This window comes from Pikeienuella sp., from assembly GCF_046290545.1.
Taxonomy (GTDB): Bacteria; Pseudomonadota; Alphaproteobacteria; order Rhodobacterales; family Rhodobacteraceae; genus Pikeienuella.
In genome coordinates, this window is record NZ_JBKAGV010000005.1 from 55,216 (window position 1) to 110,848 (window position 55,633).

Consider the following 55,633-nt stretch of genomic DNA (forward strand, 5'->3'; position numbering starts at 1 on the left):
CTCTATCGCACGCCTGTCGCGCTCCTCACCCTCACCGCGGTCATGTGGGCGATGAACGCCATCATCGGCCAGCTCGCGCGGGGGGAGATCACGCCCTATGCGCTCGTCCTCGGTCGCTGGGCGATGGTCGCCGTCGTGATGTGGGCGCTTTTCGGGCATGAGGTGCGCGCCGCCTGGCCGGCGCTCCGGGCGCGGTTCGGCTGGCTTGTCCTCGCCGCCATATGCGGTTTCACGGGGTTCAACACGCTTTTCTATATCGCCTCGACGCAGACGACGGGGATCAACATCGGCATCATCCAGGGTTCGATGCCCGTTTTCGTGCTCATCGGCGCCTTCGTCGCGTTCGGGGACAGGGTGGGGCGCGGGCAGCTCCTTGGAGTCGCGGTCACGCTCGTCGGCGTCGTGCTCGTCGCCGCGGGCGGGAGCCTGGAGCGGCTCCTTGCGCTCGCCTTCAACCGCGGCGACATCATCATGCTCGGCGCCTGCCTTCTCTATGCGGGCTACGCCGTCGCGCTCCGCAACCGGCCGAATGCGCCGGGGCGCGCGCTCTTCACCTTCTTCGCCGTCGTCTCCGCCATCTCCGCGATCCCCCTCGCGGCCTGGGAGGCGGCGCAGCCGGGCTATCCCTGGCCGACGGCGAAGGGATGGGCGCTGACGGCCATCGTCGCCATCTTCCCCTCCTGTCTCGCGCAGCTCTTCTTCCTGCGGGGGGTGGACCTGATCGGGCCCGGGCGCGCCGGGGTCTACATCAACCTCGTCCCGGTCTTCGCCGCGATCCTCGCGATCCTGATCCTCGGGGAGCGGTTCTACGCCTATCACGCGGCGGCGCTCGTCCTCGTCATCGGCGGCATCTGGCTGGCGCAGCGTCAGCGCGGCTGACGGACCCGCCGGGTTTCCCGGTGGAAGGTGTAGACGCCGGAAAGGACGATGAGCGCCGCGCCCGCCAGCGTCACTGGCCCCGGCCGGTCCCCGAAGACGAAGACGCCGATGAGCAGCGCCCAGATCAGGATCGTATAGCGGAACGGGGAGACAAAGCCGATATCCCCCACACGCATCGTCATCACGCTGAACAGATAGCCGACGAAGACGAAGACTGCGGCGGCCCCGAGCCGCAGCGTCTCCGAACCCGATAGCGGCTCCCACCCCTCCCAGAACGTGACGACTGCGCCCGTGACCGTGATCGCCGATGCGGTCATCAGCGTGATGAGCATCGAGGGCGTCTCGGGCGAGAGCCGGCGCGTGATCAAGTCCCTGAGGCAGACGAAGAACATGGACGCGACTGCCCAGAGAAGCGCCGGCTGGAAGCCGTCCGCGCCCGGCTTCACGATCAGGAGGACGCCAACGAAGCCTACGATGACGGCGGACCATCGGCGCCAGCCGACCGGCTCGCCGAGGAACGTCGCGCCGACGAGCGTGATGACCAGCGGCGAAGCGAGGAGAATCGCCGTCACTGTGGCGATGGGCGCTGCGAAGAGCGCGGTCAGGAAGCAGACCGTCGCCCCGATCTCCGCCGCGGCCCTGAGCGCGGCGAGCTTCCGGTCCCGCACGGGCAGGGCGGAGAGCCGCGCCTCCCCGCGCGCAAGGGCGAAAGCGCCGATCAGCAGCGTCGCGAAGAGCCCGCGCACGAGCACCGCCTGAAACACCGGAACCTCGCCGGAGAGCGACTTCATCAGCGCGTCGTTGACGACGAAGGTCGCCATCGCGACCACCATGAAGGCGGCGCCCCGGGCGTTCTCTGCGCTGGTGGCGGGTAGGGCGGGCATCGCGCGAGCTATGCGGAAAGGCGCCGCCGCTTCAAGCGGATTCCCCCTCGCCATCGGCCCGGCGCTCGGCCATCATCGGGCCATGAACCCGCCCGACCTCGCCCGCATGAGCGCGGACCTCGCCGCGCTCGTCGCCATCCCCTCCGTCAATCCCTATGACACGCCGCCCGGGCCGGGGGAGGGGGAAGGCGAGGTCGCCGCCTTTGTCCTCGGCGCCATGGCCGAAATCGGGCTGGAGACAGGGCGGAGCGAGGCGGCGCCCGGCCGCCCGAATGTCTGGGGCCGCCTGAAGGGAACGGGCGGCGGCCCGGCGCTCATGCTCGCCGGCCATATGGACACGGTCGGCGTCGAGGGCTGTAAAGCGCCCTTCGCCGCGGAAATACGCGCCGGGCGCCTCCACGGCCGCGGCGCGGTGGACATGAAGGGCGCCCTCGCCGCGATGCTGGAGACGGCGCGGCTCCTGAAGGCCGAGCCCGTCGCCGGCGACCTCCTCCTCATGTTCGTGGCGGACGAGGAGCATCTGATGATCGGCTCCGCCCATGCCGGCCGCGCCGGGCCGCACGCCGATTTCGTCGTCGTAGGGGAGCCGACCGGCCTTGCCGTCGCCACCGCGCACAAGGGCCAGTCCGTCTTCCCCTTCGAGGTGCGCGGGGTCTCCGCCCATTCCTCGCGCGCCGAACTGGGGGAGAACGCGATCCTCGCCGCCGCGCGGCTGGCGCTGGCCGTGGAGGCGCATGACGCCGCCCTCCGCGCCCGCCCGCCTCATCCGCTGCTTGGCCATGCGCGGGCGACGCCGGTTCTGGTGGCGGGCGGGGAGAGCCATTCGGCCGTCCCCGCCCATGTTCGCCTGCAGGTGGACCGGCGGACCCTGCCGGGCGAGGCGCCGGAGGCGCTTCGCGCCGAGATGGCGGCGCTCGCCGAGACCGCCGGCGTGAGGGCGGATGTCGGCGAGCCCTCGCCCGTCTCCGCCGCGCTTGAGCTTTCGCCCGGCCACCCGCTCGCCCGCGCCGCGCTGGCGGCGGCGGCGGAGATCGGCGCGCCCGCCGCGCCGGTCGCGTTTCCGGGCGGGACGGACGCGCCCAACTTTCTCCGCCCTGCGCTTGTCTGCGGGCCGGGTAACCTCTCGGAGGCGCATGCCGCCGACGAGTGGATCGAACTTGAACAACTGACCGGAGCGGCCCGCCTCTGGCGCGGGATCGCACGGCGCCTTTCGGGAGAAACGACATGACGGACAGGGCGAGCGCCATCGCGGCGGAGATCAAGCGGAGCCATGATGCGGGGGAGCGCTATCGCAACCTCGAAGGGGCGCTGGAGCCCGCGAGCCTCGAAGAGGCCTATGCGGCGCAATTCCGCCTGCATGAACTTCACGCGCATAACGGGCGCGGCCCGCTCGGCGGCCGGAAGATCGCCCTCGCCTCGAAGGTCCTGCAGGAGCTTTGCGGCGTGAACGCGCCCATCGCGGGCGGAATCTTCGCGCAAGAGATCTGGCCGAGCGGCGCGGAGATCAGGGTGGCGGATTTCAACGGCCCCGGCCTCGAATTCGAACTCGCCGCGAAGCTCGCGGCGGACATCACGCCCGGCGAGGGCCCGTTCGACCGGCAGAGCATCCGCGCGAAGGTCGAGAGCGTGCATCCCGCCTTCGAGATCATCATCGACCGGGGGGCGGACTATTCGAACCTCAGGGCGCTCACCATGGCGGCGGACAACGCCTGGTGCGGCGGCGTCGTCCTCGGCCCCTCCATCCCCGGCTGGCGCGACATGGACATCGACGCGCTGCCCGCCGTGATGCATTGGAACGATGAGCCGCCCGTAGAGGCCAAGGCCGGGGACTCGGATCCGTTCGGCTCCCTCGCCTGGGTCGCCAATGTCCTCACCGGGGCGGGCCAGTCCCTGAAGGCCGGGGAGATCGTCATCACCGGCTCCGTCATCAAGACACGCGCGCCGAAGCCGGGGGACCATGTGCGCCACCGGATCGGCGAGTGGGAGGTGGACCTGCGGGCGATCTGAGGGGCGGCGGCCAGAGCGTGATCCGAAGGGGTCGGCGGAGAAGGGCGCCCGCGCCGACCCCCCAACGCAACTCGGATCACAGCACGCAACAGGTCACACGACCATTAACGCGCGGCGCGACGGCTTATTCCGCCTCAGGGCCGGATCGTCCCGTCTCCCTCCACGAGATACTTGAAGCTCGTCAACTCGGCCGCGCCCACGGGCCCTCGGGCGTGCATCTTGCCCGTCGCAATCCCGATTTCGGCTCCCATGCCGAACTCGCCTCCATCGGCGAACTGGGTCGAGGCGTTGCGGATCAGGATCGCGCTGTCGAGCCGCTGGAAGAACCGCGCCGCCGCGTCGTCGTCCTCCGTCAGGATGCAGTCGGTATGCTGCGAGCCGTAGCGGCGGATATGCGCGATGGCGCCGTCCACCCCGTCCACGACCTCGGCGGCGATGATGCAGTCGAGAAACTCGCGCCCGAAATCCTCGGGCGCCGCCGGCTTCACGCCCTGCAGATGGGCCAGCGCCGCGCCGGCGCGCACCTCCACCCCGGCTTCGACGAGGGCTGCGACGGCGCGGGCGCCAAGGTTCATCGCCGCGCGGTCGATCAGCAGGCATTCGGCGGCGCCGCAGATGCCCGTCCGCCGCGTCTTGGCGTTGAGGATCACCTTCAGCGCCTTCTCCGGGTCCGCCGCCTTGTCGAGATAGACATGGCAGATCCCCTCGAGATGGGCGAAGACCGGCACCCGCGCCTCGCTCTGGACGAGGCCGACGAGGCCCTTGCCGCCCCGCGGCACGATCACGTCGATCCATTCCGACGCCGCCAGCATGGCGGAAACGAAGGCCCGGTCCCGCGTCGGGGCGATCTGAACGGCGTCCTCCGGCAGCCCCGCCGCCCGCAGCCCTTCGACGAGGCAGGCGTGAATCGCCGCCGTCGAATGGAAGCTCTCCGAGCCGCCGCGGAGGATCGCCGCATTGCCCGACTTGAGGCAGAGCCCGCCGGCGTCCGCCGTCACGTTCGGGCGGCTTTCGTAGATCACGCCGACGACGCCGAGCGGCGTCCGCACCCGGCGGATTCGAAGCCCGTTCGGGCGCGTCCAGTCCGCGATGACCTCGCCCACCGGGTCTGCCTGCGCGGCGACGGCGCGGAGCCCCTCCGCCATTGCGGCGATGCGGGGCGGGGTGAGCTCCAGCCGGTCCAGCATCGCGGGCGAGAGGCCCTTCTCCCGACCGAACGCCATGTCCTTCGCGTTCGCCGCCGCGATCTCCCCGGCCTGGGCCTCGATGGCTGCGGCGGCGGCTTCGAGCGCGGCGCGCTTTGCATCCGGCGCGGCGAAGGCGAGGTCGGCGGCGGCGGCCTTCGCCCGCGCGCCGATTTCCGCCATCAGGGCCGAGGCCTCACCCGCATGTCCGTCCATCGCCGCCTCCCTCAGTCCCAGAGCACCATGTCGTCCCGATGCGCCATGGCGGCGCGGCCCGGATGGCCGAGCGCGGCCTCGATCCGGTCCGACCTCAGCCCGGCGATGAGCCGCGCCTCCTGCGCTCCGTATCCCGCGAGCGCGACGCCGAGCGCCGCGCCGCCCTCCGCCGCGATCAGCACCGGGTCGCCCCGCCCGAAATCGCCCTCCACGCCCCGAACCCCTGCGGGGAGGAGCGAGGAGCCGCGGCGGAGCGCCGCCGCCGCGCCCGCATCGACGATCAGCCTGCCCTCGGGCGGCATCGCCGCGATCCACTGCTTGCGCGCCGCTTGCGGGCTCGCCGCCGGGGCGAACCAGGTGGCCCGCGCGCCCTCCATCAGTGCAGAGAGCGGGCGCGGCCGGTCCCCCAGCGCGATGGCCATGCCGCAGCCGGATTTCATCGCTGTCTTGGCGGCGAGGAGCTTCGTCTTCATCCCCCCCTTCGCGCCCGCCGTCCCGGCCCCGCCGCCTTTCGCCTCGATCTCCGGCGTCAGTTCGGTCACAAGCGGGATATGCGGCGCGGAGGGGTCGCTGCGCGGATCGGCCTGATAGAGCCCGTCCACGTCGGAAAGCAGCACCAGCGCGTCCGCCCCGGTCATGGAGGCGATCTGCGCGGCGAGGCGGTCATTGTCCCCGAACCGGATCTCGTCCGTCGCCACCGTGTCGTTCTCGTTCACGATGGGGACGACGCCAAGGTCGAGCAGCATCCGCAAGGTCGCGCGGCCGTTGAGATAGCGCCGCCGGTCCCGGCTGTCGTCCAGCGTCAGGAGCACCTGACCCGCCTTCAGCCCGTGCGGCTCCAGCGCCGCCTCATAGGCGCGGGCGAGGCGGATCTGTCCCACTGCCGCGGCGGCCTGGCTCTGCTCAAGCGCCAGCGGCCCCGGCGCGAGGCCGAGCGCGCGGCGCCCGAGCGCGATGGAGCCCGAGGAGACGAGCACAACCTCCGCGCCCCGGTCCCGGAGGAGCGCGACATCCGCCGCGAGCCCGGCGAGCCAGTCCGTTCGCAGCGCGCCCGTCGCCGCGTCCACGAGGAGCGCGGAGCCGATCTTCACGACGACGCGCCGCGCCGCCGCGAGCCGCTCGCCCGCCGCTGGCCGCGCCTCTGTCAGGGCCGCCACGCGCCGCCCTCCTCCTCTTCCGCCTCCGCCTTCTTCTCGGCGCCGCGGGCCTTCTCGATCTCAGTCCGAAGCGCGCGGAGCGCGCCGGGCACGCCCTCGCCGCTCGCGCCGGAAAGGAGCCGCACGTTTCTCGCCCCGGCCTCCTCCAGCGCCGTGCGGGCGGCGGCGACCATCTCCTCGTCCAGCGCGTCTATCTTGTTCAGCGCGGTGATCCGCGGCTTCTCCGCAAGCCCGGCGCCATAGGCTTCGAGCTCGTCGAGGATGGTGAGGTAATCGCCCGCGACATCCTCCGAGGTTCCGTCGATCAGGTGCAGCAGCACCGCGCAGCGCTCGACATGGCCGAGGAACTGGTCCCCGAGCCCGCGCCCCTCATGCGCGCCCTCGATCAGGCCCGGAATATCCGCCAGCACGAATTCCCGCCCGTCCACGCCGACGACGCCGAGCTGCGGCGCGAGCGTGGTGAACGGGTAATCCGCGATCTTCGGCTTGGCGTTGGTCGTGGCGGCGAGGAAGGTGGACTTGCCGGCGTTCGGCAGGCCGACGAGCCCGGCGTCGGCGATCAGCTTGAGCCGGAGCCAGACCGTCCGCTCTACCGCCTCCTGGCCCGGATTGGCGTTGCGCGGCGCCTGGTTCGTCGCCGTCTTGAAGCGGAGATTGCCCCAGCCGCCATTGCCGCCGCGGGCGAGGACGACGCGCTGGCCCGGCTCGGTGAGGTCGGCGATCAGCGTCTCGCCGTCCTCCTCCAGAATTTCGGTGCCGACCGGCGCCTTCAGGATCACGTCCGCGCCGTTCGCGCCGGTCTTCTGCCGACCGGCGCCGGCGCGGCCGTTCCCGGCCTTGAAATGCTGCTGGTAGCGGAAGTCGATCAGCGTGTTGAGCCCGTCCGTCGCCACGACGACGACATCGCCCCCGTCGCCGCCGTCGCCGCCGTCGGGCCCGCCATATTCGACGAACTTCTCCCGCCGGAAGCTCACTGCGCCGTTTCCCCCGGCGCCGGAGCGGACATAGACCTTCGCAAGGTCGAGGAACTTCATTGCTCGAGCTCCAGCCTGAAGAGCCGGTGCGGCGTCATCGCACCACGCCCGACGGAAAAGAAATCCCCCCGCCCGGACTCCGCGAAACCCGCATGGAGGAGCACATGCGCCGAAGCCTCGTTCTCCGCCACGACGCGCGCGTCGAGCCGGACGAGGCCGGCGGCGCGCGCCGCCGCGACGACGCCGAGCGCCGCCTCCGTCGCATAGCCCGTGTTCCAGAACGGCGGGCCAACCCAGTAACCGAGACGCGCGGCCTCGTCCTGCCGCTTCAGGCTGATGACGCCGATGAACTCGGGCCCGTCGATCTTCTCCGCGTCCATGACCCAGACGCGCTCGGTCACGAGATCGGCCAGAACCCGCTCGATGAACGCCTCCGCCGCCCCGGGCGGATAGGGATGGGGCACGTGCTCCAGCATTTCGGCCACCCGCCGGTCCCCGGCATAGAGCGACATCGGCCCGGCGTCGGAGGCGCGCGGGCTTCGAAGCGTCAGGCGCTCCGTCTCGATCCGGTCGGGCAGGCGGCTGGGCATGGCGCGCATCCGAAAACGAAAAAGGGGCCGGTCAGGCGCCGGCCCCTTCGGGAAGTCCGCTCTCGCGGCCGGCGTTACTCGGCGGCCTCGGCCGGCGGAACGATGGAGACGAAGGTCCGGCCCTTCATACCCTTGTGGAACTTCACCGCGCCCTCGCTGGTCGCGAAGATCGTATGGTCCTTGCCCATGCCGACATTCGCGCCCGGCCACCACTGGGTGCCGCGCTGGCGGATGATGATGTTGCCGGGGATCACGGCCTCGCCGCCGAACTTCTTCACGCCGAGCCGCCGGCCCGCGCTGTCGCGGCCGTTGCGGGAGGAGCCGCCTGCCTTCTTGTGCGCCATGTCTCTCTCTCCTTACGCGCCGGGGTGGATCGCGACGATCTTCACCAGCGTCAGATCCTGCCTGTGGCCGCGACGCCGCTTCGAGCTGTGCTTCCGCCGCCGCTTCTTGAAGCTGATCGTCTTCGGCCCGCGGGTCTGCTCGACGACCGTCGCCTCGACGGCGGCGCCGGCGACCCGCGGGGCGCCGACGGTCACGCCGTCCTCGCCGCCGAGCATCAGCACCTCCTCGAAGCGGATCGTCTCGCCGGCCTCGGCCGCGAGCTTCTCCACCGTGAACACGTCGTCGGCGGCGACCTTGTATTGCTTGCCGCCCGTCTTGATGACCGCGAACATCTCGCGCATTCCTTCTCTCTCATCGCGCCCTGCGGCGGCGGTCTCCCGCGCTTTCGGGCCGTTCGGGCCCGCCTCGGGCGGCGCGCCCCTTCGCGGGGGCGTCATCACCGTTTCCCCCGGCGGCGCGTCGCGCCCCGGAAGAGCGCGCCTTATCCATGATCGGGCATCGCGCGTCAAGCGCGCGCCGCCTTGCTTTCCGCCCCGATCGGAGTCATTAACCCGCGCCTCGGGCGCATCCGCGCCGCGATCATCGGAGACGGCATGGCCAAGGAAGAAACCCTCGAATTCCCCGGCGTCGTGACCGAGCTTCTGCCCAACGCGACATTCCGGGTGGAACTCGAGAACGGCCATGAAATCATCGCCCACACCGCCGGCAAGATGCGCAAGAACCGCATCCGCGTCCTCGCCGGTGACAAGGTCCAGGTCGAGATGACGCCCTACGACCTTACCAAGGGCCGCATCACCTACCGCTTCAAGTAAGGCGCGATGCGCCTTGTCCTCGGCTCCTCCAGCCCGCGGCGGCGGGAGCTTCTGGCGCAGATCGGCGTGACGCCGGACAGAGTCGCCGCGCCCGAGATCGACGAGACGCCCCGGAAGGGGGAGGCGCCGCGCCCCTATTGCCTGCGCATGGCGCGGGAGAAGGCTGCGGCGATCGCCATCGCGCCGGGCGAGATCGTCCTTTCAGCCGACACTACGGTCGCCGCCGGAAGGCGCATCCTCGGCAAGCCCGCGGACGAGACGGAGGCGGAAGGCTTCCTGCGCCTCCTCTCTGGCCGCCGCCACCGTGTCGTCACCGCCGTCGCGCTCCGCCGCGAAGACCGCGCCTGGGCGCGGGATGTCGTCACCGCCGTGCGCTTCAAGCGCCTGTCGGACGAGGAGATCGCGGCCTATCTCCGCTCCGGCGAATGGCGCGGCAAGGCGGGGGGCTACGCCATCCACGGCCTCGCCGGGCCCCTCATCCCCTGGATTTCAGGCTCCTTCACCGGCGTCGTCGGCCTGCCGCTGGCGGAGACGGCGAATCTCCTCCGCGCGGCGGGCTATCCCGTCGCGCTCGACGGGCCCGCGAAATGAGGGGCGGGCGGATCATCGCCGTCGAGGGCGGAATCGCCGCGCTTGTCTCCGAAGGGCGGCTCGACGATCTCCTGATCGATGGGCCGGAAGGGGAGGGGCCGCGCGCGGAGGAGATCCACCGCGTCCGCATCCGCCGCGCGCTGCCGCGGCAGGGCGGCGCCGTGGCGAAGATGGCGGGCGGCGCCGAGGGCTTCCTCCGCGAGGCGCCGGAGGCGGAGGAGGGCGCGCTCGTCCTCGCCGAGGTCACGGGCTGGGCCGAGCCGGGCAAGGCCGTCCCCCTCTCCGGCCGGCGGCTCCATCGCGGGCGGCTCGCCATCCTCACGCCGCTCGCGCAGGGCGTGAACGTCGCCCGCGGGCTGAAGAACCGGGAGGAGCGTGCGCGGCTCGAGGAGGCGGGGCGCGCCGCACTCGCCGATGCGCCCTATGGCCTCATCCTCCGCACCGCCGCGGAAGGCGCGGGCGAGGCGGAGATCGCTGAGGAGGTCGCCCGCCTCCTCGCGCGGGAGGCGGAGGCGAGCGCCGGCGGCCCGCCCGGCCTCGCCGCCGCCGCCCCCTCCGCCGCCGAGCGCGCGAAGCGGGACTGGGCGGCGGACGAGGTCGACGACGGGCCCGGCGTCTTTGACCGGCTCGGGATCTGGGAGGCGCTCGCCGCGCTCCGCCGCCCCCGCGCCGATCTCGGCCGCGGCGCGTGGATGGCTGTGGAGCCGACGGCGGCCTTCGTCGCGGTGGACGTGAACACCGGCGCGGACGTGAGCGCGGACGCGGCCGCCCGCGCGAATCTCGCCGCCGCCGCGGACCTTCCGCGCCAGCTCCGGCTCCGCGGGCTCGGCGGCGTCATCATCGTCGATTTCGCGCCGATGCGGAAGGCGGACCGGAAGGCGGTCGAATCCGCGCTCTCCCGCGCCCTCGCGGCCGACCCGGTGCAGACCGTCCTCGCCGGCTGGACCCCGCTCGGCCATCTCGAACTCCAGCGCAAGCGGGAGCGGCGGCCGACCGCGCCGCTCATCCCCGATGTCTGAGACGCCCCCGAACCGCTCCCGCTGCCCGATCTGCGGCCAGCCGACGGAGCCGCGCTGGCGCCCTTTCTGCTCGAAGCGCTGCGCCGATGTCGATCTCGGCCGGTGGATGACGGGCGCCTACGCCGTCCCCGTCGAAGAGGACAAGGAGGAGGAATAGGGCCCGCGCCTGCCTTCCGGGCCTACGCCACGGGTCGGCGGATTCGACCGATAACCATGGTTATCGGCCTCGGGGATTTGATTTATAATGATTTTTTCCGTGATCGATTGTTTCAGGCGCGAAAACGGGCCTGTTTTCGCGCGCCCCGGCCTGAACGGCGCGCAGCGGAAAGCGCGCTCCGATGCGGCAGGGAGCCAGCCGCCCGACCGAACCGGCTCAGAGCGGCTCGTGCGCGATCTCCACGGAGATCACCGCCGGGTCCGGCGCGTCCTCCATCAGCGCGCCGAACGCCGTCTCCGCGTCCACGCCCTCCGGCGCTGAGAGCCGGAGGCGGAGCCGCCCCGGCCTGTCGAGCCCGGTCAGCCGCTCGGTCAGCGCCGCGAGCAGCATCCCGCGCGGGCTCCCCGGCGAGAAGGGCCCCATCGCGCCGAGCGCGCCTTCGAGCTCCGCCAGCGTCTCGGCGACCATCTCGCCCGGGTCCCGCCCCATCTCCGCCGCAGCCCGCGCCAGCGAGGCGCCGATGAAGCCCATGTCGTCGATCCGGAGCTCCACCGCCTCGCCCTGCGCCAGCTCCGCGAGCGTCTCCGGGTCCATCGCACCTGCCCCCTCGGGCCAGAGCAGCCGCGCCGAGAGGCCGAGGCCGAACTGCCCCTCGAAAACGAGCCCGAGGCTGAAGTCGCGCCGCGTCTCGTCCCCGCCCGGCGGCAGCAGGCTCACGGAGACGGAGAGCGGCGGCGGCGTCTCGAAAAGCGGCAGCGACGGCCCGCCCCCCTCCGCCGCGGCGGCGAGCGCGGCGTAGTCGATCCCCTCGACAGTCAGCGCGAACCGCTCCGGCCCCCCGCCCGCGGAAAGCCCCGCAAGGTCGAGATCGGAAACCGCGATGCGGGCGATGGAGACCGGCGCGTCCACGCCGGTCGGATCCGACAGCGTGACGCCGTGGAGGATGAAACCCTCCGGCCCCGTCTCCTCCATCCGCTCATAGGTCAGGAATGTCGAGAAATCCGGCGATTCCTCCAGGATTGCGAGCGCCGCCGCCGCGCTCGGCACGTCGCGTCCCGCGAACGGGTTCGGCTCCGGCGCGCCCGTTCCGTCCATTGCCCCGTCGATCGGCGCCGGCGTGACGGTCAGCACGGCCTCCGCCCCCTCGCCGCCGCCGAACGCGCCGACCCACACGAAATAGTCCCCCGTCTCCGCTATCTCCAATCCGACAGCCGGGTTCGTCCCGTCGTGATCGTCGTTGCAGAGGAGCACGCCGGAGGGCGTAATGACGAGCAGGGTCGCATCCGCCCCGTCCGAGCGCGCCGCGAGCGTCATCGGCCCCGGTTCCCAGACGCTCACGACGAGGTCCGGCCGGGAGGGTTCGATCGCGCCGCTGCACTCGGGGTCAAAGTCGCTGGCGAAGACGCGCGCGGCGATCGTGAGCGCCACCTCGGTCGGCGCGGCGGGATCGCGCCCGACATAACCCCAGGCCGGCGCCGCATCCGTCGCCAGCGACTCCGCGGGGAGCGGAATCGCGGCGCCCTCGGGGATCGTCTCGCCGAAGACGAGCCGCGCCGGCTGTCCCTCGCCGCCCGGATAGACCCCGGCCCAGACGGCGTAGGCCCCGGCCTCCGCCGGCTCGATCACGACAAAAGGGTTGTAGCCGACCTGATCGTCCCCGCAATGCAGCGCGCCGTCCGGCCCGATGATCATCAGCGTCGAATCCGCCATGTCCGATTCCGCGCCGAGGACGAGGCGGGGCAGGGGCTCCGACAGCGTCAGCCGCGCATCGGGCCGCGTCTGGTCGATCAGCCCCGCGCAGCCCGGCCCCGCCTCCTCCGCCGGCACGAGCCCGCGAAGCGCGACCGCCATGGTGATCTCCCCGCCCGGCGCCAGCGTCGCCTCGCCCGAAACAGGCGGCGCGAACGGGTCCGGCGGCAGGTCGGAAAGGAGCGGCGGCAGCAGCGCCGGGTCCACCGCCACGCCGAGGATGCGCACCGTCTCCCGCAGGTCGGGCTCGTAGCCGGTCGCGAGGATGCGCCCCGTCACGGAGGCCCCTGGCTCCGCCGCCAGCGGCCAGAGGCGATACTCCCCCGGCGCGCCGCCCCTCCGGTCGAGCCGGACGAGGCCGTAGGCGTCCACCGTCTCGCAGGCGACAATGCCGTCAGGCCGCTCCATCAGCGCCGCGCCCGCGCCGCCGACGCGGAGAAAGAGGTCGCCCGGTGAGGAGAGCGTGACCGCCAGCGCAGGCTCCGCCGCGGCGAAGCCCGGGCAGCCGCGCACGAGCGCCCCGGCCGGCTCCGCGCCCGTCGCCGCATAGTCGAGATCGAAGGCTTCATAGCCCCCGCCCTCGATCGTGACCCGCTCTTCCGCGACGGCGGGCGCATGAAGGGCGAGCAGGGCTGCAGCGAAAGCGGGAAGGCGGGCGACTCCGGACATGGTCTCGCATCCTCGGGGGCATGGGCTGACGATCTCGCGTCCCCGGACCCTCTCACGCCCGGCCCCCTCCTGCGAGGGAAATCCGCGCCGCGCCGGCGCGAGGAATGAGGAAACGCACGGCCATAATGGCTCTGGACAGCCCCGCGCCCCTGACATAGAACGCCCGAAATTCGCGGCGGCCTCCCCGCCGCGCGGTCGCCCGGGTAGCTCAGTTGGTAGAGCAGCGGATTGAAAATCCGCGTGTCGGTGGTTCAAATCCGCCCCCGGGCACCAAATCACCCCTGAAATGCGATGAGAACAACGGCTGACGGGGCAAACCTGCCCCGCCGGGTCTTCGCATGGGCAGGAATGGGCCTCCCCTGGTGAGCCCTTCCTGTCGCGGCGCGGAAAATTCGTGTCCCTGGCGGCATCCGGGGCGTCTAGGGTTTCGATGCCTCGCAGGCATGAGGCGGTGTCGGGCGCCCGGCCCGGTGGCGGCTGCGATACGCCTCTCAGCGGCGCTCTCGAGAGAAGGACTGCACGACCATTGCGGAGCCGATTGTCCTGAGCCGCGTCGCTTCGAGAGTGGCGGCCGCGGCGCGGTCGAGTTCTGGTTTCAGGACAGGGGCGGGGGTTCCGGCGCTCCCCGACAAGGGGAAGAGCAAGGCCGCGATCATGTTGCGGCGGCGTCGTCTCCCGCGGCGAGCTTCCCGAAGAGGAGGGCGACGGCTTCCGCGCCCGGGTCATTATGGCCGGCGAGGCTCGACTCGGCGAGATAGCTCGCCCGCCCGGCCCGCGCCCGCGTGATCCGCGCTGTCGCGTCCGCCCCCTCGCGGGCGGCGCGGGCGGCGGAGTCCAAGCCGACCTGCAGGCCTTCGAGCGCGGGATGCAGCGCGTCGATCATGGTCCGGTCGCCGAGGCCGGCCCCCCCGACCTGCCGGATACGGTCAAGCCCCGCCCTCAGCGCGTCCGTCATGTCCTTGCCCGCCGCCGATGCGTCCCCCGCCGCTGCGAAGAATATGGCGAGGAGAACGCCGGAGGAGCCGCCCATGGTCTGGCTGAGTTCGAGCCCGATTGCGCGGTAGAGTTGCGTCTGGTCCGCGAGCGGCAGCCGGTCGAGCGCGCCGATCAGGGCGCGCGCCGCGGAGGCGAGCGTGCTGCCGGTGTCCCCGTCGCCTGATTTCGCATCGAGCGCGTTGAGCTCCGCCTCGGCTTCGATCAGGATTTGGCAGCACCGCTCGATCAGCGCGCGCGTCTCCGGGTTCGAAGAGGGGATCGGCTTGATCGGCGTCAGGCCGTCCGGCAGCGCCGCGACAGCGACCTGCCCGACGGGCAGGCAGCCCGGCCACGCCGCCGGCAGCACCGGCGCGAGGAGCGCCGCCTCGTCCGCCTTCGTCGCCGGCAGGAGCGAGACCGAAAAGCCCTGCATGTCGAGCGAGGTCATCAGCGGAGCCGGGCCGACCATCCAGCGCACCTGGCCGCCGATCCGGGAGCGGACGAGCGCTTCGGCCAGCACCCCCATCTCCAGCGGCGTCGCCCCGCCGAGATTGTTCAGCAGCGCGACGAGCGGCCCCGGGCCGACATGCGGGGCGAGGCGCTCCACCACCATCTCCATCGCGCTCTTCGCCGTCGTGAAGTCGACCTGCTCGATCCCCGCCTCGCCATGGATGCCGAGCCCGAGCTCAGCCTTGCCGTGCGGAATGCGCGCCTCCTTCGGCGAGCCCGGAACCGTGCAGGTGTCGAGCGACATGCCGATGGAGACGACGCCTTCGATCACCCGCCGCGCCGCCGCCGCCACCGCGTCAAGATCCGCGCCGTCCTCCGCGAGGGCGCCTGCGATCTTGTGGACGAAGAGCGTGCCGGCCACGCCGCGCGGCTGCGGCAGGTCCGGCAGGGCCACATCGTCATTGACGATCACCATCTCGACCTTCAGGCCCTGCGCGCGCGCGCGCTCCGCCGCGAGGCCGAAATTCAGCCGGTCGCCCGTGTAGTTCTTCACGATCAGCAGGCAGCCGGCCTTCCCCGTGACGGCGAGAATCCCGGCCAGAACCGCGTCGACCGAGGGCGAGGCGAAGACGTCGCCGCAAACCGCCGCCGTCAGCATCCCCGCGCCGACAAAGCCGGCATGGCTCGGCTCATGGCCGGAGCCGCCGCCGGAGACGAGTGCGACGCGCGACTTGTCCCAGTCCGTCCTGACCACGACCTTGATGTGCGGATAGCCGTCGAGCCGCGCAAGGCGCCCTCCCGCCGTGCGCAGGAGGCCGTCCAGCGCCTCGGTGACGAGCGTCTCCTTAGCGTTCATGAAGCGGTTCATCTCTGTCCTCCTGTGGCGATGCGGGCGCCGCCGGCGTCGAAATAGAGTGCGGCGCGGGGTTCGAGGGCGACGGCGTCGCCGGGCTTGAAGGCGGCGTGGGCGTCCACGAGCGTGACGATGGCGTGCCCGTCCAGCGTCAGGTGCAGCCTGGTCTGGTCGCCGAGGCGTTCGAGGCGGACGACCTGCGCCGGCCGGCCCTCGCCGAGCCGGATATGTTCGGGGCGAAGGCCGATCGTGCGCGCGCCCGGCGGCGCGCCGCCGAATAGATCGGCGGGCAGCGCGTTGATCCGCGGCAGCCCGAGCCGGGCGGCGACGCTGAGGCTCGCCGGCTCTTCGTAGATCTCGCGCGGGCCGCCGAACTGCACGAGCCGGCCTTCGTCCAGCACGCCCACATGCGTGGCCATCGTCATCGCCTCGATCTGGTCATGGGTGACATAAAGCATCGTCGCCCCGAGGCCGGACTGGATGCGCTTCAGCTCGACCCGCAGCTCCGCGCGCAGCTTGGCGTCGAGCGAGCTCAGTGGCTCGTCCATCAGGTGGATCGCCGGATCGCGCACCAGAGCGCGCCCGATGGAGACGCGTTGCATCTCCCCGCCGGAAAGCGCGGTGGCCTTGTTGTCGAGCTTATGGGCGATGCGCAGCGTCTCCGCGACCTCCGAGACCTTTCGCGCGATCTCCGCCTCCGGCGTGCGGAGGATCGGGGAGCGGAGCGGGAAGGCGAGGTTCTCCCGCACGGTCATGTGCGGATAGAGCGAGTATTGCTGGAACACCATCGAGACGTCGCGCTGGGCCGGCGTCTCTCCGGCCACAGAGCGCCCGCCGATCAGGACGTCGCCCGAATCCGGGCGCTCAAGCCCGGCGATGAGCCGCAGGGTCGTGGTCTTTCCCGCCCCGGTCGGCCCGAGGAGGACGACGAAGGCGCCGTCCGGGATCGTCAGGCTCAGCCGGTCGACGGCGACCGTCGCGCCGAAGGCCTTGCTGACGCCAGTGAGGGAGACTTCAGCCACGGGAAAGCGCCCCCTCGTTCAGCGCGGAGCGGAGCGCCCGCCCGGACCGGGCGTCGAAGAGCGTCACCGCGCCGGCCTCGAAATCGAGCCCGACGCTTTCGCCCGGGCGTGCGGCCCGGTCGGAGCCGATCCGCGCCTTCACATCGCCGTTCGCCGTCCTGAGCGTCACAATCTGGGAGGTTCCGAGATACTCCGCCGCGATGATCTCCCCGCGATAGGGCGCCCCGTCCGCAAGCCGCACATGCTCCGGGCGGACGCCGTAAGCCATGTCCCCGGAAAAGGGCTCCCTGAGGGCCGGCGCGCCGAGCCTGGCCCCGCCCATCTCCACCGCAGTCGCGCCGGCCTCCAGCCGCCCGCCGAAGGGCAGGAGGTTCATCGGCGGGGATCCGATGAAGCTGGCGACGAACATGCTGGCCGGCTTGTCGTAGATCTCCTGCGGGGCGCCGAACTGCTCGATGACGCCGTGGTTCATCACGACGATCTTGTCGCCCATCTGCATCGCCTCGAGCTGGTCATGGGTGACGTAGACGGTCGTCGCCCCCATCCGGTCATGCAGGGCGCGCAGCTCCTCCGCCATGCGCTCGCGGAACTCGGCGTCGAGCGCGCCGAGCGGCTCGTCCATCAGGAAGCATTTCGGATCGCGCACGATGGCGCGGCCGAGCGCGACGCGCTGACGGTCCCCGCCGGAGAGGCCGCCGACCGGGCGGTCCAGAATATCCTCGATGCCGAGAATGCGGGCGACTTCCGCCACCTTCTCCCGGATGCGCGCCTTCGGCATCCCCTGGCTCGCCAGCGGATAGGCGATGTTCCGGCGCACGTTCATATGCGGATAGAGCGCGAACATCTGAAAGACGAAGGCGATGTCGCGCTTGCTGGCGGGTTTGCGGCCGACCTCCTCCCCGTCGATGTGGATCTCCCCCGAGGTCGGAAGCTCCAGCCCCGCGATCATCCTGAGCGTCGTCGTCTTCCCGCAGCCCGAGGGGCCGAGCAGCATGAAGAATTCCCCGTCCGCGACCGTGAAGCTGGAGGACTGCACGGCGGTGAAGTCCCCGAACTCCTTGCGCAGATTCGTGATCCTGATCTCCGCCATCCGTCACTCCGGGAAATGGCTGACGACGATGAACAGCACCGTCCCCGCCAGCGTCACGAGGAAGGACCAGGTGAAGGCCCAGAGCGCGAAGGGCTGCATCAGCATGACGACCCCGAGCGCGATGAGACCCGAGGCGACCATCTCCCACGGGCCGCGGCGCAGGCGAAGAAGCCCCTGAAGAAAGACGCTCATTTCCGCACCGCCCCGAAGGTGATCCCGCGCAGGAGGTGCTTGCGCAAGAGGATCGTGAAGACCATGACCGGCACGAGGAAGATCGAGGCGCCGGCCGCCACGGCCGGCCAGTCCTGCCCGCCGACGCCGATGATCGTCGGGATGAAGGGCGGCGCCGTCTGCGCCGTGCCGGAGGTCAGCAAGACGGCGAAGGCGTACTCGTTCCAGGCGAAGATCAGGCAGAAGATCGCGGTCGAGGCGATTCCCGTCGCCGCCTGCGGCAGCACCACCTTCCGGAACGCCTGGAACCGCGTATAGCCGTCGATCAGCGCCGCCTCCTCGTATTCACGCGGAATCTCGTCGATGAACCCCTTCAGGAGCCAGACGGAGAGCGACAGGTTCACCGCGGTGTAGAGCAGGATCATCCCCGCATGGGTGTCCGAAAGCCCGAGAGAGCGGAACATCAGGAAGATCGGGATCGCCACCGCGATGGGCGGCATCATCCGGGTCGAGAGAATGAAGAAAAGAAGGTCGTCCTTCAGCGGAATCCGGTAGCGCGAGAAGGCGTAGGCCGCCAGCGTCCCGAGGAAGACCGAGAGGAAGGTGGAGCCGAAGCCGATGATCACCGAGTTCAGGAACCGCTCCCCGAACCGGGAGGGGCCGGCGATCACCATGCCCTTGTCGTGCACGATCTCCTCGTACCAGGTCGTCGGCGGGTTGGCGGCGAGGTATTCCTCGCTCTGCCGCGTCTGCGCGGTGAAGAGGTTCACGTAGCCTTCGAGCGTCGGCTCGAACAGCACCTTTGGCGGATAGGCGATGGAATCGGGGGAGGACTTGAACCCGGTCGCGAGGATCCAGAGCAGCGGCATGAGCGTGATCAGCGCATAGGCGACGACGAGGACGCCCGCTATCCACTTCCGCCCGGCGGAGGGTTCGGTGACGGAATGGCCGCTCATCGTTCCTTCACCCTGTTGAGCGCCTTCACATAGATCGAGGCGAGGCCGAAGACGGTCACGAAGAGGATGATGGCGTAGGCGGAGGAATAGCCCGTCCGCCATTTCTCGAACGCCTCCCGCTTCAGGTCGATGGAGGTCAGCGTGGTGAGGCTGCCGGGCCCGCCGCCCGTGAGCTGCACGACGAGGTCGAACATCTTGAAGTTCTCGATGCCGCGGAACAGCACCGCCAGCATCAGGAAGGGCAGCACCATCGGCACGGTGATCGTCCAGAACTGCCGCCAGGGCGATGCGCGGTCGCATTCCGCCGCCTCGTAGATCGACTCGGGGATGGAGCGGAGCCCGGCGAGGCAGATCAGCATCACGAAGGGCGTCCACATCCAGGTGTCGACGATCACGATTGCCCAGGGCGCGAGGTTCACGTCGCCGATCATGGAGAAGCCGGTCGGGTCCGCCCCCGTCACATAGCCGACGATGTTGTTGAAGAGGCCGATCTGCGGCTGGTAGAGCAGCGTCCAGAAATTGCCGACGACGGCGGGGGAGAGCATCATCGGCAGCACGATGATCGTCGTCCAGAAATTGCTGCCGCGGAACTTCGCGTTGATCAGCCAGGCGAGCGCGAAGCCGAGCAGCACCTGGAAGAACAGCGTCCAGAACAGGAAATGCGCGGTCGCCTGCATCGTCATCCAGACGTCGCTGTCTGTGAGTATCCGCTCGTAGTTCCGGAGGCCGACCCAGCTCACCTCCGCGTTCGGGCGGTTGGCGCGGAAATCCGTGAAGCTGAGGCGGACCGTCCAGATCAGCGGAAAGATGTTGACCGCGAGGAGCAGGAAGATCGTCGGCGCGACGAAGAGCCAGGCGATGGCGCGGTCCGAGAGCCCCCTGATCCTGCGCGCGGCGCGGGGCGGCGTCGCCAGCGCGACGCGCTCGATGGCAGTTTCCGGCATGAGCCGCCCTTCCGGGGTTTCGAGGTTGCGGAATGCGGGTGGCTTGGGCGCGCCCGCCTGGCCGGCGGGCGCGCGGCGCGCTCTCAGAGCTTGCCTTCGTCCTCGAACACTTCCGTCCAGTCCTCGACCAGCTTGTCGAGCGCCTCCTGCGCCGTGCCCTGCCCGGCGATGACGTAGTTGTGGACGCGTTCCTGCATCGGGAGCAGGAGCGAGGCGTAGGAAGGTTCGGCCCAGAAATCCTTCACGATTGCCATCGAGTCGAGGAAGGTCTGCGCATAGGGCTGGCTCGTGGCGAAGCCCGGGTCCTCCACCACCGCGCGAAGGGCCGAGTAGCCGCCAAGCTCCCACCAGCGGGACTGGATCTCGGGCTGGGCGAACCACTTGATGTATTCGAGCGCCGCCTCCTGACTGTCGGAATAGGAGACGACGGAGATGCCCTGCCCGCCAAGTTGCGCGAAATGCCCGGCCGGCCCGGCGGGGTTCGGGAAGTAGCCCGAGCGATCCCCGCCCACGTTCGGGTCGGCGTGCACGCCCGGCCAGATGAAGGCGAAGTTCATCTGGAGCGCGACCTGCCCGGACTTGTAGGCGTCGATATTCTCCGACATGTACCAGTCGGAGGAGCCGGGCGCCGTGCAGCAATCATAGAGCGCCTTGTAGAATTCGAGCCCCTCGACCGCCCCCGGGGAGTTCACGAACCCGTCGAGGTCATAGGGATTCTCGGGGTTTCCGTACTGGAACCCGTAATTGTAGAGCGCGTTGGTCACGCCCATCGTGATCCCTTCCGAGCCGCGCTCGGTGTAGATCGCCGCGCCGTAGACCGTCTTTCCGTCGATCTCCCGGCCCTGGAAGAACCCGGCGATGTCCTTCAGCTCCGCCAGCGTCGCCGGCGGGGCGAGGTCGCGGCCGTGCTTCTCCCTGAACTCGGCCTGAAGCTCCGGCCTTCCGAACCAGTCCTTGCGATAGGTCCAGCCGACCACGTCGCCGAAGGCCGGGAGCGCCCAGTAGTTCGGGGTGCCCTTGGGCCACTCGGAATAGCCGGTGACGGTGGCGGGGATGAAATCGTCCATCGAGATGCCGTTGGCCTCGAAGAACTCGTTCAGCTTCACGTAATGCCCGGCCTCGGCGCCGAGTCCGATCCACTGGCTGTCCCCGATCATCAGGTCGCACAGCTTGCCGCCGGAATTCAGCTCGTTGAGCATACGGTCGGCGAAGTTCGGCCAGGGCACGAATTCGAAGCTCATCTTGTGGCCGGACTTCGCCTCGAAATCCTTGGAAAGCTCGATGAGGGCGTTGGCCGGGTCCCAGGCGGCCCAGCAGAGGGTCAGGTCGTCCGCCCGCGCATCCGCGGCGGACAGGCAGGCGGCCGCGGCGATCGCGGCGGACGGCAGGATTCGCGTCGTCGTCATGAACTTTTCTCCCTTCGAGGAGACGCGGTTGCCGGGGCGTTGCGCCGCCGCTGGTCTCCGTTTTGTAGGTCATGCGTATCTGAGGAACGTACCTCTTTTCAACTCAAAAGTCGCGGCCCGCGGCCATGATCGCGTCTCCGTTCCGCCTCAGTCGCTTAAGGCCGGCCGACGCCGGCGCCGCGGGGCGCCGCGCGCGGTCCATTCCCGCGCCCCCGATTCGGGCGGACTCACTCTGGCGATGTCGTCAGGGCAGGTTCTCGCGCAGGACGATCTCGATCCGCACGCGCTCCTGCGCCTCGAAGATCGGGCGGTCGTCGCACAGGTTGCGCAGGACCCGCAGCGCGCTGCGCACCAGATGGCCGACATTCTGCGCGATCACGGCCGCGATCTCGCCCTCTTCCAGCGCGCGCCTTGTCGAGGGCGTCAACTCGTGCGCGATGACGACGAGGTCGTCGAGCCGCCCGCTGCGCCGCAGCGCCCGCAGCATGGCCGCATTGCCCGAGCCCATCGAGTAGACCCCGACGAGCCGCCGCCGCGTCGCGACGACCTCGCGCACGATCTCCTCCATCCGCACCGGGTCGTCAAAGGACTCGACCGAAGGAAGAACCCTCAATCCCTTGAATTCGCCTGCGATCACGGCTTCGAAGCCCAGCCGCCTCTCCAGGCTGTCGCGGGAGCGCATGGAATTCGTCGCCGCAAGGATTTCGCCGCCGCCCTGCGCGAACCGGCCCATCAGCAGGCCGGCGGTGCGGCCGGCGGCGATGCTGTTGATCCCGATGAAATAATCGCGCTTCGTGTTCGGAAGGTCAGAAGCCAGCGCGACGACCGCGAGACCCGACTCCTTGAGCCGCGAAATCGCGTCGCGGACCTGCGGCGTCTCCGGCGCCATCAGCGCCACCCCGTCGAGCGGGATGTTCTGCAGCCCTTGCAGGATCTGCACGATCCCGTGCGGATCGTGGGAGGGGATGCGGACGATCTTGAGCACCGTCCGGTCCGCGAACTGGGAGCCGAAAGCCTCCTGCAAGGCCGATTCGAGGGCGATCGCGAACTGGCCCGGGCCTTCGGGCAGCACGAAGGCGAAGCGATATTGCCGCTGACGCGCGAGATTCGCGGCGTAGGTGTCCCGCACATAGCCGAGGCGGCCGACGGCCTCCTGCACCTTCGTGATCGTCTCCTCCCGCACGCCGGGGCGGGCGTTGAGCACGCGATCGACCGTCGCGAGGCTGACGCCGGCCGCCTTGGCGATGTCGTGCACCGTGGGCTTGTTCAGGGCGCTCTCCTTCGGAAGCCGCAGGGCCTATCTCTGATGTACGCCAATCAGACTTGCGGCCGCAATGTTGCATGCGCCCCGCCCGCAGGAAAGGGCCGGGCCAGAACACGCAGCCGCGCGGCCCCCGGGCGGGGACGGGCGACGAGCCCGGCGAAGGGCGGCCGCCGCCGAAAGGTCAGATCCAGCCGCAGCGCACGGCGATCACCGTCGCATGATGGCGGTTGCTCGCCTCAAGTTTCCGGATCGCCTTGTTCAGGTGATAGTTCACCGTTGCGGGCGAGAGCGACAGCCGGTCCGCGATTTCGTCGCTCGTCATCCCTTCCGCCGTCCATTTCAGGCATTCGAGCTCGCGCGGAGAGAGCACGGGCCGCGGGCGCTGCGGCTGACCGTCGCCGACAAGGCGCGCCATGCGATCATGCGTCTGCAACGCAGCCACATAGAGCCTCGCGCCCTCGTCGCGGGTCGCATGGTCGAGATGCGCGGCCCGCCCGGCAATCAGCGAGAAAACGCCGACATCCCCCGAAGGGCCGGCGATCGGTATCGAATAGCCGCAGACGATCCCGAAGCTTCGCGCCTCGTGGAAGACGCGGCGCTGATCCTTTCGCCAGGATTTAAGGAAGGCCCCGCCATCCCAGAAGAACGGCATGCGGGACCGCCGCGTCAGGAGCGCGACCGGATCGTAATGGGTGTAGAGCTTCCGCTGATAGCGCTCGGTCCATTCGACCGGGTAGTTGGTCAGAAGCGTCTGGCTCCCGGCGATTTCCGCGCCGCCAGGGCGGCGGATCAGGAGGTAGGAATAGTAACTGACGCCGAGGCCCCCGGCATAGCGTTCGAGCGCGCCGGAGAGGGCCGGCGCGTCTACGCAGCTTTCGAGCGGGTTGTCCTCGATCCGCACCTTCGCCTCCTGCGCGCGCGCCGGAGAATACTAACAGATATGCTAGTTCACAACGCGCCTGCGGCGCCCTCTCCTCCTGAACGAACCAGTGAGGAGAAATGAGATGACGCAGAACCGACTTGTCGCGCCGCTCGCCGCCGCGTTCCTCGTCGCCGCCGGGCCGGCGTTCGCGGACATCGTGAAGATCGGCCTGCTCGCGCCGCTGACCGGCCCCTCGGCGGCCGATGGCGAGGAATTCGTCCGCGGGGTGACTTGGGCGGTCGAGGAGGCGAACGCGAAGGGCGGCGTGGCCGGCCATACGTTCGAGGTCGTCACCGCCGACGTGAACGACCATTCCGCCGCCAACGTCTCCTCCGCGGTCGAGCGGCTGCTCGGGGAGGACGGGGTGGAGGTGATCCTCACCGGATACGCCAGCCTCTCGATGTTCGAGGTGGAGATGATGATGGAGGCGGGGATGCTCTATCTCTCCGCCGGCCCCTCGCCTTCCTTCGCCGCCATCGTCAGCCCGGCGCCGGAGGATTACTGGTGCTGCTGGTCCTACACCGCCTCCTTCAAGGGCTACGAGACCGACGTGCGCCCGGCGGTCGAGTCGCTGGCGGCGCGGGGTGAGTTCACGCTCCGCGACAAGACGGTCGCCATCATCTCCTCCGACAACGCCTATTCGAAGACGATCTCGGAGGGCATGAAGGTCTCCTTCTCCGAGGGCGGCTGGAGCGTTGTCGTGGACGAGCTCGTTCCCTTCGGCGAGGTCGGCGACTGGCGGCCGATCCTCGCCCGCGTGCGGGAGACGAACCCGGACCTGATCGTCAACACCGATTACCTCCCGGGCAACTCCGCGCTCTTCCTCAACCAGTTCCTCGAAGCGCCGACGAACAGCCTCGTCTTCCTGCAATACGCGCCTTCGGTGCCGGAATTCGTGAAGCTGACGGGGGAGAACTCCACCGGGGTCCTCTACAACCTGATCAACGCGCCGCTCAACAGCCCGGGCTGGCCGCGCGGCGAGGCGCTGATGCGCGCCTATGAGGAGAGGTTCGGGCTCGAATCCGGTGCCTACGGCGTCGGCCTCTACGAGATGGCGAGCCTCTATTTCTCCGCGCTGGAGACGGTCGGCGACCCGACGAAGCGGGAGGAGATCTCCGCGGTGATCGGCGCGACCAAGGCGGAGACGGCGGCCGGGATCCTCGAATTCGACCCGGCGACGCATGTGGCGCTCCAGAGCAACGACCGCATCCCCGTCTCCTTCTGGCAGATCCAGGACGGAAAGCGCGTGCTGATCGAGCCCGCCGCCTTCGCCAACGGCGCCTTCCTCCTCCCGCCGTGGATGTCGAAGTGACGCGCCGCGCCCGCCGCCGCCGCGGCGGGCGCCCCTCCTTCCGGCGGACCCTCCCGTGACCACAGAACCGATCCTCGCCGTCTCCGGCCTGACGAAGACCTTCGGCGCGCTCCGCGCCGTGGATGGCGTCTCCTTCACCGTTGCGGAGGGGGAAATCCTCGGCATCGCCGGGCCGAACGGCAGCGGCAAGAGCACGCTCTTCAACGCCATCACGCGCATCCCCTTCTCCGCGAGCGCCGGAACCGTCCTGCTCTCGGGTCGCCCGATCCACGGCGAACCCCCGCACCGGATCGCCGCGTCGGGTCTCGCCCGCACCTTCCAGCGAGAGAGCGTCTTCCCCTCGCTCAGCGCGGTGGACAACGTGCTGACCGCGGTTGAGCAGACCGGCCGCGGCGGCTCGTTCGAGCGCGACGTGGTGCTGGCCGAGCAGGCGCTCGACCTCGTGGGTTTCCCGGCCACGCTTCACAACTGGGAGGGGCGGAAGCTGCCCGTCTTCCTCCGCAAGCTGGTGATGATCGCCGGCGCCCTCGCGCTCGACCCGCGGGTCCTGCTGATGGACGAGCCCGCCTCCAGCCTGACGCCGGAGGAGATCGAGCGGATGCGCGCGCTGATCGCGAAGCTCCGCGGCCTCGGGGTCACGATCCTGCTCATCGAGCATGTGCTGCCGCTCCTCACCGCCGTCTCCGACCGGCTCTTGGTCATGGACCAGGGCCGCGTCATCGCGCTCGGCGCGCCAAGCGACGTGATCCGCGACGCGGCCGTCGTCGAAGCCTATCTCGGCGAGGCGGCGTGAGCGCGCCCCTGCTTGAGCTCCGGGGGCTGAGCGGCGGCTACGAGCCGATCCGCATCTTCGAGGGCGTCGATCTCGTCGTGGAGCCCGGTGCCTCCATCGGCTTCTTCGGTCCGAACGGCCACGGCAAGACGACGCTGATGAAGACGGTGAGCGGCGTGCTGGAGCCCTGGACGGGCGACGTGATCTTCGCGGGCGAGCGGCTGAACCGCGCCGCGCCGCGCCGCGGGCGACGCTGGCGGAACTTCAACTACGACCTTGTCACGCGCCGCCGGATGGACCCGAAGCGCGTGGCGCGGGCGGGGCTGATCCATGTGCCGCAGGGCAACCTCCTCTTTCCGGAGATGACCGTGGAGGAGGTGCTGGACATCGCGCCGCTCGCCGCCGCCGGCCGCGTCCCGACCCGCGCCGCCGCGCGGGCGCTCCGGGAGCAGGCGGAGGCGCTCTTTCCCCGGATCGCGGAGCGGCGGCTCTCGAAGATACGATTTCTCTCGGGCGGGGAGCGGCAGATGGTCTCCATCGCCGCCGGGCTGATGGCGGCGCCGAAGCTCCTGATCCTCGACGAGCCGACGCTCGGCCTCTCGCCGAAGCTGCGGCGGGAACTGGCGGACGCGGTGCGCGCGATCCACGCCTCCGGCGTGCCGCTGATCCTGATCGATCAGGATGTCGGCTTCCTCTCCTCCCTCATCGACCGGCTCTATCTCTTCGATCACGGCCGCATCTCGCGGCGGCTGGAGCGCGGGGACATTCCAGATCATGGAGCCCTTATGGCGATGCTCTTCGGAGAGGCCGCATGAGCCTCGAATCGATCCTTCTCGTCGCCTCCGGCGGGCTGGTGCTCGGCGCGCTCTATGCGCTGATGGCGGCGGGCCTCGCCGTCGTCTGGACGACGCTCGGCATCTTCAACTTCGCGCATGGCGCCTTCATCGCGCTCGGCGCCTATATCGGCTGGCAGATCGCCCATCCGGACGCCGCCGGCCTCGGCCTTGCGGCTGGCTTCGTCGGCGCGACGGCGGCGATGTTCGCGCTCGGCGTGCTCTTCCACCTCGCCCTTGTCGGCCCCTTCATGCGCAAGGAGGGGATCGTCGCCGCCTCGGTGATAACCACGCTGGCCGGCGCCGCGATCATCGAGAGCGGGATCAGCCTCGTCTGGGGCCCGCGCTCCAAGCAGCTGGAGCCGCTCGGCGCGGGGGAGGCGCGGCTCGGGCCGGTGACGCTATCCCAGAACGATCTCATGCTGATCCTGATCGTTGCGGCGATCCTCCTCGGCGTCGGCTGGTTCCTCGCCCGCTCGCGCACCGGGCGGGCGATGCGCGCCGTGGCGCAGAACCGGGAGGCGGCGGAGCTGATGGGGCTCGACGCGCCGCGGCTCTACGCCGCCGCCTTCGGTCTCTCCGCCGCGATGGCGGGGCTGGCCGGGCTCTTCATCGGCTCGATCCGCTTCATGACGCCGACCATGGGCGCGGACCCGCTGATGAAGGCGCTGATCGTCGTCATCCTCGGCGGGGTCGCGCGGTTCACGAGCCCGGTCTACGCCGCGCTGATCGTCGGGATGACGGAAGCGTTCTCCACGTATTTCCTCGGTCTGTACTGGACCCCGGCGGTGCTATTCGGGCTGATGATCGTCGTGCTCGTGGCGAAGCCCGAGGGCCTTTTCGGCCGGAAGCAGCGGACGCTCTGATGCGCTACGATCCCCCCTTTCACCGGGCCAACGGGCTCGTCCCGGCGCTGATCGCCCTCGCCGCGCTCATCGCCTTCCCGCTCTTCGTGGACGCGAGCTATCACCGCCACGTGATGATCCTCGCCTTCGTCTTCGCCATCGTGGCGGCGAGCTGGGACCTCTCCTTCGGCTATGGCGGCCTCTTCAACTTCGCGCATGTCGCGCTCTTCGCGGTCGGCGTCTACGCCTACGGAATCCTCGCGAAATCGCTCGGCGTGAACCCCTGGCTCGCGGTGCTGCTGGCCGGGCCGATCGCGATGGCCTTCGCCGCCCTGGTGGCGCTGCCGGCGCTGCGGCTGGACGGGATCTACATCATCCTCGTCACCATCGCCTTCTCGCAGCTTCTGTTTCAGGTCGTCATCAGCCAGTCCTCCGTCACCGGCGGAACCTCCGGCATGGTGACGCTGCCCGCGCTTTCGATCTTCGGCTACCGGCTGACGTCCGACGGGCGGATCGGCTATTACTACGCGGCCCTCGCGCTGCTCGTCGCGGCGCTCGCGTTCCTCCATCTCGTCATCCGCTCCCGCCTCGGGCGCGCGATCGTGGCCTTGAAGGAGAACAAGCACTACGCCGTCGCCCGCGGCGTGGGGGAGGCGCGGACCCGGCTCCTGACGCTGATGGCGAGCGCGCTCTTCACCGGGCTGGCGGGCGGGTTCTACGGCTCCTATGTGCGCGTCGCCTCGCCTGACATTTTCGGGCTCGGCTCGCTGACGCTGATCCTCTCGATGCTGCTCGTCGGCGGCGCGGGCACGCTCTGGGGCCCGGTCGTGGCCGCCGTCGCGCTGACGATCCTTTCGGAGGCGATGGCGGGGCTCGGCCCCTGGCGCAACGTGATCTCCGGCGCGCTGATCATCGCCGTGATGGCGTTCTATCCCGGCGGCCTCTGGGGCATGATCCAGGAGGTGCGCGAGGCCTCCGCCGCGCTCCTCTCCGGCTTCCGGGCGCGCCGCCGGCGCGGCGTGCGGCGCGCCGAACGGGAGGCGCGGCTCGGCGTGACGGAGCGGATGCTCAGGACGCGCGCCGGTCTCGTCGCCGTGGCCGACAGCGGCGCGCCCGAGCGCCCGGAGGGGCCGCCGGTCCTTCTGATCCACGGCAATTCCGCCTGCAAGGAGGCGTTCCTCCACCAGTTCGCGGCCTTCCGCGGCCGCCGCCGCCTCGTCGCCTTCGACCTGCCCGGCCACGGCGCCTCCGCCAATGCCGATCCGGAGGCGCATTACAACGTGCCGGCCTACGCCGATGTGGCGGAGGACGTGATGGCCGCGCTCGGGCTGGAGGCGCCCTTCGTCCTCGGCTGGTCGCTCGGCGGCTATGTCGCGCTGGAGCTGACCGCCCGGAACCCGGCGGCCTTCTCCGGCCTCGCGATCACGGGAACCTCCCCGCTCAACATCGTGCCGGACGATTTCGCCCGCGGCTACGACGCGAAGAGCCATGTCGTCCTCGCCGGCAAGCAATACTTCACCGGGGAGGAGCGCCGCCGCTTCGCCGCGGACGCCACCGCGCCTCTTTCCCCCGAAAGCGCCTTCATGCACGCGAACATCGACCGGACGGACGGCCGCGCCCGCGCCTACATGATCTCCCGCCTCGGGGTGACGGACTGGCCGCGCCAGATGCGGATGCTGCGGGAGGGCGCGATTCCGTTCACCGTGCTGAACGGCGCGGACGATCCGTTCCTCGACCACGCCTATATCGCCGGGCTTCGCTACGGCGCGATCTGGCGCGGCGCCCCGCAGGACATCCCCGAGGGCCGGCACGCGCCGTTCTTCAACAGGCCCGGGGCGTTCAATGACTCGCTCGCCGCGTTCATGTCCGCCGCGCCGGGCCTTCGAAAGGGCGCTCCCGTCCGCACCTGACGCCGCCGGATCAAGATCCCGAAACGGACGGTCCATCGGCCGTTGACGCAGCGCTCGGGGCGAGGGGGCGGGCCCCCGAAAGGCTCCGGCGTGTCCGCGGCGCTTCCCTCCGGCCGCGGAGGAGGTCCCGGTCCGGCTGAAACGGGTCTCCCGTCCGGAAGAAACGGGGAGCTGGCCTCCAAACCGCTGGCGTTGGACCTCGATTCCGGGCGAGATCGTCTCGGCGGGTCTTCAGGGCGAGCCGAACGCCCTGTCGATCCCCCGTTTTCCGGTGGCCGCCAGCACGGCCAGCCGCCGCCGCGGCGCCACAAGACGTGAGGCAGCACCATGACGAAACCCCGCGCCCGCGATCTCGGCCTTCCCTTTCCGGGCGAGCCCGGCCCCTGGAACGCGATCACGGACGCTCCGGGCGTCTCGGTCGGCTTCACCACCCTCACCGACCCGGCGCGGCGGATGCGGACGGGGGTGACGGCGATCCTGCCCCGGCAGGAGCGGGGCTGGCCGCGGCCCGTCCGCGCCGGGCAGTTCACGCTCAACGGCAACGGGGAGATGACCGGGACGCACTGGATCGAGGATGCCGGCTATCTCGCCGGCCCGATCCTCATCACCAACACCCACGGCGTCGGCGCCGCGCATCACGGCGCGACGCGCTGGATGATCGAGCGCTACGCCGGTTATTTCGGCGCGGAGCACGCCTGGGCGATGCCGGTGGTGGCGGAGACCTATGACGGCGTGCTGAACGACATCAACGCGCTTCACGTCACGCCCGAACACGCGATGGCGGCGCTCGACGCGGCGGCGACGGGGCCGGTGGCGGAAGGCTCGGTCGGCGGCGGGAACGGGATGATCGCCTACGAGTTCAAGGGCGGCACGGGAACCGCCTCCCGCCGGGCGCGGATCGGCGGGGCGGACTATACGGTCGGCGCTCTGGTGCAGGCCAATCACGGAATCCGGCCCTGGCTCACGATCCTCGGGAAGCCCGTGGGGCGGACGATGACGGAGGGGCGGCTCCTGCCGCGCGAGCAGGGGTCGATCATCGTCATCCTCGCGACGGACGCGCCGCTCTCCGCCCTCTCGCTCCGGCACCTCGCGCGGCGCGCCGCCATCGGGATCGGGCGGAACGGCACGCCCGGCGGCAACAATTCGGGCGACATCTTCCTCGCCTTCGCCACCGCCGATATCGGCCCGATGCCGCAGCTCGACGCGCCGCTCCTCACCCGGACGGAGCTGAACGGGGAGGTGATCGACCCGCTCTATCTCGCCGCGGTCGAGGCGGTGGAGGAGGCGGTCGTCAACGCCCTCGTCGCGGGGGAGGACGCGCCGACGGTGAAGCCGGAGGGATTGGTCGTCAGGGCCATCGACCATGAGGCCCTGATCCGCGCCTTCAGGGACTGAAACGCCCCTTCAGCCAAGCGCCTCCGCCACCGCCTTCCCGCATTCGACGGTCGAGGCCCGCCCGCCGAGATCGCGCGTGCGGAGCGCCGGCTCCGCCAGAACCCGCTCGATGGCGGCGACGATATCGGCCGCCGCCTCCGCATGGCCGAGATGATCCAGCATCATCGCCCCGGCCCATATCTGCCCGACCGGATTGGCGATTCCCTGCCCGGCGATATCCGGGGCCGAGCCGTGGACCGGCTCGAAGAGCGAGGGGAAGTCCCGCTCCGGGTTGATGTTGCCAGAGGGGGCGATGCCGATGGTCCCGGTGCAGGCCGGGCCGAGATCGGAGAGGATGTCGCCGAAGAGGTTGGAGGCGACGACGACGTCGAACCGGTCCGGGTTCAGGACGAAATGGGCGGTCAGGATGTCGATATGGTACTTGTCCCACGTCACGCCGGGATAGGCTTTCGCCATCGCCTCCACCCGTTCGTCCCAATAGGGCATGGTGATGGAGATGCCGTTGGATTTCGTGGCCGAAGTCAGGCGCTTGCGCGGGCGTCTTGAGGCGAGATCGAAGGCGTAGCGGAGCACGCGGTCGACGCCGACGCGGCTCATCACCGTCTCCTGCATCACGATCTCGCGGTCCGTCCCCTCGAACATGCGGCCGCCGATGGAGGAGTATTCGCCCTCCGTATTCTCCCGCACGATCCAGAAGTCGATATCCCCCGCCTTCCGCCCGGCGAGGGGGGAGGGGACGCCGGGCATCAGACGGGCGGGGCGGAGGTTCACATACTGGTCGAATTCGCGCCGGAACTTCAGGAGCGAGCCCCAGAGCGAGATGTGGTCCGGCACGGTCGCGGGCCAGCCGACGGCGCCGAAGAAGATCGCGTCATGCCCGCCGATCCGCGCCTTCCAGTCCTCCGGCATCATCGCGCCGTGCTTCGCGTAATGGTCGCAGGAGGCGAAGTCGAACTCGTCGAAGCGGAGGTCGAGCTGATGCCGCTTCGCCGCCGCCTCCAGCACGCGGAGGCCCTCGGGCACGACTTCCTTGCCGATCCCGTCCCCCGCGATGACGGCGATTCGCTTGTGGTTCTGCGTCATGTCGTTCCCTCGCTTTTCGTTGCGGGGACGTTCCGCGCTTCGGCGGCGGCGTCAAGGGGCGGGAGCCGCCTTGACCTCGGCGGCGCAAGGCGGCTCAGTGCGCCGGGATGAGAGGAGGGCCGCCGATGGGCCGCTATGCGTTCTGGATTCTGGCGGGCGCGCTGATCTTCGCCGCATGGCTCTTCTGGAGCACGAGCAACGACCAGAAGAGCGCCCGCGACGCCTATGAAAATTCATATGCCGTTCCGCCGCTCGCGCCCGGGGCGGAGGCGGGGCGGCTCGCCTTCAACGAGACTTGTGCGACATGCCACGGGCGGGACGCGATGGGCGGGGAGGGCGGGCCGCCGCTGATCCACCGGATCTACGAGCCTTCGCATCACGGGGACGACGCCTTCCGCCTCGCGATCTCGCAGGGCGTCCGCGCCCATCACTGGGATTTCGGGGACATGCCGGCGCAGCCCGGCGTGGGGCCGGAAGAGACGGAGACGATCATCGCCTTCGTCCGCGCCGTTCAGGCCGCGAACGGGATCGAATGAGGGCGCCCGCCTTCGCGCTCGTTCTGGCCTTCGCGTCCCCGGCTCTCGCGGTCGAGGCGCTGGTGGAGCGGCGGCAGGCGGGGATGAAGGACATGGACAATGCGATGAAGGCGCTCGGCGCCGTTCGGATCGGCGTTCTGCCTTACAGCCCCGCGCTCGTCTCCCGCGCCGCCGGCGTGCTGGCGGAGGGGGCGGAGGCGATGCGCTTGCAGTTTCCGCCGGGCTCCGAAGGCGGCAAGGCGGCGCCGCTCCTTTGGGAGGATCGCGCCCGGTTCGACGCCATGACCGGCGACCTCGCCGCCGCCGCCGCCCGCCTCGCCGCCGCGGAGGGCGAGGAGGCCGCGCTCGAAGCGGCGGAGCGCGTGGCGGAAACCTGCATCGCCTGCCACGAGCCGTTTCGGCGGCGGTAAAGCGGAAGGCGGCCTTCCGGAACCGGCCGGGCGGAGGCGCTGCGCTCCCCCCGCGCCCCTTGGCCCGGGCGACTAGCCCGGGCCGCCGCCTCCCTCCCCCCAAGGGAGGCCGCATCGCGACGTTTCAATGCGCTCGATCGTCAGAGTTGGTGACGCCATAAACCGCCCCGACCAATCGTTTCGAAGCGTCCTCCCGAGGGAGGCCTCGGCCCTTCTCGCTTCGCTCGAACGCCGGCCGGCCCCGCTTCGGCCAACTTTCGGAATACACATATATATCAGCCATATAACCCCCCTGCACAGCGTGTGCAGGGGGGCGCTGGCCTCAGAAGCCGATCGCCGCGCCGTCCTTCCGCGGGTCGGACGCGCCTTCGAGCACGCCCTCGCCATGAAGCCGGATCATCTGCGCCCCGCCGATCGGCGTGTCGGGGATCACGACGTCATGCCCCTTCGCCGCCAGCGCGGCGCGCGCGGCGTCCGAATAGCCGCGCTCGACCTGGAGCTTCCCGTCGAACGGGTCGGTGAAGGCGCGCGGGCCGTCCAGCGCCTGCTGCGGCTCCATCCCGAAATCCGCGATGTTGGAGAGGACGCGGCAATGCCCCGTCGCCTGATACTGCCCGCCCATCACGCCATAGGAGGCCCAGAGCGCGCCCTCCTTCCGGATCATCGCGGGGATGATCGTGTGGAGCGGCCGCTTGCCGCCCTTCAGCTCGTTCGGGTGGCCTTCGGTCAGCACGAAGCCGGCGCCGCGGTTCTGGAAGTTGATGCCGAACTTCGCGGAGGCGAGGCCGGAGCCGAACGGATGGAAGGTCGAGTAGATCATCGAGACGACCATCCCGTCCCGGTCCGCCGTCGTCAGATAGACGGTGTCCCTGTGCACCGCCTCCGCGCCCGGCGGCGGGGTGGGGGCGGCGCGGCCCATGTCGATGAGCGCGGCGAGCTTCGCCGCCGTCTCGTCCGAAAGCATCCGCTCCGTCAGCGCATGGTCCGGGTCCGCGACGAAGCGGCCGCGGGCGTCATAGGCGAGCTTCGTCGCCTCCGCCTCCAGATGCGCCCGCTCGGCGCCCCACGGGTCCATCGACGCGATGTCGAAATGGGAGAGGATCTTCGCGAGCAGGAGGGCGGTCACGCCCTGTCCGTTCGGCGGCAGCTCCACCAGCTCGTAGCCGCGATACTTCGCCATGACGGGCTCGACATAGTCCGAGCGCGTCGCCGCGAAATCCTCCGCCTCGTGCGCCCCGCCGAGGGCCTTGAGGCTCCGGAGCATGTCCTCCATCACCTCGCCCTCGTAGAAGCCGGCGCGGCCCGCCTTCGCCACGCGCCGCAGCGCCTCGGCCTGGTTCGGCTGGCGGAAGATCTCGCCCTTGGCGTAGGGCTTGCCGCCGTTCAGATAGAACTTCGCGCCGTCTCCCCTCATCTTGCCGCCCGAGGTCGCCCAGTCGAAGGCCGCGCGCTCCGCGATGGCGACGCCTTCCTCGGCGTAGCGGATCGCCGGGGCGAGGCAGGCGTCGATGCCCTTCCGCCCGTGATCCTCCGCGAGGCGGCAGAACCCGTCCATCGCGCCGGGGAGGGTGACGGAATGGACGCTGTCGATGGGGACCGCCTGAGCCCCCTCGGCGCGGAGCCGCGCCGCGTCCAGCGCCTTCGGCGCGCGGCCCGAGGCGTTGAGCCCGATGATCCGCTCCTCCCCCGCCGGCTTGACGAGCGCGAACATGTCCCCGCCGATCGAGGTCGAGCCCGGCTCGGCGATGCCGAGGAGCACGGCGGCGGCGATGGCGCCGTCCACCGCGTTCCCGCCCTCCGCCATGATCCGCGCCGCCGCCTCGGCGGCGAGCGGCTGGGACGTGGCGCACATGCCGTTCCGGGCGAGGACGGCGGAGCGGCCGGGCAGGTGAAGATCGCGCATGAGGATTCCTCCGGATTTTGTCCGGACCTCTAGCGCAGGCGGGGTCAGGGGGAAAGAGGGGCCCGGCGCCGCGGTTTCGGGGTGGGGGCTGATCGCGCGGCGCCGGGACAGCAATTTCTTGCTGCTGCCTACAGATCGGAAACGCCCGTGGCGCGAAGGCGACGGGAATGCGGCGGAACGATGATTTCTTGCGAGGATTAAGCTTGCCTTGTGCGGCGAGACGGGGTTGCATCAGGCGATGAACGTGATTGATGGCAACGCCTTCGGGCAGGGGCGTAAGGAAAGCGCGGCGCCCGAGCGCGTCGCATTCCACCGAACGGAGCTTTCCGTGATCCTCGACATCTACGGCCGCATGGTCGCCGCGGGCGAGTGGAAGGATTATTCGATCGACTTCCTGCCGGACCGCGCCGTCTTTTCCGTTTTCCGCCGGGCGACGGAGCATCCGCTCTTCCGCATCGAGAAGGACCCGAAGCGCGCCCAGAAGCAGGGCGCCTATGCGATCCTCGGCGCGGACGGGCGGGTGCTGAAGCGGGGGCACGACCTCCGGATCGTGATGCGCTTCTTCAACGCGATGCTGCTGAAGGCGGTGGACTGAGGAGCGGCGTGCACAGCCCCGTTTCTTCGTCGCTGTTGAGACACAGGATATGGTTCGGGAAAGCGGGGAGCGGTCGGCCGATGCGATGTTCGGCCAAGAGTTTAATGATCGTGCGGCCGACTGCGGAGGCCCTCCATCGTGACCATCACCTGCACCGAGGCCCAGGCGTGGACGGCGGGCGGTGATGTTCGTGCCAAGATCTCTGGCGGTCGCATTCGCCCGATACATTCTGCTTTGTCTGGCCGGATTGTTCCTGCTCTGGGCGTTGGTCGCTGGCGCGCGGTGGGCGATGAGATTCCAGGAATCCGTAACCCTTCCGAGCGGGATGCAGTTAAGTCGAGCGTTCGACTGGAGCCGCTACGGCCGCTGGGATCTTTACGCGAGGGACGGAAAGAACAGACTTTCGCGTGATGTCGAATTCGTCTGCTTCAACGACCGCTATGTTTTCGTGTACTCGAAGGAGCGCGAGTTCACCGGCCTCTATGACGCTGAGGCCGACGGCGGGGGCGGGTTGACTCCTCGCAGGCCATGGCGATCAGCGGGCTGAGCGGCAGACACGGATGCAATGGCTACTACACCAGCTGGGTCGGGCCCGGTCTCCTCTATGACGGCGCCACCGCTCCCTTTCTTCCCCGGTGCGCTTCGCGCAATCTCGATAGCGAAGCCCTCGGAGACCGCAGCTGGTTCGACCGTCCCTGCGATCCCGGCCCGTCACCGGACGCCGGGAATTGAAGCGTCGTCGAAGGCCCCTTTCTTTCCCTATGAGCCGCAACCCGCCGCGACGTGACACGCGTCACGCGCCCGTCGGCGTCAGCACCGGCCTGAGCAGCGCCAGCGGATGGGCGCGGAGGGAGAGGCGGAGGGCGAGGTAATCCTCCACCATCTCCTCCCCGAGGCTCGCGACGGGGAGGTTCGGGTCGGGCTCCGCGATCCCCTCCCCCTCCAGCAACCCTTCGAAGAGCGGCAGCGGGCGCGCGGCGCGGAGCGCCTCCGCCTCCCAGAGCGCTTCCCGCCGCGTGAGGCCGAGATCGGCGAAGGCGTCCCCTTCCGCCAGCGCCTTCAGCGCGCGCGGCCCGGCCCCGGCCCTCCGCTGCACGTCCTCCACGCTGCGATAGCCGTTGCCCCGCGCGGCGGCGAGCCAGAGCCCGTCCTCCTCCCCCAGCGCGCGGATCAGCCGGAAGCCGAGCCGGAGCGCGAGGCCGCCGCGCCCGTCCGGCTCCATCGTGCAGTCCCAGTAGCTTTCGTTGACGGAGACGGGGCGAACGTCCACCCCGTGCTCCCGCGCGTCCCGCACGATCTGCGCCGGGGCGTAGAAGCCCATCGGCTGGCTGTTCAGCAGCGCGCAGGCGAAGATTCCGGGATGCCATCGCTTCAGCCAGGCGGAGGCGTAGACGAGGAGCGCGAAGCTCGCCGCATGGCTTTCGGGGAAGCCGTATTCCCCGAACCCCTCGATCTGGGAGAAGCAGCGCGCGGCGAAATCCGCATCATGCCCGTTCGCGAGCATCCCCGCGATGAAGCGTTCGCGGAAGGTGTGGATCGTCCCGGTCTTGCGGAACGTCGCCAGCGCGCGGCGCAGCCGGTCCGCCTCCGAAGGGTCGAAGCCGGCGCCGATGATGGCGATCTGCATCGCCTGCTCCTGGAAGAGCGGGACGCCCAGCGTCTTGCCCAGCACCTGGCCGAGCGCGTCGGAGGGGAACTCCACCTTCTCCTCCCCCCGGCGGCGGCGGAGATAGGGATGCACCATGTCCCCCTGGATCGGGCCGGGGCGGACGATGGCGACCTCGATCACGAGGTCGTAGAAGCAGCGCGGCCGCATCCGCGGCAGGAAGTTCATCTGCGCCCGGCTCTCCACCTGGAAGACGCCGAGGCTGTCCGCCTTGCAGAGCATGTCATAGACCGCCGGGTCCTCCGGCGGCAGCGTGGCGAGGCTGTAGCCGACGCCGTGGTGCCGCTCGATCAGGGCGAAGGCCTTGCGGATGCAGGTGAGCATGCCGAGGGAGAGCACGTCCACCTTCAGGATGCCGAGCGCGTCGATATCGTCCTTGTCCCATTCGATGACGGTCCGGTCGTCCATCGCCGCGTTCTCGATGGGGCAGAGCTCGTCGAGCCGCCCCTTCGTCATGATGAAGCCGCCGACATGCTGGGAGAGATGGCGGGGGAAGCCGATGATCTCCCGGATCAGGGCGAGCGTGCGGCGGAGCCGCGGGTCCGCCGGGTCGAGCCCGATCTCCCTCACCCGCTCGTCCGTCACGCTTTCGGAGCCCCAGCCCCAGATCTGGCTCGCGATGGCGGCGCAGGCGTCCGCGGAAAGGCCCATCGCCTTCCCCACCTCCCGCACCGCCCGCCGGGCGCGGTAATGGATCACGGTGGCGCAGAGCCCCGCCCGCTCCCGCCCATAGGTCTCGTAGATGTGCTGGATCACTTCCTCCCGCCGCTCATGCTCGAAATCGACGTCGATATCCGGCGGCTCGTCCCGCGCCTCGGAGACGAAGCGCTCGAACACCATGGAGGCGATCTCGGGCCCGATGGCGGTGACGCGGAGCGCATAGCAGACGACGGAATTGGCGGCGGAGCCGCGGCCCTGGGCGAGGATGCCGCGGCTTTCCGCGAAGTCCACGAGGCCCTTCACGGTGAGGAAATAGCGGGCGTAGCCGAGTTTCTCGATAAGCTTCAGCTCCCGCGCCGCCATCGCCCGCACCCGCTCCGGCGCCCCGTCCGGATAGCGATGGGCGAGGCCCTCCCATGCGAGGCGTTCGAGCCGGGCCTGCGGCTCCTCCCCGTTCGAGACCTCGTCGGGATATTCGTATTTCAGCTCGTCGAGGGAGAAGCGGCACTCGGCGGCGAGGGCGCGCGCGGCCTCCAGCGCGGCGGGATGGTCGCGGAAGAGCCGCGCCAGCTCCTCCGGGCTCCGGAGGCGCCGCTCGGCGTTGGCGAGCGCGGCGGCGCCGAGATCGTCCACCCGCCGGCCGAGGCGGATCGCCGTCAGCACGTCCGCCAGCGGGCGGCGCGCGGCCCGGTGCATGAGCGGCGCGGCGGAGGCGACGGCCGGCGCCCCCGCCCGCGCGGCAAGGGCGGCATGGGCGGCGAGGCGCGCGCGGTCCCGCCCGTCATAGAGCGGGGCGAGGAGGAGGCCCGTCTCCGCCCCTCCCGAAGCCCGCGCGCGGAGCCGGCGGAGCCGCGCCTCCGTCTCTTCCCCGCCCGGATGCAGGAGGAGGTGAATCCCCTCCGCCCCGGCCTCGACATCCTCGGGCGTGAGGAGGCAGCCTCCCTTCTCCGCCCGCCGTTTGCCGAGCGTCAGGAGCCGGCAGAGCCGCCCCCAGGCGGCGCGATCCCGCGGCAGGGCGGTGATCTCCGCCCCGTCGGTCAGGACGAGCCGCGCGCCGGGGATCAGTTGCGGCAGGGAGCGGAGCGGGGCGGCTGCGGGGGATGGCGGCGGGGCGGGCTTCGCCGGCCCGTCGCGCGAGGCGGCGCCCGCCTTCGCCGCCCGCGCGCGGACGTCGTTGTAGTCCACATTCGTCTTCTCCCGCACGGAGGCCGCGCCCTCCCGCGCCATCTCGCGGAGCGCGACATGGGCGCGGACGACGCCCGCCACCGAATTCCGGTCCGCCACCGCAATGTGCGTCAGCCCCAGCTCCCCCGCCCGCCGCGCCATCTCTTCGGGATGGGAGGCGCCGGTGAGGAAGGTGAAGTTGGTGGTGGCGGAGAGTTCGGGGAGCATGGGCGGTTCCGGATGGCTGCCGGAGATATATTCCTGTTTTGTTCTCTTTTCGAGTCCGGGCGGGTTTGCCCATGAGCGAACCGCTCCCAAGAGCGCCCGGCAGATCAGACCCGCGGCTGATCTGCCCGCGGTCGTCGCCCCCCGGCGACCGCGAGTCCGCGCTCGCCGCGACGACCACGGACAGATCTTCAACCGACGCGGCGGCTTGGCGCCCCTCGCCCTCCGGCTTGCGCCTCCGGGCGACGGCCTCGGCATCTCTCCCCCGGAGAGATGCTGGTCGAGGCCGGGGGGAAGACCGGGGCCGCCCCGCTCAGTGCGCCGTCGCCACGCGGCAGCGATAGAACTCTAGTCGGCCCGTCAGCTTCGCGGCGCGGAGCGCGCGGACGAGCGGGTCGGAGAAGAAGACCGTGCTGCCCAGCGTGTCGTCCACCCAGATCGCGGGGCCTGTCAGCGCGCCCGGAATGACGGTCAGGTCGTCGTCTTGCGTATCGGGGCACGGCGCGCCGAGATAGGTCGATCTCGAGTTCTTGAAGGGCTCCCACCGCGCCGAGTGCTCCGGCGAAAAGAACCGGTGCACTTCCGCGACGTTCAGGAAGTAGAAGGACCCCGGAAACCGCTCCTTCCGGTTCAGGCGCCACAGCTCCACCGGGTGCAGACGGGTTTGACCGAGCGGGAAATCGGCCAGCGTCTCGGCGAAGGCTTCGGACACTGTCACAAGACCGCCCGCCACGAAGAGATGCGGCAGCTTGCGCCGATCGTCCCCCCGGAATCGCGGGCTGATCCACATCGCGGAAGGCAGGTCGTCGGACGAAATGGCCTCGCCCCGCCATGAAGCCTTGTTCAGTTCGGCAAGCTGGGCGAGGTCATCCTCCGCAAGCTGACAGGTGAAGCCGTAGTTGAGGTCAGAAGTGACGATTGGTTTGGCGACCCACACGCAGGGACCATCCGCATCCTGCCGCTCCATGCCCATCGCCCCCTCTGCCAATCGCCGCCACGATAGCCCGGGCGGGCGCGCCCGTCACGCGCCCCGCGCGGCGAACCGCGCCGCCGCCCGCCCGGCCCAAAGGCCCGTCGCGAGGCAGGCGGTGAGGAGGTAGCCGCCCGTCGGCGCCTCCCAGTCCAGCATCTCGCCGGCGGCGAAGACGCCCGGGAGGGCGCGGAGCATCAGGCCCTCGTCGAGCGCCGCAAGCGCGATTCCGCCGGCGGTGGAGATCGCCTCGTCCATCGGGCGGGGGCCGCGATGGGGGAGGGGGAGCGCCTTGGCGAGCCGGGCGAGGGCGGCGGGGTCGCGGGGCAGGGGGCGGGCGCATTCCATGAGGAGGGCGCGCTTCACCGGCGGGAGGGCGAGCGCGCGGCGGAGCGCCTCGGAGACGGAGGCGCCGGGCTTCACGCGGGAAAGGCGGCGCGCGGCCTCCGCCTCCGAGAGGTCTGGCAGGAGGTCGAGCGCCAGCGCCGCGCCCTCCCGCAGGGGGCGGGAGAGGGCGTAGAGCCCGCCGCCCTCGATCCCCCTTGCGGAGATCGCGACCTCCCCGCGGGAGGTGCGGCCCCCCGCATGGAGCGCCACGGCCTTCAGCGGCGCGCCGAGGAAGGGCGCCATATGGGCCGACCATTCGACCGAAAGCCCCATGTTCGCGGGGCGGAAGGGCGCCACCTCCACCCCCTTCGCGGCGAGGAGCGGGGCCCAGGCCCCGTCCGACCCGAGCCGCGCCCAGCTTGCGCCGCCGAGGGCGAGAACAGTGACAGACGGGTTGAGCCGCGCGGGGCCCTCCGGCGTCTCGAAGGAAAACGCCTCCCCCTCCCACCCCGTCCAGCGCCAGCGGCGGCGGAGCGTGACGCCGCGCCCTTCGAGCCGCGCGAGCCAGGCGCGGAGGAGGGGCGAGGCCTTCATGGCGACGGGGAAGACGCGGCCCGTCGGCCCGGTGAAGACGGGCTGGCCGAGCCCCTCCGCCCAGCGCATCGCATCCTCCGGCCCGAACTCGGCGAGCATGGGGCGGAGCCACTCCTCCGCCTCCTCATAGGCGGCGAGGAAGGCGCCGGGCGCTTCCGCCTTGGTGAGGTTGAGGCCGGACTTCCCCGCCATCAGGAATTTCCGCGCCGGGGAGGGCTTCGCCTCCACCACGGTCACTTTCAGCCCCGCCTCCGCCATCGCCTCCGCCGCCATCAGCCCGGCGGGGCCGGAGCCGATGACGAGCGCTTCGCCGCTCACACCGGCCGCCGCCGCCGCGCCGCGGCGACGAGCGCCGCGCGGGGGACGGGCGTGACCTGCCGGGAGAGGGCGAGCGCCTGCGCCGCGGGGCTCGCCAGCGGGTCGAACGCCGCGTCCGCCACGTCGAGCCCGCCCGTGTAGAGCCCGAAGGCGGGGAGGATCGCCCGCGCCTCGTCGATCAGGAAGGCGGGGAGGGCGCGGCCCGCGATCCGCGCCTTGGGGTGGTAATGGCCCGAAACCTCGCCGCCCTCGCCTGGCCCGAGCCGGAGCGCCGCCTCGTGCCGGAAGACGAGCCCCGCCTCCCGGTGCTGCGCGACCTGCGCGCCGCCAAGCTCGGGCGGGGCAGGGTCATGGTTTCCCGCGATCCAGATCCAGCGCCGCCCCGCCATCAGCCCGGCGAGCGCCGTGCGATGGGCGGGGGAGAGCGCCTCCGCCGCCCGGTCGTCGTCGAAACTGTCCCCGAGGCAGATCACGGTGGCGGGCCGGAAGACGGAGACGAGATCGCCAAGCCGCGCCAGCGTCTCCTCCGTCTCGTAGGGGGGGACCATCCGCCCCTCCCGCCGCGCGATCCGCTCCGCCTTGCCGAGATGGAGGTCCGAGACGGCGAGCAGCCGGAGCCCCGGCGCCCAGAGCGCGCGGGCCGGAAGGGCGCGGAGCGGCTGGCCGGCGAGGGTGAAGGCGTAGGACATGGGAGGAGAGAAGCCGGGCCGGGGCGGGAAGGCAAGGGGGATGGGTGCGCACACGGGGTGCAAGGGGGTTATGTGGTTGGGATTGTTTGGAAATCTGAAATAGCGCTTCGCTCCGCACATGCGCCCGCCGCCGCAAGCGCCGGTCCCGGCCTCGAGCCGGGACCCCGACGAATGAAGCGCACGCTCGTCGGTCGCGCCCCACCCCGCGAGGCCCCGGCTCAAGGCCGGGGCCGGGAGAAGGCGGAAAGGGTTTGGCGGGCGGGGCGGGGCGTGGTGGATCGGGGAGAGGCGGAGAGGGCGGGCGGGGTGGACGAGAAGAGTTGGAAGCGGGCTTGAGGGCAAGCCGAAGAGCTGGCGGTGGCGATCGGCGCGGGCGGCGTGCGGCGGCGCTGTTTGCGGCTGTGAGCGACAATGCGAACAGTGAGGCTTGGCGCGCCTGCTTGTTGACGACATGCGCCTACCCCGTGGGCCTATGCTGGGTTCCCGGCCCACAGCGAAGCCCGCCCGCCGCCCCCGCCGCCGCCGCCTTCGCCGCCGCCGCCGCCGCCGCCGCCCGCGCCCCGCCGCCGCCGCCCGCGCCCCCGCCGCCGCCGCTTCGCCGCCGACGCCGCGCCGCCGCCCCGCGCCGCCGCCGCCGCCTTCGCCGCCGACGCCGCCGCCGCCGCCCGCCGCCGACGCCGCCGCCTCGCCGCCGACGCCGCCTCCGCCGCCGCCCCGCCGCCGCCGCCGCCGCCGCCTGCGCCGCCGCCGCCCGCCGCCCGCGCCGCGCACGCCGCCCGCCTTCGCCGCCGCCCCCCGGCGCCCGCCGCCGCGCCGCCGCCGCCTTCGACGCCGCCGCCGCCCGCGCCGCCTTTTGGTCAGAAGTCGAGTTCGACATCGAGTTTCTCTCCGCCGCCGCCGACCTCACCGACGAAGCCGCCGCTTCTCTCGCGCTTTCCAAGCTCTGGAAACAACAGCCCGGCTCCATCGCCAAACGCTGGAACGAGGTGAAGGCCGAACTCCACCGCACCGTCGCGAAGGAGGAGGCGCGGGGGATGGGGCCGCATCTCGACGCGGCGGAGCGGCGGCGGCTGAAGGATCTGGAGGCGGAGGATTGGGGCGTCTGGACCGAGTGGTATGACCGCCGCCTCCGGGGCGACCCGCCGAACGAGCCGCTGGAGATCGAGCGGGTGACGAGCGAGGCGATCCCGTGGGCGCAGGGGCCGAAGCTGGCGAACCGGGCGCTGCGGGAGATCGAGGAGAAGCACAGGCTGATCGAGAAGCTGCGCCCCGCGCAACTCCCGCGCGTCAACCCGGAGACGGGCGAGATCGGGCGGGAGCCGCTGGCGCAGCGGCCGCCCGTCAAGGAAAATTTCACGCCCGCCGATGCGGTGCTGAACCATGCCGATACGCTGCGCGAAATCATGGACTGGCAGCGCGCGCAGCCTTCGTGGACGCAGGAATACCGGTTCCTCGATTTCCAGTTCACGCGCCTCCTGCGCCTGCTCGACCAGACGCCGCTCCACCCGGACCGCATCCATGACGCCTGCGAGGCGACCGTGCGCCTGCTCGACGGGCAGATCGCGAAGGATGCGGTTTCGGATTCAGCTGAAACGGCGCAGTTGCGCATGGCCTTTGACGACGCGGCGCGGGACATCCGTTTCCACTATCCCGACCTCGCCGCCACCCACGCCGCCCGCGCCGGGACGACCGCGCCGCCGACGGACGAGGCGCGGCGGGAGCAGCTTGCCGAGGCGGTGAAGGCGCTGAGCGCGATCCTCGAAAAGGAATACGCCGACGCGCTGCGCGAGGATGTGGAGGCGGTGCGGCTTTCCGATGCGCAGCTTCCGGCGGGCGAGGCGCTCTCTACCGTCGATCTCGGCGAGCGGCGGCGGCTTGCGGAGAACCTCGCGCGCATCTGGCTGATGCTTCGGGACGGGGGGAAGAAGGCGCTGGAAGTTGTAGAAGATTCCGTCACTCGCGCGAGGAAAGAGAAGGAGTATGCGAAGGTCGCGAAGGAACTAGGTAAAATCTGGGACGAGCTGAAGGACTGGATCGACGGGTTTCTTTGAAAGAGCGTTTGCTCGGAACGTCTCGCAACGCCTCCCAAGAGCGCCCGGCCGATCTGACCCGCGGCGGATCGGCCCGCGCCCGCGTCGGGCGTATACGCCCGACCCTCGGCGGGCGCGTCACCGCGCCCACCGCGGCGTGCACGGCCCGATCTTCGACCGACGCGGCGGCTTGGCGCCTCTCGGCCTTCGCAGGGGCTCCGTGGCGCTTCGCTTCGGCGCCGTTTTATTTCGTCACCCGCGGATTGGCGCCCGGCCGATACGCCCCGCGTAGCGGCCCGCGGCCGCCCGCCCCCAGGCGGCCGCGAGTCCGCGGCCACCACGGGCGGCCGCGGGCCGATGCAACCCGACGCGGCGGCTTCGCGCCACTCGGCCTTCGCGGGGGCTCCGGCCGAACGGCCCCTGCGGGTCTCCACGGGAGACCCGCTTTTCGGGGCCGTGGCGCTTCGCTCCGGCGCAGCCATGCTTGCTTCGGCCAAAGGCCCTCCCCCTCGCTTGCGCCCGCCGCCGCGCGCCGGGCATAGTCCGGCTCCCAGCCTGAGTCCCGCCCCGGAGCCTGCCCCATGACGAGCGACGACCTCCTGATCGACGCCGCGGCGCTCACGCGCTTCGCCGCCGGCTTCCTCCGCGCGATGGGCTCGCCCGAGGAGATCGCCGCCGAGGTCGCCGCGCATCTGGTGGAGAGCGACCTTTGCGGCGTCCACAGCCACGGGACCGTGCGGCTCCCGCAATATCTCGGCCATGCGCGGGCGGGCTGGTTCGAGCCTTCGGCGGGGCCCGTCCTCACGGTGGCCGAAGGCGGCGGGGCGCTGGTGGACGGGCGGAACGGCTTCGGGATGCCGGCCTGCCGGATGGCGGCGGCGGAGGCGGCGGCGCTTGCGCTCCGGCACGGGGCGGGGGCCTGCGGCGTCTCCAACGTCTACCATACCGGGCGGATGGGCGCCTTCGCGGACCAGGCGGCTTCGATGGGTTGCCTCGGGATCGTGACGGGCGGCGCCGGGCGCTCGATGTGGCGGCAGGTCGCGCCCTATGGCGGGGCGAAGGGGGCGCTGCCGACGAACCCGTGGTCCGTCTCGGTTCCGGCGGGGGAGGGCGGGCCGGTGGGCTTCGACTTCGCGACCTCGGCGGCGGCGGCGGGGAAGGTGCTGGCGGCGAAATCCGCCGGGCGGATGCTGCCAGAGGGGCTCATCATGGACGCGGAGGGCCGCCCGGCGACGGACCCTGCGGCCTATGAGGCGGGCGGCGCGATCCTCCCCGCGGCGGGGCCGAAGGGCTTCGGCATGGCGCTCGTCGCGGAGCTGATCGGGGAGGCGGTGGCGGCGGAGGCGCAATCCGGCATGAACTGGATGATCGTCTGCGTGGACCTTTCCCGCTTCCGCGCGCCCGCTTGCTACGCGGCGGCGGCGGAGGCGGCGGCGGCGGAGGTGGCGGCGACGAAGCCGGCGCCGGGCGTCGCCGGAGTCGAGATCCCGGGGCGGCGGGAGGCGGCGCTGGCGGCGAAGCGGCGGGCTTCCGGCGTGCCGGTCCCCGTCGCGACGCTCGCGCTCATGAAGGCGGCGGCGGCGGAGATCGGCGCGCCGGTCTCGGACCTGCCTTGATGCGCGGCGGTCGCGGGTTAATGTCACCCACCCGTCACCCGAGAGAGGACTGAGATGGATTTCGCCCTGAGCGAGGAACAGCAGGCGATCTTCGACATGGCCCGTGAATTCGGCCAGGCGGAGATCGCGCCCCATGCCCGCCGCTGGGAGGCGGAGGGGACGATCCCGAAGGATCTCTGGCCGAAGGTCGCGGCGCTCGGGCTTGGCGGGATCTATGTCTCCGAGGAGTATGGCGGCTCCGGCCTCACGCGGCTCGACGCGACGCTTGTCTTCGAGGCGCTGGCGATGGCCTGCCCCGCCGTCAGCTCCTTCCTCTCGATCCACAACATGTGCGCCGGGATGATCGACCGGTTCGGCTCGGCCGAGATGAAGGCGGAGTGGCTGCCCCGGCTCTGTTCGATGGAGACGGTGATCTCCTATTGCCTCACCGAGCCCGGCTCGGGCTCCGACGCCGCCGCGCTCCGCACGAAGGCGGAGCGGACGAACGAGGGCTGGAGCCTGACGGGGACGAAGGCCTTCATCTCGGGGGGCGGCTATTCCGACGCCTATGTCGTGATGTGCCGGACGGGCGGGGAGGGGCCGAAGGGCGTCTCCGCCATCATCGTGGAGGATGGGGCGGAGGGCCTCTCCTTCGGCAAGCCGGAGGACAAGATGGGCTGGCGCGCCCAGCCCACCGCGCAGGTGCAGTTCGACGCGGCGAAGGCGCCGGCGGCGAACCTGATCGGGGAGGAGGGCAAGGGCTTCTCCTACGCCATGGCGGGGCTGGACGGCGGGCGGCTCAACATCGCCGCCTCCGCGCTCGGCGGCGCGCAGGCGGCGCTCACCGCCGCGCTCCGCTATGCCGGGGAGCGGAAGGCCTTCGGCAAGTCCATCGACCAGTTCCAGGGATTGCAGTTCAAGCTGGCGGACATGGAGACCTCGCTCCAGGCCGCGCGCATCTTCCTCCGGCAGGCGGCGTGGAAGCTGGATTCCGGCGCGCCCGACGCCACCAAGTTCTGCGCGATGGCGAAGAAGTTCGTCACCGACGCCTCGTTCGACGTGGCGAACGACGCGCTGCAGCTCCATGGCGGCTACGGCTATCTGGCGGATTACGGGGTGGAGAAGATCGTGCGGGACCTCAGGGTCCACCAGATTCTCGAAGGGACGAACGAGATCATGCGGGTCATCGTCTCCCGCGCCCTGCTGGCGGAGCGCGCGGCGTGAGCGAGATCCTGATCCGGGTCGAGGGGCGCGCCGGGCGCATCACCCTCAACCGGCCGGAGGCGCTGAACGCGCTGACCAATGACATGCTCCGCGCCATCGACGCGGCGCTGGACGGATGGGAGAAGGACCCGGCGGTCTCCCTCGTGCTGATCGACGCGGCGGGGGAGAGGGCCTTCGCCGCCGGGGGGGACATCCGCGATCTCTACGCGACCGGCCGGGCGGGGGATTTTGCTTTCGGCAAAGCCTTCTGGGCCTTCGAATACAGGCTGAACGCGAAGATCGCGCGCTATCCGAAGCCCTTTGTCGCAATCATGCACGGCTTCGTCATGGGCGGCGGGGTCGGCGTCTCCGCGCTCGGCTCGCATCGGGTGGTGACGGAGGGGACGGAGGTCGCCATGCCGGAATGCGGCATCGGGCTCGTGCCCGATGTCGGCGGCTCCTGGCTCCTCGCCAATGCGCCGGGGCGGGCGGGGGAATATCTCGGCATGACGGGGGCGCGGATGGGGCCTGCGGATGCGATCCACGCCGGCTTCGCCGACGTGTTCGTGCCGAAGGACCGGCTGGAGGCGTTGAAGGCGAAGCTGGCGGAGACGGGCGACCCGGCCGTCATCCAGTCTTTCGCCGCCGCCCCGCCGCCGGGGGAGCTGGACTATTTCCGCCTCCCCATCGACGACGCCTTCGGGGCGGCCTCGCCGGTCGAGCTGGAGGCGAAGCTGGAGGAGGGGGAGCGCGCCGGCCTCCCCTGGGCGACGGCGACGCTGAAGGCGCTCCGTCGCGGCTGCCCGCTCTCCGTCGCCTCGGCCATGGAGATGATCCGCGCCGCCCGGCACATGACGCTTGAAGAGGCGCTGGCGCAGGAATACCGATTCACCGCGCGCTGCATGGAGCAGGGCGAGTTTCTTGAAGGCATCCGCGCCGCGGTGATCGACAAGGACAGGAAGCCGCAATGGGCGAAGCCCCGGCTTTCCGACGTGACGGCCAGGGACGTGGCGGCGATGCTCGCCCCGCTCGGGCCGGACGAGCTGAAACTCTGAGGGGAGACGCCATGAAGATCGGATTCATCGGCCTCGGCAACATGGGCGCGCCGATGGCCGCCAATCTCGCGAAGGCCGGGCATGAGGTGACGGGGTTCGACCTTGCGCCCGTCACGGTCGAGGGGGTGGCGCGGGCCGCGACGGCGGCGGAGGCCGCTTCGGGGCGGGACGCGGTCATCGCCATGCTGCCGAACGGCGCGATCCTCTCCGCCGTGATGGCGGAGATCGCGCCGGCGGCGCGGAACGGCGCCGTGCTGATCGACTGCTCGACGGTGGACGTCGCCGCCGCCCGCGCCGCGCACGAGGCGGCGGCGGCGGCCGGGCTCCTCTCCGTCGACGCGCCCGTCTCCGGCGGCGTCGGCGGCGCCGCGGCGGGCACGCTGACCTTCATGTGCGGCGGGGCGGACGAGGCCTTCGCCGCCGCGAAGCCGCTCTTCGAGGTCATGGGCCAGAAGGCGGTGCATTGCGGCGGGCCGGGGGCGGGGCAGGCCGCGAAGATCTGCAACAACATGATCCTCGGCGCGACGATGATCGTGACCTGCGAGGCCTTCGCGCTGGCCGACAAGCTCGGGCTTTCGCGGCAGGCGATGTTCGACGTCGTGAGCACCTCGTCGGGCTATTCCTGGTCGATGAACGCCTATTGCCCGGCGCCGGGCGTGGGCCCGAAATCGCCGGCTGACAACGACTACAAGCCCGGCTTCGCCGCAGTCCTGATGCTGAAGGACCTGACGCTCGCGCAGGCCGCCGCGTCCTCCGTCGGCGCCGCGACTCCGCTTGGCGAACATGCGCGGGCGCTTTACGAGGCGATGGTCGCCGAGGGCGGCGGGGGGCAGGACTTCTCCGCCATGCTGAAACGGCTCGGATCGATGGAAAGGAACGCGGGATGAGCGAGGCTGTGATCGTCGAGCGGAAGGGGCGCGTCGCCATCCTCCGCCTCAACCGGCCGCAGGCGCTCAACGCGCTGAACGCCGCCGTGCTGGAGGAGATGCTGGAGAAGGCGAGCGCGCTCGACGCCAAGCGCGAGGTCGGCTGCCTCATCGTCACCGGATCGGAAAAGGCCTTCGCCGCCGGCGCCGACATCAAGGAGATGGCGGACCGCGACCAGATGGACATGTATTACGGCGACTACTTCAGCGGCTGGGACAGGTTCGCCCGCCTCCGCACGCCGAAGATCGCCGCGGTGGCCGGCTACGCGCTCGGCGGCGGCTGCGAGCTCGCCATGATGTGCGACTTCATCATCGCGGCGGACAACGCGAAATTCGGCCAGCCCGAGATCAAGCTCGGCGTCATCCCCGGCATGGGCGGCTCGCAGCGCATGGCCCGCTATATCGGCAAGGCCAAGACGATGGACATGGTGCTGACGGGCCGGATGATGGACGCGGCGGAGGCGGAGCGCTGCGGCCTCGTCTCCCGCGTCGTGCCGGCCGAGACGCTGATGGACGCGGCGATGGAGGCGGCGGAGACCATCGCCGGCTATTCCAAGCCCGCCACCATGGTCGCGAAGGAGGCGGTGGACCGCGCCTTCGAGACCTCGCTCGCCGAGGGCCTCCATTACGAGCGCCGCGTCTTCTTCGGCCTCTTCGCCGGGCATGACCAGAAGGAGGGCATGGCGGCGTTTACGGCGAAGCGGAAGGCGGAGTTCAAGCACGAATAGCCCTAAGCCGGCGCAGCCGAACCCTGCGAGCCCCACGGCGCCGACGCGGCCTGCGTCCTGAAACGGAATCAGGCCCTTTTGACCCGGCCGGGCGGAGTCGCCGCGCGCCCCGCTTGACCCTTGGCCCGGGCGTCCAGCCCGGGCCGCGGCCTCCCTCCCGCATGGGAGGCCGCATCGCTACGGCGCAAGATGTGCAGCCGTGAGAGTTCTTGACGCCATAAACCGCTGAGGCCACCTGTTTCGAGGCGGCCCTCCGAGGGAAGCCGCGGCCCTTCGCGCGCCGCTCCGGCGCCTGTCGGCCTGATCGCCCTCACCCCGCGCAGCCGAACCCCGCCAGCCGCACGGCGCCCTCCGGCCCGAATTCCCCATCGTTCCGCTCGCTGCGGAACACGACGGCGGCGACGGCGCCGGAGAGGTCGCGGAGCGGGGCGCCGCGCCCGTCCTCCATCGGCAGGGTCAGGACCAGCGATCCGCCCGGCGGCAGGTCCGCCAGCGCGAGGGTCAGCACCCGCCCGTCCGAGCCGAGCGGCGCGGCGGCGGCGATGCGCTCCCCGCCCGCCTCGGCCCGGAAGGCGGGCTCCGCGGCGAAGCGGGCGCCACGCCCCGCAAGGCGCAGATCGAGCATGAACTCGAACGGCCCGGTCGCGCAGTCCGCCTCGTTCACCAGTTCGAGCCGGGCCGCCTCGCCGTTGGCGAGCGTCACGCGAAATTCCGCCGCCGCGGGCTGGGCGGCGAGGAGAAGCAGGGGCAGGAGCGCGCGCATCATGCCGGAGACGTTACCCGCCCGCGCGCCCCGCGCCCATGCGTTCCTTCACATCGGCGCGCGGCTGCGCTAAGCCGCGCGAGGCAGGCGAAAGGGCGCGACATGTTCGAAGACCGGCTCCGGGGGATGCTGAAGCGCGGGATCCGCAAGGGCGCGCTGGAGGTTGTGTTCCCCTCCGGTCGGGAGGAGAGTTTCGGGGACGGCTCCGCCCCCGTCGCCCGCGTGCGCGTGGCGAGCGAGGCGGCGGCGCGGGCGGTCTGGCTCGACCCGTCGCTGCAATTCGCCGAGCAGTACATGGACGGGAACCTGATCGTGGAGCGGGGGGAGCTTTACGACTTCCTCGCTCTCGCGAAGAAGAACGGCGCCCGCGGCTTCGCCTCCGCCCCTGCGGCGATGCGGGAGGCGGGGCGCGCGCTGCACCGGATGCTGCGCCGGCATGTCCTCCCCGAACAGTCGAAGCGGAACGTCGCGCATCATTACGACCTCGACGAGCGGCTCTTCCGCCTCTTTCTCGATGCGGACCTGCAATATTCCTGCGCCTATTTCGAGACGGGGGAGGAAACGCTGGAGGAGGCGCAGCGGAAGAAGAAGCGGCATATTGCGGCGAAGATGCATCTGGAGCCCGGCCTCCGCGTGCTCGACATCGGCTGCGGCTGGGGCGGGATGGGGCTCTATCTCGCACAGGTCTCGGGCGCCGAGGTGCTCGGCGTCACGCTGGCGGAGGAGCAGCTTCGCGTCGCCAATGAACGCGCGGCGGCGGCGGGGATGGCGGACCGCGCGAAGTTCCGGCTGCAGGATTACAGGGAGGTGCAGGGGACTTTCGACCGGATCGTCTCCGTCGGCATGTTCGAACATGTCGGTCCGCACCATTTCGAGGAATATTTCCGGCAGATCGAACGGCTGCTGGCGCCCGGCGGCGTCGCCGTGATCCACTCCATTGTGCGGCAGAAGCCGAACCGCGCGGACCCGCCCTTCGTCGAGAAATACATCTTCCCGAACGGCCATATCCCGAGCCTCGGGGAGACGTTCCCGGCCATCGAGAAGACGAAGCTGCTGGTGAAGGACGTCGAGATTCTGACCATGCACTACGCCGACACGCTGAGGGACTGGCGGCGGCGGTTCCACGAGAACCGGGAGGAGGCGCTGAAGCTCTATGACGAGCGCTTCTTCCGGATGTGGGACCTCTACCTCATCACCTCGGAAATCAGCTTCCGCTTCGGCAAGCTGGCGAATTTCCAGATCATCCTGACCAAGCGGCATGACGAGGCGCCCCGCTCCCGCGCCTTCATCGGGGAGGCGGAGGCGCGGCTCGAAGCGGCCGAGCGGGCGGCGGGGATCGCGGCGTGAAGGGCGCGGTCAAGCCCGTCGTCCTCTGCATCCTCGACGGCTGGGGCTGGCGGGAGGCGCGGGAGGCGAACGCCGTCGCGCAGGCGGAAACGCCGAACTGGGATTCGCTCGTCGCCGCCGCGCCGCCCGCCATGCTCGCCTGTTCCGGCCCCGATGTCGGCCTCCCCGAGGGGCAGATGGGGAATTCCGAGGTCGGGCACATGAACATCGGCGCGGGCCGCGTCGTCTGGATGGACCTGCCGAAGATCGACAAGGCCATCGCGGACGGGAGCTTCGCGGAGAACAAGGCGCTGCTCGACTTCGCCGCGCAGGTGAAGGCGGCGGGCGGGCGCGCGCATCTCATGGGCCTGATGAGCCCCGGCGGCGTCCACGCCCATCAGCGCCACATCGCGGCGGCGGCGAAGGCGCTGAAGGCGCTCGGCGTTCCCGTCCTCCTCCATCTCTTCACCGACGGGCGGGATACGCCGCCCGAGGCGGCGCCGGAATATCTTTCCGCCTTCCTCCCGGACCTTGGCGGCGCCGGCGAGATCGCCACCGTCTCGGGCCGCTTCTACGCCATGGACCGGGACAAGAGGTGGGACCGGGTGGAAGCCGCCTGGCGCGCCATCGTCCTCGGCGAGGGCGAGGCGGCGGAGACGGCGGCGGAGGCGCTGGGCGACGCCCGCGCCCGCGGCGAGACGGACGAATTCGTGACGCCGACCGTTATCGACGGCTACGAGGGCGCGCGGGAGGGGGACGGCGTGCTCTTCCTCAATTTCCGGGCGGACCGGGCGCGCGAACTCCTCTCCGCGCTCGGGGAGCCGGGCTTCGACGGATTCGACGCCTCCGCGCGCCCCGAATTTTCCGCCATGGCCGGCCTCGTCTCCTATTCGGAGCGGCATGACCGCTTCATGTCCGTCCTCTTCCCGGCGGAGCCGCTCGCCAACACGCTCGGCGAATGGGTGGCGAAGCAGGGCGGGGCGCAGCTGCGGCTGGCCGAGACGGAGAAATATCCGCATGTCACCTTCTTCCTGAACGGCGGGGAGGAGACGCCGAACGAGCGCGAGGCGCGCTTCATGGCGCCGAGCCCGAAGGTGCGGACCTATGACCTGAAGCCGGAAATGTCCGCCGCCGAGGTTTCGGGCGCGCTCGTCGCCGGGATCGAGGGCGGCGCGCATGACCTCGTCGTCGTGAACTTCGCCAACCCGGATATGGTGGGCCATACCGGCGACCTCCAGGCCGCGATCCGCGCCTGCGAGGCGGTGGACCGCGCGCTCGGCGCCGCGCTCGCGGCGCTGGAGCGGGCGGGGGGCGCGATGATCGTGACCGCCGATCACGGCAATTGCGAGATGATGGTCGACCCGGAAACCGGCGGCCCGCACACCGCGCACACGACGACGCCGGTCGCCGCCTTCCTCGCCGGCGTTCCCGGCGTTCGGCTCGAAGGGCCGGGGCGGCTCGCGGATATCGCGCCGACGCTGCTGGACCTCATGGGCCTGAAGCCGCCGCCGGAGATGACTGGGCGGAGCCTCCTCGCCCGATGATCCGTCTCGCACTCCTCCTCGCGCTGGCCTTCGCCGGCCCCGCGGCGGCGGACGAGGCGGCGGCGCAGCGCGCGGCGGAGATGCTGGAGCGGGCCGAGGCGCTCCTCTCCGCCGCCCGCTCGCCCGAAGAGCGGCTCGCCGCGCTCGGCCGCGCGGCGCAGGCGCGGGAGGCGGCGCTCGCCTCGCTCAGGGACGATCTTCGCGCGGGCGCCGGGCGGCGGGCGGAGATCGACGCCGCGCTCCGGGCGGAGGAGCGGCGGCTCCTCGCCGTCCTCTCCGCGCTGCAGCGGCTGGAGCGGGCGCCGCGCGCGGCGACGCTGGCGCATCCCGGCGGCCCGGTCGCCGCGGCGCGGGCGGAGATGAGCCTCGCCGCCTTCGCCCCGGAACTGGCGCGAGAGGCGGCGGCGCTGGCCGGGACGCTGAAGGAGATCGCCGCGATCGACGAAGCGCGCGAAGCGGCCGCCGAATCCGCCCGCGCCGCGCTCGCCGCGCTCCAGCGCACCCGCGGCGACCTCGCCGCCGCGATGCGGGAGGGGGCGGGCGCGGCGCCCGATCCGACCCTCGCCGAGCGTCTGAAAGGGGAGGCGGCGGCGCTCGCCGCCGGGGCGGAGACGCTGCGCGCCCTCGCCCGCTCCCTGCCGCCCTCCGGCCTCGCGGACCGGCCCCGCGCCGCCAGCTTCGCCGCCGCCCGCTCCCTGCCGCCGCCCGCGGAGGGCCCGCTCCGCCGCCGCTTCGGCGCGCCGGGCGCGGGCGGGCCGGCGGAAGGCGTGGAGGTCGCGACCGCGCCCTGGGCCGCGGTCTACGCCCCCTGGCCCAGCGCGGTGCGCTTCGCCGGCCCCTTCGGCGCCGAAGGCGCGGTGGTGATTCTGGAGCCGGACCCGGACATGCTGATCGTCCTCTCCGGCCTTTCCGGCGTCAGCGTCGCGGCGGGGGACATCGTGCCCGCGGGCGCGCCCGTCGGCGCGATGGGCGGCCCGGCGCCGGCCGCTGAAGAATTTTTGATCGCGGCGATGTCGGCGGTTGAAACCCTCCCCGCCGAAACGCTCTATATGGAGGTGAGACGAAGCGGCGCGCCGGCGGACCCGGCGATCTGGTTCGCATTCGATAACGAGGAAGGCGAGAGACCATGAAACAGGCGTTCATCGGCGTCATCGGCGGCGCGGCGCTCGGCGTCTTCGCGGCGACCCAGCTGACCCCCCCGCTCGTGGCGCAGGAGAACGGCGCCCGCAGCACCTATGAGCAGCTCGATCTCTTCGGCGACATTTTCGAGCGGGTGCGCAGCCAGTATGTCGACCAGGTGGACGAGGCGAAGCTGATCGAAAGCGCCATCAACGGCATGCTCGCCTCGCTCGACCCGCATTCGAGCTACCTGCCGCCCGAAAATTTCGAGGACATGCGCGTCCAGACCAAGGGCGAGTTCGGCGGGCTCGGCATCGAGGTCACGATGGAGAACGGCCTCGTGAAGGTCGTCGCCCCGATCGACGAGACGCCCGCCGCAAAGGCGGGCATCGAGGCGGGGGACTTCATCTCCGCGCTGGACGGGGAGCCGGTGCTCGGCCTCACCCTCGCCGAGGCGGTCGAGAGGATGCGCGGGCGCGTGGGCGAGGAGATCACGCTCACCATTCTCCGCGAGGGGCGGGAGGAGCCGTTCGAGATCTCCATCGTCCGCGACACGATCAAGATCCGCGCCGTGCGCGCGCGGGCGGAGGGGGATGTCGGCGTCATCCGCATCACCACCTTCAACGAGCAGACCTTCGACAATCTCGAATCCGGCATCGCCGAGGTGACGGCCGAGATCGGAGAGGACAGGATCAAGGGCTACGTGATCGACCTCCGGAACAATCCGGGCGGCCTGCTGAACCAGGCGATCTCCGTCTCCGACGCCTTCCTCGAGACGGGGGAGATCGTCTCCACCCGCGGGCGGAACACGGATGACAGCGAGCGCCACAACGCCGAGCCGGGGGACCTGACAGGCGGCAAGCCCATCGTCGTCCTCATCAACGGCGGCTCCGCCTCCGCCTCGGAGATCGTCGCGGGCGCGCTGCAGGATCATCGCCGCGCGATCATCGTGGGCGAGAAGAGCTTCGGGAAGGGCTCCGTGCAGACCATCATGCCGCTTTCGGGCCAGGGCGCGATGCGGCTGACGACGGCGCGCTACTACACGCCCTCCGGCCGCTCGATCCAGGCGCTCGGCATCGAGCCCGACATTCTTGTCGAGCAGCGGAAGTTCGAGGCCGAGCCGGAGGCGGCGGGGCCGCTCACCCGCCGCAGCGAGGCCGATCTCCGCGGCAGCCTCGAAAACCAGCTGACCGAGGAGGAACAGCAGCTCCTCAAGGAGGAGCGGGAGCGGCACGAGGCGACCGCGAAGCTGCGGGAGGACGATCTCCAGCTCGCCTATGCGCTGGACCTTCTCACCGGCCTCTCGGTCATCGCGCAGACGAAATGAGCGGGGCGGAAGCCGGGGCGGCGGCCTTCGCGTCGCTCCCCTACCGGCCCTGCGTCGGCCTCGTGCTGATGAACCGGGCCGGGGAGGTGTTCGCTGGGCGGCGGATCGACAATCCGGGCCCCGCCTGGCAGATGCCGCAGGGCGGGATCGACGAGGGGGAGACCCCGCGCGAGGCTGCGCTCCGCGAACTCGGGGAGGAGACGGGCCTCGATCCGGTGCGCGTCGCCGTGCTGGCCGAGACGGCGGGGTGGATTCCCTATGACCTGCCGGCGGACCTGATCCCGAAGCTCTGGGGCGGGCGGTTCCGCGGGCAGGAGCAGAAATGGTTCCTCCTCCGCTTCCTCGGCGCCGATTCCGAGGTGCGGATCGACGGGGAGCATCCCGAGTTCAGCGAATGGCGCTGGATGGCGCCCGAGGCGCTGATGGAGCGGATCGTGCCCTTCAAGCGGCAGGTCTACGAGGCGGTGTTCGGGGAATTCGCCGGGCTGGTCGGGCCCGGCTGAGGCCGCGACAACTCCGCCCGT

General features: G+C 71.0%; 51 protein-coding genes, 1 tRNA gene and 1 pseudogene (1 of these 53 cut by a window edge). 29 read left to right on the forward strand and 24 right to left on the reverse strand.

Features of this window, described 5'->3' with window-relative positions:
- Nucleotides 1-879, forward strand: the 3' portion of a protein-coding gene (locus ACE37J_RS02920) for a DMT family transporter (protein ID WP_409706764.1). The gene continues 12 nt to the left of window position 1, outside the view; the window shows 879 of its 891 coding nt (coding positions 13-891); its start codon lies off the left edge, out of view; the stop codon is at nt 877-879.
- Here the strand turns inward: ACE37J_RS02920 and ACE37J_RS02925 are convergent.
- Nucleotides 867-1,763 carry a DMT family transporter gene (locus ACE37J_RS02925; RefSeq protein WP_409706767.1) on the reverse strand — a complete coding sequence of 299 codons (897 nt, stop codon included), beginning with the start codon at nt 1,761-1,763 and terminating at the stop codon, nt 867-869. The two genes, ACE37J_RS02920 and ACE37J_RS02925, sit on opposite strands and share 13 nt — an antisense overlap.
- Nucleotides 1,764-1,845: 82 nt before the next feature.
- Here ACE37J_RS02925 and ACE37J_RS02930 point away from each other — a divergent pair, with 82 nt between their 5' ends.
- Both ACE37J_RS02930 and ACE37J_RS02935 read left to right on the forward strand, forming a co-directional pair.
- Nucleotides 1,846-2,991: a M20 family metallopeptidase gene (locus tag ACE37J_RS02930; RefSeq protein WP_409706770.1), complete on the forward strand. Its 1,146-nt coding sequence runs from the start codon at nt 1,846-1,848 to the stop codon at nt 2,989-2,991.
- The gene (locus tag ACE37J_RS02935) at nt 2,988-3,770 is read left to right on the forward strand and encodes a 2-keto-4-pentenoate hydratase (RefSeq protein ID WP_409706773.1); all 783 of its coding nucleotides are present in this window, start codon (nt 2,988-2,990) and stop codon (nt 3,768-3,770) included. The genes ACE37J_RS02930 and ACE37J_RS02935 overlap by 4 nt, the downstream gene beginning before the upstream one ends.
- Nucleotides 3,771-3,904: 134 nt before the next feature.
- Here the strand turns inward: ACE37J_RS02935 and ACE37J_RS02940 are convergent, their stop codons facing one another.
- The 6 genes and pseudogenes from ACE37J_RS02940 to rplU form a co-directional block, all read right to left on the reverse strand.
- Nucleotides 3,905-5,170, reverse strand: a complete 1,266-nt coding sequence (locus ACE37J_RS02940) for a glutamate-5-semialdehyde dehydrogenase (RefSeq protein ID WP_409706776.1) — start codon at nt 5,168-5,170, stop codon at nt 3,905-3,907.
- Between the two features lie 11 nt (nt 5,171-5,181).
- Complete coding sequence (proB, locus tag ACE37J_RS02945) at nt 5,182-6,327, reverse strand: glutamate 5-kinase (protein ID WP_409706779.1); 1,146 nt, start codon at nt 6,325-6,327, stop codon at nt 5,182-5,184.
- Nucleotides 6,315-7,361 (reverse strand): GTPase ObgE, encoded by a 1,047-nt coding sequence (gene obgE, locus ACE37J_RS02950; RefSeq protein ID WP_409706782.1) that lies wholly within the window; start codon nt 7,359-7,361, stop codon nt 6,315-6,317. The genes proB and obgE overlap by 13 nt, the downstream gene beginning before the upstream one ends.
- On the reverse strand, nt 7,358-7,891 hold the full coding sequence (locus tag ACE37J_RS02955; protein ID WP_409706784.1) for a GNAT family N-acetyltransferase: 534 nt from the start codon (nt 7,889-7,891) through the stop codon (nt 7,358-7,360). The genes obgE and ACE37J_RS02955 overlap by 4 nt, the downstream gene beginning before the upstream one ends.
- Before the next feature lie 74 nt (nt 7,892-7,965).
- Nucleotides 7,966-8,235, reverse strand: a complete 270-nt coding sequence (gene rpmA, locus ACE37J_RS02960; RefSeq protein ID WP_409706787.1) for a 50S ribosomal protein L27 — start codon at nt 8,233-8,235, stop codon at nt 7,966-7,968.
- A gap of 27 nt (nt 8,236-8,262) precedes the next feature.
- Nucleotides 8,263-8,568, reverse strand: a pseudogene (gene rplU / locus ACE37J_RS02965) (50S ribosomal protein L21); the annotation flags it as partial.
- A 261-nt stretch (nt 8,569-8,829) separates the two neighbouring features.
- Between rplU and infA the strand changes: the two are divergent.
- From infA to ACE37J_RS02985, 4 genes are read left to right on the forward strand one after another with little or no spacing between them, the layout of a single operon-like run.
- Entirely contained in the window at nt 8,830-9,048 is a 219-nt protein-coding gene (gene infA / locus ACE37J_RS02970; RefSeq protein ID WP_165101907.1) for a translation initiation factor IF-1, read from the forward strand.
- A gap of 6 nt (nt 9,049-9,054) precedes the next feature.
- A complete protein-coding gene (locus tag ACE37J_RS02975) occupies nt 9,055-9,639 on the forward strand; it encodes a Maf family protein (RefSeq protein ID WP_409706791.1) in 585 nt (194 codons plus the stop codon).
- Nucleotides 9,636-10,658 (forward strand): ribonuclease E/G, encoded by a 1,023-nt coding sequence (locus ACE37J_RS02980; RefSeq protein WP_409706794.1) that lies wholly within the window; start codon nt 9,636-9,638, stop codon nt 10,656-10,658. The genes ACE37J_RS02975 and ACE37J_RS02980 overlap by 4 nt, the downstream gene beginning before the upstream one ends.
- Nucleotides 10,651-10,815, forward strand: coding sequence for a DNA gyrase inhibitor YacG (locus ACE37J_RS02985; protein WP_409706797.1), 165 nt, complete (start codon nt 10,651-10,653; stop codon nt 10,813-10,815). The genes ACE37J_RS02980 and ACE37J_RS02985 overlap by 8 nt, the downstream gene beginning before the upstream one ends.
- Before the next feature lie 216 nt (nt 10,816-11,031).
- On the opposite strand, the gene ACE37J_RS02990 is transcribed toward ACE37J_RS02985, so the two are convergent.
- On the reverse strand, nt 11,032-13,233 hold the full coding sequence (locus tag ACE37J_RS02990) for a hypothetical protein (RefSeq protein ID WP_409706800.1): 2,202 nt from the start codon (nt 13,231-13,233) through the stop codon (nt 11,032-11,034).
- A 197-nt stretch (nt 13,234-13,430) separates the two neighbouring features.
- On the opposite strand from ACE37J_RS02990, the gene ACE37J_RS02995 reads away from it, so the two are divergent.
- Nucleotides 13,431-13,506: transfer RNA gene (locus ACE37J_RS02995), tRNA-Phe, on the forward strand.
- Nucleotides 13,507-13,885: 379 nt separating this feature from the next.
- On the opposite strand, the gene ACE37J_RS03000 is transcribed toward ACE37J_RS02995, so the two are convergent.
- From ACE37J_RS03000 to ACE37J_RS03040, 9 genes are all read right to left on the reverse strand, one after another.
- Nucleotides 13,886-15,526: a dihydroxyacetone kinase subunit DhaK gene (locus ACE37J_RS03000; RefSeq protein ID WP_409706803.1), complete on the reverse strand. Its 1,641-nt coding sequence runs from the start codon at nt 15,524-15,526 to the stop codon at nt 13,886-13,888.
- Nucleotides 15,523-16,533, reverse strand: a complete 1,011-nt coding sequence (locus ACE37J_RS03005; RefSeq protein WP_409706806.1) for an ABC transporter ATP-binding protein — start codon at nt 16,531-16,533, stop codon at nt 15,523-15,525. The genes ACE37J_RS03000 and ACE37J_RS03005 overlap by 4 nt, the downstream gene beginning before the upstream one ends.
- Nucleotides 16,526-17,623, reverse strand: coding sequence for an ABC transporter ATP-binding protein (locus ACE37J_RS03010; RefSeq protein WP_409706809.1), 1,098 nt, complete (start codon nt 17,621-17,623; stop codon nt 16,526-16,528). The genes ACE37J_RS03005 and ACE37J_RS03010 overlap by 8 nt, the downstream gene beginning before the upstream one ends.
- 3 nt (nt 17,624-17,626) lie before the next feature.
- Nucleotides 17,627-17,815 (reverse strand): hypothetical protein, encoded by a 189-nt coding sequence (locus ACE37J_RS03015; RefSeq protein WP_409706812.1) that lies wholly within the window; start codon nt 17,813-17,815, stop codon nt 17,627-17,629.
- Complete coding sequence (locus ACE37J_RS03020) at nt 17,812-18,750, reverse strand: carbohydrate ABC transporter permease (RefSeq protein ID WP_409706815.1); 939 nt, start codon at nt 18,748-18,750, stop codon at nt 17,812-17,814. Before ACE37J_RS03020 ends, ACE37J_RS03015 begins: the two co-directional genes overlap by 4 nt.
- Nucleotides 18,747-19,694, reverse strand: coding sequence for a carbohydrate ABC transporter permease (locus ACE37J_RS03025; protein WP_409706818.1), 948 nt, complete (start codon nt 19,692-19,694; stop codon nt 18,747-18,749). Before ACE37J_RS03025 ends, ACE37J_RS03020 begins: the two co-directional genes overlap by 4 nt.
- A gap of 83 nt (nt 19,695-19,777) precedes the next feature.
- Entirely contained in the window at nt 19,778-21,100 is a 1,323-nt protein-coding gene (locus ACE37J_RS03030) for an ABC transporter substrate-binding protein (RefSeq protein WP_409706821.1), read from the reverse strand.
- A 244-nt stretch (nt 21,101-21,344) separates the two neighbouring features.
- Complete coding sequence (locus ACE37J_RS03035) at nt 21,345-22,355, reverse strand: LacI family DNA-binding transcriptional regulator (protein WP_409706824.1); 1,011 nt, start codon at nt 22,353-22,355, stop codon at nt 21,345-21,347.
- Between the two features lie 190 nt (nt 22,356-22,545).
- Nucleotides 22,546-23,265 (reverse strand): LuxR family transcriptional regulator, encoded by a 720-nt coding sequence (locus ACE37J_RS03040; RefSeq protein WP_409706827.1) that lies wholly within the window; start codon nt 23,263-23,265, stop codon nt 22,546-22,548.
- 103 nt (nt 23,266-23,368) lie between these two features.
- Between ACE37J_RS03040 and ACE37J_RS03045 the strand changes: the two genes are divergently transcribed.
- From ACE37J_RS03045 to ACE37J_RS03070, 6 genes are all read left to right on the forward strand, one after another.
- Nucleotides 23,369-24,598, forward strand: coding sequence for an ABC transporter substrate-binding protein (locus ACE37J_RS03045; protein ID WP_409706830.1), 1,230 nt, complete (start codon nt 23,369-23,371; stop codon nt 24,596-24,598).
- 55 nt (nt 24,599-24,653) lie between these two features.
- Entirely contained in the window at nt 24,654-25,391 is a 738-nt protein-coding gene (locus ACE37J_RS03050) for an ABC transporter ATP-binding protein (protein ID WP_409706833.1), read from the forward strand.
- A complete protein-coding gene (locus tag ACE37J_RS03055; RefSeq protein ID WP_409706836.1) occupies nt 25,388-26,185 on the forward strand; it encodes an ABC transporter ATP-binding protein in 798 nt (265 codons plus the stop codon). The genes ACE37J_RS03050 and ACE37J_RS03055 overlap by 4 nt, the downstream gene beginning before the upstream one ends.
- Nucleotides 26,182-27,069 carry a branched-chain amino acid ABC transporter permease gene (locus tag ACE37J_RS03060; RefSeq protein WP_409706839.1) on the forward strand — a complete coding sequence of 296 codons (888 nt, stop codon included), beginning with the start codon at nt 26,182-26,184 and terminating at the stop codon, nt 27,067-27,069. Before ACE37J_RS03055 ends, ACE37J_RS03060 begins: the two co-directional genes overlap by 4 nt.
- Nucleotides 27,069-28,958 (forward strand): alpha/beta fold hydrolase, encoded by a 1,890-nt coding sequence (locus ACE37J_RS03065; protein WP_409706842.1) that lies wholly within the window; start codon nt 27,069-27,071, stop codon nt 28,956-28,958. The genes ACE37J_RS03060 and ACE37J_RS03065 overlap by 1 nt, the downstream gene beginning before the upstream one ends.
- 327 nt (nt 28,959-29,285) lie before the next feature.
- Nucleotides 29,286-30,353, forward strand: coding sequence for a P1 family peptidase (locus ACE37J_RS03070; protein ID WP_409706845.1), 1,068 nt, complete (start codon nt 29,286-29,288; stop codon nt 30,351-30,353).
- A gap of 9 nt (nt 30,354-30,362) precedes the next feature.
- Here the strand turns inward: ACE37J_RS03070 and ACE37J_RS03075 are convergent, their stop codons facing one another.
- Nucleotides 30,363-31,436: a tartrate dehydrogenase gene (locus tag ACE37J_RS03075; protein WP_409706848.1), complete on the reverse strand. Its 1,074-nt coding sequence runs from the start codon at nt 31,434-31,436 to the stop codon at nt 30,363-30,365.
- Nucleotides 31,437-31,561: 125 nt separating this feature from the next.
- Here ACE37J_RS03075 and ACE37J_RS03080 point away from each other — a divergent pair, with 125 nt between their 5' ends.
- Both ACE37J_RS03080 and ACE37J_RS03085 read left to right on the forward strand, forming a co-directional pair.
- Entirely contained in the window at nt 31,562-31,972 is a 411-nt protein-coding gene (locus ACE37J_RS03080; protein ID WP_409706851.1) for a c-type cytochrome, read from the forward strand.
- Complete coding sequence (locus tag ACE37J_RS03085; RefSeq protein ID WP_409706854.1) at nt 31,969-32,382, forward strand: cytochrome c; 414 nt, start codon at nt 31,969-31,971, stop codon at nt 32,380-32,382. The genes ACE37J_RS03080 and ACE37J_RS03085 overlap by 4 nt, the downstream gene beginning before the upstream one ends.
- Before the next feature lie 322 nt (nt 32,383-32,704).
- On the opposite strand, the gene ACE37J_RS03090 is transcribed toward ACE37J_RS03085, so the two are convergent.
- Complete coding sequence (locus tag ACE37J_RS03090) at nt 32,705-34,285, reverse strand: gamma-glutamyltransferase family protein (protein WP_409706857.1); 1,581 nt, start codon at nt 34,283-34,285, stop codon at nt 32,705-32,707.
- 238 nt (nt 34,286-34,523) lie between these two features.
- Here ACE37J_RS03090 and ACE37J_RS03095 point away from each other — a divergent pair, with 238 nt between their 5' ends.
- Together ACE37J_RS03095 and ACE37J_RS03100 are read left to right on the forward strand one after the other, a co-directional pair.
- The gene (locus tag ACE37J_RS03095; protein ID WP_409706860.1) at nt 34,524-34,880 is read left to right on the forward strand and encodes a DUF2794 domain-containing protein; all 357 of its coding nucleotides are present in this window, start codon (nt 34,524-34,526) and stop codon (nt 34,878-34,880) included.
- A 184-nt stretch (nt 34,881-35,064) separates the two neighbouring features.
- Entirely contained in the window at nt 35,065-35,427 is a 363-nt protein-coding gene (locus ACE37J_RS03100) for a hypothetical protein (RefSeq protein WP_409706863.1), read from the forward strand.
- Nucleotides 35,428-35,673: 246 nt separating this feature from the next.
- Here ACE37J_RS03100 and ACE37J_RS03105 read toward each other — a convergent pair whose 3' ends face one another.
- The 4 genes from ACE37J_RS03105 to pdeM form a co-directional block, all read right to left on the reverse strand.
- The gene (locus ACE37J_RS03105) at nt 35,674-38,598 is read right to left on the reverse strand and encodes an error-prone DNA polymerase (RefSeq protein ID WP_409706866.1); all 2,925 of its coding nucleotides are present in this window, start codon (nt 38,596-38,598) and stop codon (nt 35,674-35,676) included.
- Nucleotides 38,599-38,908: 310 nt separating this feature from the next.
- Nucleotides 38,909-39,583, reverse strand: coding sequence for a hypothetical protein (locus tag ACE37J_RS03110; protein ID WP_409706869.1), 675 nt, complete (start codon nt 39,581-39,583; stop codon nt 38,909-38,911).
- Nucleotides 39,584-39,616: 33 nt separating this feature from the next.
- Entirely contained in the window at nt 39,617-40,804 is a 1,188-nt protein-coding gene (locus ACE37J_RS03115; protein ID WP_409706872.1) for a TIGR03862 family flavoprotein, read from the reverse strand.
- Entirely contained in the window at nt 40,801-41,493 is a 693-nt protein-coding gene (gene pdeM, locus ACE37J_RS03120) for a ligase-associated DNA damage response endonuclease PdeM (protein ID WP_409706874.1), read from the reverse strand. The genes ACE37J_RS03115 and pdeM overlap by 4 nt, the downstream gene beginning before the upstream one ends.
- A 440-nt stretch (nt 41,494-41,933) precedes the next feature.
- Here pdeM and ACE37J_RS03125 point away from each other — a divergent pair, with 440 nt between their 5' ends.
- From ACE37J_RS03125 to ACE37J_RS03150, 6 genes are all read left to right on the forward strand, one after another.
- Nucleotides 41,934-43,544 (forward strand): hypothetical protein, encoded by a 1,611-nt coding sequence (locus tag ACE37J_RS03125; protein ID WP_409706877.1) that lies wholly within the window; start codon nt 41,934-41,936, stop codon nt 43,542-43,544.
- Between the two features lie 560 nt (nt 43,545-44,104).
- A complete protein-coding gene (locus tag ACE37J_RS03130) occupies nt 44,105-45,139 on the forward strand; it encodes an Ldh family oxidoreductase (RefSeq protein ID WP_409706881.1) in 1,035 nt (344 codons plus the stop codon).
- Between the two features lie 54 nt (nt 45,140-45,193).
- Nucleotides 45,194-46,342 carry an acyl-CoA dehydrogenase family protein gene (locus ACE37J_RS03135; protein WP_409706884.1) on the forward strand — a complete coding sequence of 383 codons (1,149 nt, stop codon included), beginning with the start codon at nt 45,194-45,196 and terminating at the stop codon, nt 46,340-46,342.
- Nucleotides 46,339-47,376, forward strand: a complete 1,038-nt coding sequence (locus ACE37J_RS03140) for an enoyl-CoA hydratase/isomerase family protein (RefSeq protein ID WP_409706887.1) — start codon at nt 46,339-46,341, stop codon at nt 47,374-47,376. Before ACE37J_RS03135 ends, ACE37J_RS03140 begins: the two co-directional genes overlap by 4 nt.
- Before the next feature lie 11 nt (nt 47,377-47,387).
- Complete coding sequence (gene mmsB / locus ACE37J_RS03145) at nt 47,388-48,263, forward strand: 3-hydroxyisobutyrate dehydrogenase (protein ID WP_409706890.1); 876 nt, start codon at nt 47,388-47,390, stop codon at nt 48,261-48,263.
- Nucleotides 48,260-49,030 (forward strand): enoyl-CoA hydratase, encoded by a 771-nt coding sequence (locus ACE37J_RS03150; RefSeq protein WP_409706893.1) that lies wholly within the window; start codon nt 48,260-48,262, stop codon nt 49,028-49,030. Before mmsB ends, ACE37J_RS03150 begins: the two co-directional genes overlap by 4 nt.
- A 310-nt stretch (nt 49,031-49,340) precedes the next feature.
- On the opposite strand, the gene ACE37J_RS03155 is transcribed toward ACE37J_RS03150, so the two are convergent.
- Entirely contained in the window at nt 49,341-49,796 is a 456-nt protein-coding gene (locus tag ACE37J_RS03155; RefSeq protein WP_409706896.1) for a hypothetical protein, read from the reverse strand.
- 99 nt (nt 49,797-49,895) lie between these two features.
- Between ACE37J_RS03155 and ACE37J_RS03160 the strand changes: the two genes are divergently transcribed.
- From ACE37J_RS03160 to ACE37J_RS03180, 5 genes are read left to right on the forward strand one after another with little or no spacing between them, the layout of a single operon-like run.
- Nucleotides 49,896-51,140 carry a class I SAM-dependent methyltransferase gene (locus tag ACE37J_RS03160; RefSeq protein WP_409706899.1) on the forward strand — a complete coding sequence of 415 codons (1,245 nt, stop codon included), beginning with the start codon at nt 49,896-49,898 and terminating at the stop codon, nt 51,138-51,140.
- Nucleotides 51,137-52,663, forward strand: a complete 1,527-nt coding sequence (gpmI, locus tag ACE37J_RS03165; protein ID WP_409706902.1) for a 2,3-bisphosphoglycerate-independent phosphoglycerate mutase — start codon at nt 51,137-51,139, stop codon at nt 52,661-52,663. The genes ACE37J_RS03160 and gpmI overlap by 4 nt, the downstream gene beginning before the upstream one ends.
- A complete protein-coding gene (locus ACE37J_RS03170; RefSeq protein ID WP_409706905.1) occupies nt 52,660-53,793 on the forward strand; it encodes a murein hydrolase activator EnvC family protein in 1,134 nt (377 codons plus the stop codon). The genes gpmI and ACE37J_RS03170 overlap by 4 nt, the downstream gene beginning before the upstream one ends.
- Entirely contained in the window at nt 53,790-55,109 is a 1,320-nt protein-coding gene (locus ACE37J_RS03175) for a S41 family peptidase (RefSeq protein WP_409706908.1), read from the forward strand. The genes ACE37J_RS03170 and ACE37J_RS03175 overlap by 4 nt, the downstream gene beginning before the upstream one ends.
- Nucleotides 55,106-55,612 carry an RNA pyrophosphohydrolase gene (locus ACE37J_RS03180; protein ID WP_409706911.1) on the forward strand — a complete coding sequence of 169 codons (507 nt, stop codon included), beginning with the start codon at nt 55,106-55,108 and terminating at the stop codon, nt 55,610-55,612. Before ACE37J_RS03175 ends, ACE37J_RS03180 begins: the two co-directional genes overlap by 4 nt.
- The last annotated feature ends 21 nt before the right edge of the window (nt 55,613-55,633 follow it).

Coding starts and splice junctions, on each gene's coding strand:
- ACE37J_RS02925 (WP_409706767.1), bottom strand. CDS start 1,763: ATGCCCGCCCTACCCGCCACCAGCGCAGAGAACGCCCGGGGCGCCGCC.
- ACE37J_RS02930 (WP_409706770.1), top strand. CDS start 1,846: ATGAACCCGCCCGACCTCGCCCGCATGAGCGCGGACCTCGCCGCGCTC.
- ACE37J_RS02935 (WP_409706773.1), top strand. CDS start 2,988: ATGACGGACAGGGCGAGCGCCATCGCGGCGGAGATCAAGCGGAGCCAT.
- ACE37J_RS02940 (WP_409706776.1), bottom strand. CDS start 5,170: ATGGACGGACATGCGGGTGAGGCCTCGGCCCTGATGGCGGAAATCGGC.
- obgE (WP_409706782.1), bottom strand. CDS start 7,361: ATGAAGTTCCTCGACCTTGCGAAGGTCTATGTCCGCTCCGGCGCCGGG.
- ACE37J_RS02955 (WP_409706784.1), bottom strand. CDS start 7,891: ATGCCCAGCCGCCTGCCCGACCGGATCGAGACGGAGCGCCTGACGCTT.
- rpmA (WP_409706787.1), bottom strand. CDS start 8,235: ATGGCGCACAAGAAGGCAGGCGGCTCCTCCCGCAACGGCCGCGACAGC.
- infA (WP_165101907.1), top strand. CDS start 8,830: ATGGCCAAGGAAGAAACCCTCGAATTCCCCGGCGTCGTGACCGAGCTT.
- ACE37J_RS02975 (WP_409706791.1), top strand. CDS start 9,055: ATGCGCCTTGTCCTCGGCTCCTCCAGCCCGCGGCGGCGGGAGCTTCTG.
- ACE37J_RS02980 (WP_409706794.1), top strand. CDS start 9,636: ATGAGGGGCGGGCGGATCATCGCCGTCGAGGGCGGAATCGCCGCGCTT.
- ACE37J_RS02985 (WP_409706797.1), top strand. CDS start 10,651: ATGTCTGAGACGCCCCCGAACCGCTCCCGCTGCCCGATCTGCGGCCAG.
- ACE37J_RS02990 (WP_409706800.1), bottom strand. CDS start 13,233: ATGTCCGGAGTCGCCCGCCTTCCCGCTTTCGCTGCAGCCCTGCTCGCC.
- ACE37J_RS03000 (WP_409706803.1), bottom strand. CDS start 15,526: ATGAACCGCTTCATGAACGCTAAGGAGACGCTCGTCACCGAGGCGCTG.
- ACE37J_RS03010 (WP_409706809.1), bottom strand. CDS start 17,623: ATGGCGGAGATCAGGATCACGAATCTGCGCAAGGAGTTCGGGGACTTC.
- ACE37J_RS03015 (WP_409706812.1), bottom strand. CDS start 17,815: ATGAGCGTCTTTCTTCAGGGGCTTCTTCGCCTGCGCCGCGGCCCGTGG.
- ACE37J_RS03020 (WP_409706815.1), bottom strand. CDS start 18,750: ATGAGCGGCCATTCCGTCACCGAACCCTCCGCCGGGCGGAAGTGGATA.
- ACE37J_RS03025 (WP_409706818.1), bottom strand. CDS start 19,694: ATGCCGGAAACTGCCATCGAGCGCGTCGCGCTGGCGACGCCGCCCCGC.
- ACE37J_RS03030 (WP_409706821.1), bottom strand. CDS start 21,100: ATGACGACGACGCGAATCCTGCCGTCCGCCGCGATCGCCGCGGCCGCC.
- ACE37J_RS03045 (WP_409706830.1), top strand. CDS start 23,369: ATGACGCAGAACCGACTTGTCGCGCCGCTCGCCGCCGCGTTCCTCGTC.
- ACE37J_RS03060 (WP_409706839.1), top strand. CDS start 26,182: ATGAGCCTCGAATCGATCCTTCTCGTCGCCTCCGGCGGGCTGGTGCTC.
- ACE37J_RS03065 (WP_409706842.1), top strand. CDS start 27,069: ATGCGCTACGATCCCCCCTTTCACCGGGCCAACGGGCTCGTCCCGGCG.
- ACE37J_RS03070 (WP_409706845.1), top strand. CDS start 29,286: ATGACGAAACCCCGCGCCCGCGATCTCGGCCTTCCCTTTCCGGGCGAG.
- ACE37J_RS03075 (WP_409706848.1), bottom strand. CDS start 31,436: ATGACGCAGAACCACAAGCGAATCGCCGTCATCGCGGGGGACGGGATC.
- ACE37J_RS03080 (WP_409706851.1), top strand. CDS start 31,562: ATGGGCCGCTATGCGTTCTGGATTCTGGCGGGCGCGCTGATCTTCGCC.
- ACE37J_RS03085 (WP_409706854.1), top strand. CDS start 31,969: ATGAGGGCGCCCGCCTTCGCGCTCGTTCTGGCCTTCGCGTCCCCGGCT.
- ACE37J_RS03090 (WP_409706857.1), bottom strand. CDS start 34,285: ATGCGCGATCTTCACCTGCCCGGCCGCTCCGCCGTCCTCGCCCGGAAC.
- ACE37J_RS03095 (WP_409706860.1), top strand. CDS start 34,524: ATGAACGTGATTGATGGCAACGCCTTCGGGCAGGGGCGTAAGGAAAGC.
- ACE37J_RS03100 (WP_409706863.1), top strand. CDS start 35,065: ATGTTCGTGCCAAGATCTCTGGCGGTCGCATTCGCCCGATACATTCTG.
- ACE37J_RS03105 (WP_409706866.1), bottom strand. CDS start 38,598: ATGCTCCCCGAACTCTCCGCCACCACCAACTTCACCTTCCTCACCGGC.
- pdeM (WP_409706874.1), bottom strand. CDS start 41,493: ATGTCCTACGCCTTCACCCTCGCCGGCCAGCCGCTCCGCGCCCTTCCG.
- ACE37J_RS03130 (WP_409706881.1), top strand. CDS start 44,105: ATGACGAGCGACGACCTCCTGATCGACGCCGCGGCGCTCACGCGCTTC.
- ACE37J_RS03135 (WP_409706884.1), top strand. CDS start 45,194: ATGGATTTCGCCCTGAGCGAGGAACAGCAGGCGATCTTCGACATGGCC.
- mmsB (WP_409706890.1), top strand. CDS start 47,388: ATGAAGATCGGATTCATCGGCCTCGGCAACATGGGCGCGCCGATGGCC.
- ACE37J_RS03150 (WP_409706893.1), top strand. CDS start 48,260: ATGAGCGAGGCTGTGATCGTCGAGCGGAAGGGGCGCGTCGCCATCCTC.
- ACE37J_RS03155 (WP_409706896.1), bottom strand. CDS start 49,796: ATGATGCGCGCGCTCCTGCCCCTGCTTCTCCTCGCCGCCCAGCCCGCG.
- ACE37J_RS03160 (WP_409706899.1), top strand. CDS start 49,896: ATGTTCGAAGACCGGCTCCGGGGGATGCTGAAGCGCGGGATCCGCAAG.
- ACE37J_RS03170 (WP_409706905.1), top strand. CDS start 52,660: ATGATCCGTCTCGCACTCCTCCTCGCGCTGGCCTTCGCCGGCCCCGCG.
- ACE37J_RS03175 (WP_409706908.1), top strand. CDS start 53,790: ATGAAACAGGCGTTCATCGGCGTCATCGGCGGCGCGGCGCTCGGCGTC.
- ACE37J_RS03180 (WP_409706911.1), top strand. CDS start 55,106: ATGAGCGGGGCGGAAGCCGGGGCGGCGGCCTTCGCGTCGCTCCCCTAC.